The following is a 56,453-nucleotide window of genomic DNA, read 5'->3' as shown; positions in this document are numbered from 1 at the left end:
TCATTAAGCGTAAATGGTAGCGCTTTAAACGTTCAATTAACTCATTTGATATGGGGGCCATCCAGTCTAAACGTTCAATTTCTTTGCCATCGTTTAGACTTTTTGATTGCTTTACACACCACTTTTCAAGAGCAATATAACTGCCGTTTTCAAGCAGCTTATGCGCTTTCATCATGGTCCATACTTGGCCTAGCTTTTTAAGCCTGGGTTCTTTATCAAGTAAGGCTTGATCAATCTTACGTTTTACCGGCTTTTTCTTTTTAAAACCGAGCTTTTCCATGCCTTTAATTACTTTATCGAGCTGCTTTTTATCCATCTTAGTGGTGCTGTCGATACCCGCCCAGGCTTTAAGGTTTGCACGGTAAACATCATCGTCCATATTGAGATCACGTTTAGCGATTTGGATAAGCTGAATTAACTTTTTCATTGGTTACTCCAAAGCCGCCAGTAGGCGGCATATCGTTAAGCGGTGATGGCTACACTAGGTTGATGAACGGCCAAGGTTTCTTCTTTAACAAAAGCAACCTTGGCATTGGCGTTATTAACTTTGGCTTTGTTAAAGCTCTTGAACGCTTTTTTGTATGATGGCGTTGTAAGCATGCAACAACCATCTACACGTACGTTGTAGGTTGTGGCTCTCATGCTGACTTCTCCACATCACTTAAGTGATCAACAGGCACATGCACCGGTTTAATAAAAAATTGCTCTTTTTGATTAAAGGTAATGCCAGCAATATCTTTAACTTGTTCACGGTGTTTAATGAGGCCTGTTTTATTCACAGATGTTTTAACGCTAAGCAAATCAGTCAGTTTTAATTGCTCTTGTAGCTTTGCTAACGCGTCGATCACATCTTGGCCGTTCTTCACTGTGACAGATAGCGGTGGTGTGCGGGTGCCAATTTCACCTACTGTATAAATGCGCGACTTTTTACCCGCAGGCACAATGTCTTGCTGGTTGGCGCTAAAGAATATTTGAGCCGATTTACTCAATACCTTAATTTCGTTATTGATTGCCGTGGCTTGTTCTTTTAACGATGTCTTGGCATCTTCAATCGCCTGATTGGTTTGTGCAGTCGCTATGTCTAGCATTGTTTGCAGTTGGCCAATGCGGAATATGGTTTGTTCTAATTCATCTGAGCTGCTTACAGACAGCATATCGTCTGATTTTACGCGGCGGTTTGTTGGTTTAGCCATGGCGTTTATCCTTCATATTGTGGATTTGAGTTTCAAGTTTGTGGGTTGCGTCTTGCAGTTGCGCTAAAGTACTTAGTGCATCGTCTTTACGTCCCGCTAAAATTTCGCCATTAACCAGCTCAGTTAATTGTGCAATGGTATAAATTGATGGCGCGGTATTTTGGGTTAATCGGGTAGTGCTAATTTGGGCTGTTGCACTGTTCATGGTTTATTCCTTACGCTGCTTTTTCTTGTAACCAAGCACGGGCAGCGGTGATCACATCGGCTTCGTTATTACCACTAAATGGCAAACCAATATCAGCTATTACCGCTTGTGCTTTAGGTGTTAGGTTCTCGATGGTAATGCGCGTCGTTATCTCAAATTGCAGTAGGTACTTAGCGCGTTCTTTTTTTGTTTTTAACTGGCTCAAAAGTGCCTTGTCAAAATCAGTAATTGATAAAAAGGCCATGTTAGGCTCCTGGTTTATGTTGAAGTTTGGTTTGCTCTTGGCCATGCACAGGGCGATGCAAGCACTCTTTTTTACCTGCCTTAATACCGTCAAGAATTGCGCGGCTGGTGTTCGCTTTTTTGCCTCGCTTTAACGGTGAGCTGCTACTCAGGTCGGGGAACTCTTGCGCCATGTAGCGTTCAATAATGCTGGTTTCTTTTTCGCTAAGGGCGAACTCTTCAACCGTGCGAGCAATACCAAACACCCAGCCCTCAGCAAAGCGATCGCCACGGGCTACTTTAGTTGCACGCTTGCACTGCTTAGGTTGCTGCTTTACATACTCTTGGCGAGTTTGTTTTAGCTTGCTCCAGAGCACTTCGTAGCAATATTTAGCAAGTTCTGGTTGTGGGTTAATACCAATAAAGGCGACTTCTGAATTACTAAACAAACTGGACGACATCACAAAGCGCACACCAAATACCCGTTTGATCAAATGCAATAAAGCTGCGTGATAACTCACTACTTTTTGCAATCCGTTTCAACACGTTCATGCTGTACATAGCTAAAATCAATGTCGCTTTCGCTTACCTTATGTTTGCGCATTAGGTTTTGCGCTTGGCGCATCGCAGCAGCTGCTTCGTGTTCGTTGGTTGCCTGCTTGGCAAGCGCTAAACACTGACGAATTTTTTTAAGAATGCGGGCATCCATAGCTAAACCCTCACGTATTCTTCGGCAAGTTCTGCCGTAATGCGGTCTTCGCCTAGGTCGGCTGCTTCGTTCATCAGGTTTTTCATCAGCGTGTTTACGTTGAGTGGGTAACTCATATCAACGGTTTCATCAGGGCGGCCAGTGGTGCGGCCAAACTTGCGAATACCACGCAGCGCTTGCTGCATTTTTTCAATAGCGGCGGGTTCAATCACTTTCTCAGGTACCAAGTTGGCGGCTTTGAGTTTGTGATCAATGTAATCTTTAAGCTCAGTACCAAGGGGCGGCACATTTAGCTTATTTACGCGGTATGCAAATTCGCGCACGTTCATTGAGCTTAAAACTTTGTCCAGCTCGGTTTGGCCGATAATGCAAATACCAATTAACTTAGTGAACCCTTCGCTTAGCTCCCACAGCACCTTTAATTGCTTAATGGTTTCTTCGTCTAGGCGGTGGCCTTCGTCAATAAGTAAAATATGGCGGTTGCCAGCGTTACAGCTGCGGGTAAGTTCATCACGTATAATCGAATCACGGTCTTCGCTACTACGTGGCAGCTTAGAAATGTTCAGCTCACGACAAATAGCCTCACTAATCGAGCTTGAACCAATTTTCTTTTTATCAATTCGGGCAGGGCGAATAACCCGAATATTAGGGTGCTTAGCGCGTATTTCTTCAATGGTAAAGTTCATCATTACCGTTTTGCCGCTGCCGCATTCACCCACCAGTGCCATTAAGGTACCTACCTTTGCACAGTTGATAATTGACTCAATCATGTAACGTTGCTGAGTGCCTAAATACACATGGTCAATGCTATAAATCTCGTTATCCCATGGGTCGTTATAAATTTTAAAGTGTTGTCTTGCTCTTGGTGTAAGCATTTGTGCCTCCGGTAATTCAATGACTATGTGCCCGTTAATTGAGTCTTCGTGACCAATGATCAGGCGCTTGGTTTTATGTGCATGTTTCCACTGGCTACCCGTGGTTACAGCGTTGTTATGTGGATCATCCAAAAATATTTGGTAAACATTGCTTTCAACAATTAACCCGTTTTCAATGGCAAATTGTTCTAAGGCTCTTTTGATTGCATCACGCGAAAACGCACGTTTAGGCCAGTCAGATTTAGTGACTATTTTGTTAAGCGTGGCCTCGCTGGTTTTAACGTTTGCATTGTGATCTAACCACTGGGCTAACTGCTTATAAGTAATGCCACGGTTAGCCATCATGCGGCCTAGCTTTATCTTCCAGGTCTTTCGGCTTAACTTCTTTTTATGCTCGTTGGGTTCGCTCATGCCACCTTCCTGTATTGCGTTGGATAGGCGGCTAGCACGCGGTTAAAAAACTCATCGCGTTCTTGCTCGTCATTAAAAATGTACCGGCCTTTTTCGTCGGCTAGTTCCGTCCAGCGTTTTGAATCAACCAACTTCACATGCACCATATACACGGTGCGAGTACGGCCAGACACAACGTTAAACGGTGCATGTTCGGCTTTGCGTAGTTGGTGCTTTTTACTGTTTCCCATGGTGGTATCTCCTAACGGGTAAAATTAACCACGTTTAAGTGGTTTGGTTTGTCAAAGGTTGCTAGCTCGTCAAGTAAGCTAGGTAATTGGCTTGCATCGATACTGCGATCAGCAAGGTAGATTTTTTCTTCAGGGGTAATAGGTGTGCCGCGCTTTGCCACAATGGCTTTACGCAGTGCAACGCCGGCTAAAGTGTTTGTTGGTTGCTGTAAGCCGGTATCAACTTGCTCACCACGAACACGCATAAAGTCAGGTGTTTGCAGCTCGTTTAAGTGGCTGTGTGCATCTAGCGCACCACCAAACGGCACTGCTTTTTTACCGCGCTTAGCTTTTACAATTTCTTCATCGCTCATGCCTGGATAAGCACCACGCTCGGCTTGCTTACGGGCAATATCTAACGAGGTATCTTTAGGGGCTTTCATTTGTTGGCCAATCACTGCGCCGTTTACATCAAAGCCTGCTTCGTCGGTTTCAATGGGGGCCACGGTATGTATTTGCTGCTCGCCTTGGTGCTTGCAGTACACCAGTACTTCGCCACGTTCTGATAACGCCATAGGCAGCACTAACACTTTTAAGCCTTTGTAAATGCCAACAAGGCCATCAAGCGCATACTTTTGGCTGCGTTTAACGCCCGGGTGAACAAACGTGATCGACAGGTCAGGCCTAACCATGCGGGTTTCTTCTTTATGGGTAAGTAACCAGCGGCAAATATCTTCGCTTGGTAGGTCGCGTACTTTGCCGTGCGCCATGCGTTTCATCCAAAACTCATAACGGCCTTTACCGTGGCGGCTATGTTTGGCTGAGTAATGCGGTATTTGATCTGCGTTGTAGGCGTTCTGCCATGCAATAGCATGCTCGTTTAGCTCTGCAACGCTGTTTACTGGCTCAAACATCAACCGCGACTCAAACAGTTTTTCAACTAAGTTGTTGGCGTTTTCTACTTGGCCTTTAGCGCGTGCGCGGCCCACTTCGTGATCAATCACATCAACGCTTAATGCATCCAGGGCGCGAAGAACTGCCCCCGCTGTATTGGCTGAACCTTTATCCATTACTAAAATGTCAGGCAGGCCACGTACTGGGCACTTTTCATCGTTGTGCAAACCCCAGCACCACAGTAAAAAGTCATACAGGTTTGCCATGGTTTCACCGGCGCTTTCGTAATAGCGCACACGTACCGCACCTGAATAATGATCAGTTAATACATAGCGCCATACGCGCAGGTTTTTTATCTTTTCAAGGTTTTCAGGCTTGTTTTTGTAAAACTCGTCATCGCTCATAAAGCGTTGCACACGGCCTTTTTTACCGCCTGGCGGGTAGTAAATTAAGCACAAGCTTGGGTCAACCTGATGCACATGGTTGGGGTAAAGGCTACGCAGCTGCACATGTGCAGTACTTTGGGTAAGCATTTTTGCGGTAGCGTTTTGCTCACGTAGTAAACGCCTAACCGTGCTGTTACTTTTAAACTCACAGCCATTAGCCGCTAATATGCTTACGGCATTGGGCGTTTCAACAATTTGCTTACCGTTTTTACGATTACCCACAGCCAGCATGGCTTTAAGCTTATCTAGGCTTTCAGGGTCTTGGCTGCTGTTACCTTTGTCAGCTCGCGGTTTACGGCCACTGCTGTAACCTAGTTTGGCTAACTCGCGGTAAAACGCATCTTTACTTAGCCCAAGTAGCTGTTTAGCTTCAGCTAAAATAGTGCCTTTTTCGCCATGTTTGGCGTTTTCGATACGCTGCTTAAAACCAAGTAAAATTTCGTCAGCCATGATGCTTACTCCTCGTTGCTCATGGCGCTGTCGTTAAGCTCTTGCAGTACGTCAAGGCTGGGGCGCATTTTTGGTAAGTAACCCTCAAGAATGTTTGATGTTTCAAGCCATGCTTGGGCAAAGTCTTCAGCGAGGGTTTTAAAGCTATGTAGTAAGCCTGCTGCTAAGTACTCGGTTACTTGGGGTGATAAGTTACCGTCATCTAAAAAATGCTCACGCAGTGCTATTAAGCGGCTTAGCGATTCAACGGCGTTGCTTTCGTACTTGGTAGCTTCAAACAGTAGGTGCTTGGTTTGGTCTACCCAGGCATCGGCTTTAAACTTGGTGCTTTCAAGCTCCGATTGGTAGTCCATGGCTTTCATTTGGTATTCGTCCCGCATACGAACGGCTACTTGGCGTTGGTCGTCAATCTCTTTAGCTTTTTTCTTTTCGGTATCAAGCTCTTTTTTGTGCTGAGCTTTTAGGTCTTCAATTAGCTCTTTAACAGCTTCTTTATCGCCTGTTTCTACTGCCTCAGACTCAATGATCAATGCTTGCGCATCAGTAGGTAATTGGCGCAAAGCTTTTAAATCTCGGTAGCCTAAGCGCATTGAATGGGCTTGCTCAAAGAACTCTTCACCAAACTGACAAAGGTTTAACAGCCGTTCGTCTACACTTTTTCGGCTAAACCCTAAAACCTTTTCGCAACATTGCTCCCAAGTGGAAACAGTTTCCAGTTTTCCAGTTTCGTCAGTATAGGTTAACCCTTTGTAATTCTTGGATTCTTTAACCTGTTGTAAAATCTTTAATTCGGAAACCGTTACCAGTTTTCCGATAAAGTTGAATGCTTGAATTTGCCCAAGTTGCATTAAAGCATCTTGTTTTGATGCAAGTATTTTGGTGGTTTCAACAGTGATCTGTTGTTCTTGTGCTGTTAGTTCGTTGCTCATACGATTGCTCCATAATTTCTACGGTCTTGTTCTAGTTGCTGGCTGCGCTGGGTAATCGCCAACTGGGCGCTGTTGGCTAAGGTGATTAGGGCTGGCCCTAAGCGCACTTTGTTTTGATCCCATGGGCAGTGCTCGGCAAAGCCTGCTTGGATCAGGTTTTTAATAACTGCCGTTGCCTGTGATTGGGTGATGTTTAAACGCTTGGCTAATTCGCCAGGGCGTAGGCCATCGGCTTCATAACCGCTGAGCGCTTTAATGGCGCTTAGGCCGCGCTGCATGGTGCTTGAGATATATTGATCGCTCATGCTGAAACCTGCTTGCTTTGGTAGAACTCGCGCAGTTCTTTAACGCAGCTAGGGCATGCGGCCTCTATTTCAATGTGGCTGGTAGTAACTTGTCGCCAGCCCATATAACTGGCTGCATCAATAAATGCTTCGACTGGTATGGTGCCGTGCTCTACACGTTTGCAGCAGTTGCACTGTAGAGTGATTTTTGGTGATTCAACCTTGAGCTGCGCTATAGTGATTTTTTGAGTTAGTAATTTCATGCTTTGTATTCCTTGTTAGCCATTGCTTTAAGCTGCGCCATAGTCATCAAAAACACCGTTTTAGTGCTACTTGGGCGAAATTTAGACGGTTCTTGGTCTTTGATAGGGGCAGTGTTCATGGCTTTTGCTCTTGGTTAGTTAACCGCTGAAGGGTGATCAGCTTTGGCTTGGGTAAGGAGTGATTGGGCTTTGTTTTGTAGCTCTTGGGCTTCAAGTTGAAAACGCGCTGCTTGCTCTAACATTTGGCCGCGTTCGTCAAAGCAGCGGTGTAAAATTGGCTTTAATAATTCGTTTACTATATTGATACTGCCCACCGCCCAACAAAAAGCGGCTAAGTACTCCATTGGCATTGATTGGTCTGAGCTTGGCGCTAACCATTTATTAAGCTTGCCTGCGTTAATAACTGCATCGCCTGCGAGTGCATCGTTCATGCGATCAGCTATACGGGGGCGTGAATAGCCAGAGTCGTGAATGGCTTTGTTAAGTGCTGCTAGGTATAAATAACGTACATCACAATTTGGGGCTTCTTCGGCGTTTAATATGCTGTTGTTGTTCATCTTTGTATTTCCTCTGTGTTTTAAAAATAAAGTAATTTTGGTGGTAGAAATTACCTAAACCTTTCCCTGTTCTTTTTTAGCTGGCGACCGATAATGAGTTATGTGCAGGAGGGATGGGCTGTCCTTTCCGTAACGCGGTAACGATCTGATTGGTCCTTTGGGTACGATCCTTAGGACCTCTTTTATTAGGAGAGAAATACGGTTCTACATCACCAAATACTTCTTCCAGTGGAAGACCAAGGCACTGACAAATTGCCACTGCAACGGGTTTTGAATAGGTTTCTCGTCTTGAAACTCTAGATATGTGACTAGAGGTAACTTTCAGCGCAGCAGCAATATCCGAAAAGTTGATGTCCTTTTGCTTCAATGCATCTCTGATTTGTTCATGACTGATAGCTTTTTTAACCATAATTATGTAACCTTTTATAGTTGGTGAAAAAAATATTGTTCGTAATTAGTGTGCAATCTAATTTAACCGAACAATAAAATGATTGTCAATAAAACATTTTAAAAATTGTTATTACTAAAAAATGGTTGACTAAACATTATGGTGTTCGATAAGGTAGATTTAATTGATACCGAAGCCGTTATTGAAAGGCTAAAAAGAAAGATAGGAACAACTAGCAATCGACAATTGTCGGTTGAGTTAGGTATGTCTATAAACGCAATTGCGCAGAGTAAAGCAAAAAACACTCTGCCTTATGGCAATATCGTTGAGTATTACGTAGCTAAAGGTTATGACTTGAATGAAATTTTTACTGGTAAAGGCTCGGGATCAATTACCCAAAAAGCCGCAGCCCCATCAAGTGATGCAGCGCTAAGAGCATTAGAAATGGTCGAGCGTATACTTGAAAAGGAGCTGTATAGTAAAGACTTGCCAGCGGATAGATTATTAATAGTGGCTAACAAATTAAGGCCCGTATTAGTAAATGCCTGCTTTGAAAATGATTTTTGCGAACCGATTGTTGAAATGATGGCAAAGGGGGCGCTAACGTTGGCATAAATGGAGTTATACCGAATGTTTAAAAGTATTGTACTTTCAGCCCTAGCATGTGCAGCATTTGCTGTGTCGTTTTCGTCTGATGCGCTTGAGCCATTAACTGATCGAGCGCGTGTATCATCTATGCAAGCCCAGCTACTGTTACCTGACAGCAGTAGCTTAAGTGTCGATATGAACTTTGATTGTGGCTCGGCTTTTGAGTCAACGGGAATGATTATTACCAGTGAACGCGGCGCGCAGTTATTAGCGGCCGCTTATACGCATTTATACGGGCAGGAAGCTGGCGAGTTTGTAATGACGCAGTGGAACACTAAAAAACACGTAGACGACCCACGCAAACCGACCTTTCTTATTGTAAAACCCCCACAAAATATTAATTGGCAAGCGCCAAAATTAGCGAGTAACAGCCTTGTTAAGGCACGCTCGCTGCAAGTACAAAGCGCTGAAACGAGTGACGCAACACCCGAATACCAAGCAATGCTTGAGTCGTTTTGTGGTACGCGTAACCACGTACAGTACTGATAGTAAGCTCTTATAATAATAAATGGCGCAGCCAATAGCTGCGCCGACCAAGGAAAGAGGGCATTTATCATGTCTGTTAAAACACGTTTATATAGTGGGCTGTTTTTTATTGTGTATTGCTTATTTTCAACAGGGGTAAGCGCACACGATACACCCAAAAATATGACCCAAGTGGTGCAAGGTAAAAATGGTTTTATGTACTTTGCCAGCCACGAAGGGCTTTATAAATACGATGGCTATCACTTTGCATTGGTGGAGTCTTTGCCTGGTGAATGGGTTTACTCATTAACCAGCAATGCCGATAAAAGTACTTTGTATGCAGCGAGTAATGGCCGTATTTATGCTTATGATGTTTTAACAGGCCTTGCTGAATCGTTTGCTGATGTAAATAGCAAAGATATGGCAGTGAATGGCTCGCATGTATATGCTGCCACTGCGCAGGGCGTAGAGGTTATTAGTAAAAAGGGAACTGGCCATTTACAGGCTTTAGTGGGGCAAACCGTTTTTAAAGTGATCTCCCATGATGGGCAAGTTTATGCACTTACCAATACAGGGCTTTGGCATTTAAATTTAAACCACCAACGCCAGCTAATAAAGATGACCGTGCACAGCGGTTTAATTGCCGCCGTGAGTGATAGGCTCTACGTAGCACACGAAAATACGCTTTACAGCTTTGATTTAATTACCGAGCAAGTACAGCAAACCTCTCTTGAAACCACACCAAGCGCCATGACTATTTACAAAAACAGCTACCTTGCAATGGCTATGGCGGGTGAAGTGCGCTTGTATTCAACGCTCGATAAACAGTTTGTAGCGGGTGTTTTAAACAAAAGTAAGCTGTTTTTTAACAGTGTGTATGCTGACTCGCAATCAAACTTGTGGGCAGTTGCAGATAACGAATATGAGATCATCACTCAAGATTTAAACCAATTTAATTTGCCACTGGTGAGCCGTTACAACGTGCTTAGCAGAGATAACGATAGTTTATTGATGGGCACTGATGCAGGTGTTTACCGTTTTATACAGCGCCAGTTTGTGGCAATGGATGCTCTAAACAACTCATTAAAATACGCACAGAGTAGTGAAGTAACTACCATTGCCAGCGATAAAGTTATGTTAGTTGGCACCACGAATGGTTTGTATGTTTGGCAAAATGCGCAATTAACCAAATTGTTGGATGGCTATATTTTAGGCATAGAGAGAATTGCCGGCTGTTGGTTGATTGCTACTAGCGACCAAGGTGTGGTGGTGATTGACGATAACCTGATGGTTGAAAAAGTACTTAACGTAGAGAGCGGCCTTGCTGCAAATGAAATATTAGCGACCAATAAGTTTGAGCACTTATTGTATATAAGCACCAGTAATGGGCTTAGTGTGTATAACGTAAAAACGGGCAATATAAGCCATAGTCTTACAGCACAAATAGGCAAAGTAAGTAAGGTTACAATGCTGGGTAACAATGTGTACGTGGCTGTGTATGGCGGCGGGCTTTATAAGCAAACTAGTAACGGTTTTACGCTATTAACCAGCCCGCGCTTTATTACTGACTTAAGTGTATTTAACGCCAACCTTTATATTGCTACAACCAATGGCCTGTTTACGCTGGTGGATGATAGCGTTGTTGCAATACCGCATACCGAAAAGCAGTATTTTGGCGCTAATAGTTTAATGGCCTATAACGGCGCTATGTATGGCGTATCGAATAATGGTTTGCTGGGGCTAAGTGACACTAATTTGCAAAATGACAAACGCATTGCTGTGTCTTCTATTGATGTAAATAGTGATCGTGTAAGTATGCTTGAAAGCGTTCAACAGGCTAGTCAACTCACCCTATACTTTAGTAATTTTGATTATGCGCTTGCTCAATATTATGACTACCAGTACAGCCATAATAATGGTGACTGGATAAGCGTAAATGAACCGGTTGTACACTTTACCCAGCTAAACGAAGGTGAGCATTCAATTGTTATGCGTGGCTCATTAGATGGTAAACACTTTACACAAAGCGACCCTATTACTTGGCGGGTGACAGGGCCGTTTTATCAAAGTAGTGTGTTTATTAGTTTTTGTGGAGCTTTAATTATTACCTTGTTTGGGGTGTTGTCGTTGGTGTTTATTAAGCGACATAGACAAATGCGCGAAGTGTTTAGGCGTATGCGCGACACTAAACAGCAAACTGCATTAAGCTTGGGCTTTAGAAAATTAGTGGCAGGTTCGCACTTATGCCAAGGCGATGACTTGCAATTAAGTGATGGCCTGTTGCAGTTGGATGAAGCCAAAGATATTTTATTGCCCGTGGTATTTAGCCATGGGGCGCTGGGTAATACCTCGCTGGATGATGGGTTAAGAATGCTGTCGGCTAATACGTCGTTGCAATACAGCAAAACAGAGGTTGAATTTAATTTGGCGCTGGGCACTAAGGCGCTGCCTGAAAAGTTAAGCCAGGATATTTACGCATTTATTAACCATGCTTTTATTAATGCATTGCAGCATGCACAAGCACGATACATTGAAGTGAGCGGTAAGCGCAGCAAGAATGATTTTGTGATCACCGTGCAAGACGACGGCAAAGGCATTGCCTTTTTAGATCAGTTTATGCGCTTTGGTACAGGCCTTGAGTCGATGCACGATATAGCGCGTTCGTTAGATGGGCGCTTAACTGTTCGCAAAGGTAAAATGAATGGCACCGTGGTGCAGCTGAAGTTCTCTATTTCTGAGAAAGCTGCCACCAGAAAAGCAAAGGAGGTAGCAAAGACATTATGATAAATATAAAAAGTTATATTAATTATCCTATCGAAAAATTGTTACTTATGTTTAGGAACAACCCTGACTTAATTTTTGTAAAAAATGAATCTGTATTTAACGACTGGCCTGAGTACGTAAGTAACTATGAAAAAGTCCTTACATCGGCAAACGTCGATTTCTCAGAAATGCATGATGATGATAAATTTATGGAAACTAATAAAATAATACGTCGTCTCATTAATGATGGTTTTATAAATGAGTGGTGCCCAAAAGTATATAAAACTATAGATAACAAGAGTGGACCTAAATCTAGAAATTTATATAGTCACTTAGCTTATAATTTAACAAATAAAGGGCTTGACCTAGTTTTAAAGTTAGAAGCGCACAACGATGCTGAGCGACGACATAATGATACCCATAAACACAACACCTTAATGCGCTGGATTGCGGGGTCATCTTTTTTATTGTCATTGGTGGCTGTTAGTGTTTCTGCATATTTGGCTTACATTGCTAATCAAAATATGCAACTTAATCAGCAGCGCTTAGAAATCCAGCAACAGCAAATAAAAGCACTGAGCGATAAAGTTATAGAAGAACTCCCAGCAAAACAACTAGCAAAACCTAAACCTACAAAACCTGCTAATTAACCCCCATTTTTACTAAAACCCTTTAATTTAGCCCCCCAACAAATAGCGCCACACTGGCGCTATGAAAAAACTTATTCCAGCCGACCTTACCCCGCATTACAGCCGTGCCTTTTTATTTTGCATGGACTGGATTTATGAGGCAGAAGGAGGCGACTCTGATCATAGTGCCGACAAAGGTGGCCGTACTCGCTTTGGTATTAGCAAAGGTGCTTACCCTGGTGTGGATATACCTACTTTAACGTGGCCGCAGGCTATGCGTATTTACCACCGTGACTTTTGGCGGGGTAGCCGCGCTAAAGAACTAGCTGAGCATGGCTTACTTGAACTTGCCTTTTTACATTGTGATGCCGCCATAAACCACGGCGTGCCACTGGCCAACATGCTGTTACAGCAAGTGCTGGGTGTGAAGGTAGATGGTATTTTAGGTTCGCGCACCCTTGCTGCAGCTATAAACCACAACCAAGAAAATTTACTGGTTGATTACTTTGCCCGCCGCGCCAGCAAATACAGCCGCATTGCAGTGAATGACCCTAGCCAAATAACGTTTTTATATGGCTGGCACCGCCGCCTATTTAAGCTTGAAAACCGCATTGAAAAAGCGGTAATGAACGAGTCATTTTATTGCTCTTGGGATTTTGTATGAAGAGCATTCCACTTTATGAAAAGCGCGGTTATGAGATGCGCATTAGTACCTTTGCTAATGGCGAAAACCCCGATCCTCAAACCGTTTGCCCCACAGGCAATCCCACATTAAAGAACGCGTTTTTAAAAGGCTGGCACTCAATAACGGGTGTGCGCCTTGAAGTAGAGGCGCGTGTTTTGAATTCAAAAAATACAGTAAGGAGTTTGCCCCGTGGACGAATATGTTAAGTGGTACCCATGGGTGCAAGGTTTTGTGCTGGTGGTGTTTTTTGTGGTGGTTTACGCACTTAAAAAATCGTTTGCTAGCAAAGACGATGTGAACAGCCAAGACAAGCGTTTGCAAACCGTTGAGCAAACCTATGTGACCAGTAAAGATTTTACCAAAGTGAACGAAACCGTGCAGCGCATTGAAGTTGAGATAAAAGATTTACCGCAAGACGTAAGTAAATTGACCCAAGAAGTCACTAAGTTGCAAAGCGAAACCAAGCATCTACACGATATTTTAAAGCGTATAGAGCACCCACTTAATTTAATTGTTGCATCAAAAATTACAGGTGATCGAAATGGCAAGTGAGTTTCAGGTAGAGGTATGGCTATTAATATGTTTGCTCATTGCGGGTGCATTGTTCTTTTTGTATGTGTGTGGGCGGCTTGGTTATGCGCTGGGTGGTTTTATAGTGGCGTTTATTTTTAAACGATTTTTTAAGGATGGGGACAATGAAAGAGCTATTTGAAGCTGATCAGCGTTTAGTTATTTTGCGTGCCTTAGCTGAGGCCGCAGGCTATAGCGCTAACTGTAGCATGTTGAGCTGTGTGCTTAGCTCGTATGGGCATCAATTGAGCCGCGACAAAGTACGCGCGCACATGCGTTTTTTAGAAGACGTTAACACCATTACTATTGATGTGGTGGGTGATAAAACCTTAGTGGCTAAAATTACAGAGCAAGGGGCTGATGTAGCTGCAGGGCGTAAGTTTGTAGATGGCATTAAGCGCCCAGCACCTGGGGGCATTTAATTATGGCACGCGGCAATAAGATAGAGCGCTTGCCAGATCACTTACGTGAAAACCTACGTGAAATGCTGGCAACCAAACAACACACCTGCCAACAAATAGCCGATGCAATTAACGAAGAACTAGCGGCGCTATCTGGCGTGCAAACCGATGTTGAAAGCATTGATGACAACACCGTGTGGCGTGAAAAAAAACGTATTGAGAGCATTGCTGACGAAATACGCCGCAGCCAAGCCTATGTTGAGTCGTTATCTAAACAATGTGATTTAACCAGTATTGGTGACACTGGCCGCGTGCTTATGAGCCTGCTGCAAAGTGCGGCGTTTAAAACAACCAGTAGCCTAATGGGCGGCGAAGACCCCATTGATGCCGACACACTTAACGACCTTGTAATGGCCGTTGCACGCTTACAACGCAGTGCAAACCACAACGCCGACTTAGAAAAGCAAATAGCAGAAAAAGCCCGTAAACAGGCGCTAGCTGAAGCACAAGCTCAGGCTGAAAGCGCAGGTAAAGCGGCTGGTTTAAGTTCTGGCAATATTGATTTAATACGCCGTGCAATTGCAGGAGAGCGTTTGTAATGGCTATGAATGAAGAAGAATTAACCGCGATTTTATTACCGTATCAGGCGGAATATGTGTGGGATCAATCGCCGGTTATTCTTTATGAAAAGTCGCGTCGTATTGGTTTAAGTTGGGGCGAGGCGGCGGCCAGTGTGCTTGATGCCGCTGCAAGTAAAGCTGCTGGCGGCATGGATTGCTGGTACATAGGTTATAACAAGGATATGGCCGAAGAGTTTATTCGTGACTGTGCCAACTGGGCTAAAAGCTTTAACGAAGTGTGCGGTGATGTAAGCGAAGAGATTTACGCTGATGAAGGTAAAGACATTCTTACCTATGTTATTCGCTTTGCCAGTGGCTTTAGGATTACCGCGCTTAGCTCGCGCCCGTCTAACTTACGGGGTAAGCAAGGGCGAGTAATTATTGATGAGGCAGCGTTCCACGATAACCTAGATGAACTAATAAAAGCGGCATTCGCCTTATTAATTTGGGGCGGTAAGGTACGCATTATTAGCACCCATGACGGTGAAGAAAACCCCTTTAATCTATTAATTAAAGAGTGCCGCGCAGGCACTAAACCTTATAAGGTTTACCGCACAACATTTAGAGAAGCATTAAGCCAGGGCTTGTATAAACGCATTTGTGCAATGAAAGGCACAGAGTATAGCCAAGAACTCGAAGACGAATGGGCCAATGGCATTTATGACTTTTATGGTGATGGCGCTGCAGAAGAACTTGATGTGATCCCAAGTGCAGGCGGCGGTGTTTACATTAACCGCTTGTTGGTTGAGCGCTGCCAGCACCCAGACAGTAAAGTGATCCGCCTAGAAAAACCGGATGACTTTGTAACGAACCCTGAGCGCACGCGCATTATTGATAAATGGCTAGCAGACACTTTAAAACCATTAATTGATGCTATGCCTGGGCAACGCACTGTGTTTGGCCAAGATTTTGGCCGCAGTGGCGATTTAACCGTACTTTGGCCCATGCAGCAGCAAAGCCCCATCAAGTACCACACGCCTTTTTTAGTTGAGCTGCGTAATATTCCGTTTGATTGCCAAGAGCAAATAGTGTTTTACCTGCTGGATAACCTGCCGCTGTTTTTTCATGGCAAATTTGATAGCCGTGGTAATGGCCAGTCGATTGCTGAAAAAGCCATGCAACGTTATGGCCCAAGCCGTATAGATTGTGTGATGCTGTCGCGCCCTTGGTACAACCAATTCTTTCCTAAATACAAAGCCGCGCTTGAGGGGCAGTTTATTACTGTGCCTGAAAGTGAAGATGTAGTGGCCGACCACCGCCGTGTGATTTTAGAAAAAGGCCAACCCAAAATGGATGATGGCCGCGACAAAGGCAGTGATGGTAAATGGCGACACGGTGATACAGCCGTTGCTGGGGTGTTGGCTAATGCCGCCACATTAGAAGAAGGCGAACCCGCCGCAGGTGCCACGGTTGCAAAAAATAAGCAGTCAATTAAAAACCAGCCATCGCGGTTACAAGGTCGAGCAAGACCAGGTGGACTGTTTAAGCGAATTACCGGTTATTTTAAAAATTAACGCTGACGCGCTCAGCGCGATTTTAAGGCTGTGTTAGCTGCATTGAATGGCATTGCACGCAAAAACGAATTTAAAGCCGCTTAGGCAAATGTAAAAGATTTACAAAAGGGTTGAAAAGCTATGTTTGGTTCTAAAAAACGCAAGGCAAAGCAAGAGGCAGAATTTGCGGCAAAAATTGCAGCAATTGTGACTGAAATAATTGCCACAAAAAATTCAGCAAATGAAAATACCACCACGTTTAAAGAAGCCGCAGGGGCGATGGCGGGCAGTATTGACGCAGACGATCACTTGTATTCTAAGTTGTCGGACGATTCTAACCGTAACTTAAGTGGCCCTACACGGGTGCGTATGAACAAAATAGCCCCATACCTTTGGCAAAGTAACATGATTGCCAACCGCATTATTGAATTACCGTTGGCCTACCTACTGGCCGAGGGCGTTAAAATTACCAATGACGATGAAGACTACCAAGCGGTAATTGATGCGTTTTGGAATCACCCGATTAATAACATGGCCATTAAGCTTGAAAAGAAAGTGAGAGAGCTGGCGATATTTGGTGAGCAGTTTTACCCAGCATTTGTAAACCCCTTGAGTGGTGAGGTGCAATTAAGTTATTTAGACCCCGCCCACGTGGAAGAGGTAATTTACGACCCGCGCAACCCAGAGCAGCCAGTAGGCGTTAAAACTAAACGCATGAGCAATGGCCGTCATTATTTTTATAAAGTGATCATCAATGGCAGTGAATCGGTATTTACCAAACAAACCCAGCGGCTACGTGAAGGCTTTGCCGATGGTGATATTTTTACTTTGCAATAAACAGCTTTTGCGCCCACGGACGGGGCAACTCCGACTTAACCGCGCAGTGCGACTTTTTAGATTTGTACGACGACTTTATTTTTGGCGAAGGCGACAGAGCCGAAAACTCCCGGGCGTTTGTGTGGGACGTAACCCTGACAGGCGCTGATAAAAACAAAGTGACTGAGCGCGCCTCAGAAATTGAAAGTAACCCACCGCGCCCAGGCTCTGTAAATGTGCATAATGATTCTGAAGTGTGGAAGGCTGAAAGCCCATCGCTTGGTACTGGCGATACCGAAGCCCTGGCTAAGTTATTTAGAAACCACATGCTAGGTGGTGCAACCATGCCGCCGAGTTGGTTTGCTGATGGTGGCGACGTTAACCGTGCAAACGGTGAAGCCATGGCGGAGCCCACCTTTAAAATACTTGCCATGCGCCAGCGCTACATTATTTACATGCTGCATGAAATAGCGACCTTTGTAATTCGCCAGTATTACACAGCAACACTAGGCCAAGAGCCAGACCGCACGATTGAAGCCGATGTGTTTAAGTCAAAAGTGGTGATGCCAGAAATGACCGCTAAAGACATTAGCCGTTATGCCGCTGCGCTACAGCAAGTAGTGGTGGCTGTAAATCTTGCGATTACACAGGGCATTATTACTGAAGAAACGGGCTTAAGTGTGATTGCCTCAATTGCTGATCGCTTGGGTGTTGAGATAGACCCAGCCACTGAGCTTGAGAACGTAAAAACTGAAATAGCGCAAAAAGCCAAAGACCAGGCAAAGGCCGATACCTTTAATGCCTTTGATGGCGCTGACGATGATAATGCTGATGAAGCGGCTAATGAAAAAACAGCCGATAAAGAGTTAACTGATGACGCCGAGTGAGCGCACAGCGGCGTTTAATAAAGCCCGTACCGCACAGCTCAAGGAGTTGCTTAAAAACAAGCAAGGGCTGTGGGATTCGTTATTGCGCTTATTAGAGCTGGCTGAAGAAAACACCCAAACCATATTGCAAGGGCAACCAACCGATTGGCAGCAGTGGCATTACGGTAAATTGCAGGGGCAAATTAATCAGGTAATGCAAGAACTGGGTGAGCGTAGCGCGGCGCAAATTACGGCGTTTTCAAAAACAACGTGGGTGGCTGGGATTAACTTAATTGATGTGCCACTTAAAGCCGGTGGTGTAACGGTTAACGCCATGACGCAACTTTTACAGCACCGCCAGCTTGTGGCCATTGATAGCTTTATGGTTGACCGAATTAAAAACGTGCTCAGCGGTAAAGCCGACTTTATACGCTCGCAGCTGGGGCTGGTGATGATGGGTGCGCAAGATGCCAACACCGCTAAAAAAGCCATTGCCGAAAGCTTAGGTGATAAAAAAATGTGGCGGGCTAAAACCATTGTCAACACCGAGCTTAGCCGTTTATACAATACCGCTGGGCAAATGCGTATGACCGAAATTGGTGATGCAGTACCAGGCATGGAAAAAGAATGGCGTATGGGTAGGCGCAAAGAACACCGCGCTAATCACTTGGCTGTGCGTAATACCCGCGTTGCTGCAAGCAAACCATTTATTGTAGGCGGTATTAAAATGATGCACCCACACGACCCCAAAGCACCCGCTAAAGAAACCGTGAATTGCAGCTGCTTTACAGTGCCGGCAATGGCGCATTGGAAAGTTGATAAGACGCGTGCAGTAATAGAATAAGTTATGGTATTTTAAAGGGAGTTTAAATAGTTTAAAGGAATAACCTTGAGTAACTTTACTGAAAATCAAATAATTAAGTGGCGGGATAGGTTCTCGCTTTGCCTAAATCTAACTCTGTTCTTACCTATACTTTTGTTTTTTTGCAGTTGGCGCTGGTTGGGCCTCAGCTTAGTTTTGACGTTAGGCAGCTTAATAATTGGGTTAATTTTGAAAAAGTTTTTTCATTGCCGATTGGGTTATTTGCTTTACTAGGCGCAACAACTACTTTGGTCGGTGTTTACCACCGTAGCCTTTTATTAAACCGACAGTTAGATAGAGTGCAAGAACAAATAGCCATATCGAATAAGCAGTTTAAGCGTTCTGATGAACAGTTTAAGTTATCTCAAGAACAGTTTATGCTTGCTCAAAAGCAATATAGTTTGGTTTATACAAAAGAAAATTATGTACTTTACTGTGAGCATAAAAAGCAAATTGAAGAGCATTGCGAGAAAATCATGAATGGTTTGCGTAAAAGAAGTGATAGATACTTTGAAATTGATTATGAAAAAATGTATAGATATTCTTTTCCTGAAAATTCATACAATCAAATGGACAATTTTAGTCTTAATAGTGTTGGAGCCGCATTTGAAATTTCAGGAATAATAAAAGAGAACCTTGAAAAAATGTGTGAAAGCCTGACTCCATTTATGCACCCTGATTCACCAAGTTATAAAATTGATGCATGCTTTGCTGGTGTAGGTGTATATCTTTTTAAACCTAAGTTGCAAGACCTAGAAGATCCACTATTAAAAATTGAAATATTCCTTGAAACAACATATGAAATATGTGGAATACTACGTCGTATTTCTATAATCAAAAAAGAAAGTTTTACAGAAATTCACCAGAACATAAAGCTTATTGAGAAGAAGTATAAAATAACTTAAGCAATTAAATTTTCCTAAAACCCTTTAATTTAGCCCCTCCCCACATTCCCTTACATTAAAAACTCATTAGCCAAACTAACAACCATTGAGGGCGACATAATGAGTTTTTTTGCATTACTGACCAAGGGCCATGCGTTACTAGAAATAGCAACCAAAGTGCTCGACATTGTTGAAGACGTTAAAGAGATTGGCGACGACAAAAAGCCTAAAACGGATGAACGTGGTCAACCGATTATTAAAAAGCAAATCCGCAAAGTTCAACCTGAAGAAGTGTTTGATTTTAAAGTTGAGCGCGAAACAGGTGTTGTAAAAGCACTTACCAAAGCTGGCCAACGTGTGGAAGGTGTACTTGCTGCTGCCGACCTTGCCGAAGCTTTACTGGTTAGTGATGGTGCGAGCGATGTTGGTAAAAACTTGCTGGAGCAAGAAGCCGCTGTCGCTGATAAAGCCAAAGAATTACTTGCTAATGCAGAATTGGACGCTGCAAACAAAGCGAAAGACGCAGAGAAGCAAGCGGCGGATATTATTGCTAAAGCCCACGCTGACGCTAAAGCGATGCTTGATAAAGCGCCCGCTAAACCTGCTGCAGATAAAGCGGCTAAGTAAGGGGCTAAATTATGTTGACCTTATTACCCGCAGGTACTGGCTTTTTAGGCAACCGTGCGTTTGTTGAGGCTGAAGCATCTGATTACCGTGATGTGATGGACTTAGTGCGCCGTGAGCTTGTAAAAGTGATCTTACCTAATAACTCTACTGGCGAGTGTTGGGTAGATATTACCGCTTTTTACCCTGAGCAAGTGGTGGTTAAGAAAGGTGGCCGTTACTGGGCATACGCTTACACAGTGAACGAAGCAAACCAAGTTACGTTTGATGCACCGGTTGAAGTAGTTAAAGAGTTTAAACCAGCAGGTGTTGTAAAGCTGACCGAAGCCTGGTTTGACGAAAGCCGTTTTATTGAAGCCAGTAACATTAAGCCAAGTAAGTTTTTAGTAACGCTTATTGAAGTTGGCAAAAGCTTAAATGGTGTGAACTACCCAGCCCACGTTCTACGTGAAGCAGCCCATTTGTTTAACGGTGCCAAGTGTATGGTTAAGTCTGATGACGACCATATAAAAGGCGGCGCTCAACACTTTAACAACCTGATTGGTCAGTTTGCTAATGCCCAGTTTGTTGAAGGGATTGGCGCAGGTAAGCAAGGTGCTCTGCAAGCTGATTTAACCGTGCTAGAAAGCTCAGGTTATGCAACTAAGCTACGTGAAGCCGTTGATAACAACATGCAAGAGCTGTTTGGCTTAAGCATTGATGTAGACGGTAAAGCCACTGGCAAAGGCGCTAACCGCACGGCTAAGCAATTCCTCAAAGTTAATTCCGTCGATTTGATCATGGTACCTGGTGCAGGTGGTCGGATCGTGTCATTTAAAGAAGCTCATAATCAAGGCAATGTCATGAATGAACAATTGTTGCGCCTAATCGAAGCGCTTAAAAAATCGAACCCCGCGTTAGCTGCATCTGTGACAGCTGACGATGATGAAACCGCCATTGTGCAATTAACCGAAGCACTGGCAAAACACGGTGCGCCAGAGCCTAGTAACGGTGAAGGCTTAACCCTTGCCGATGTGAATAAAGTAATTGTTGCAAGCCAACGTTTAGTTGAAGCAAAGCAAAGCGCGGTGGCGTTAATTAACCAATCGACTTTGCCAGACGCCGCCAAAACACGCTTAACCGAAAGCGTGCAAAGCAAAGATGACGTAACCACTGAAATGGTGAAAGGCTTAATTGATGCTGAAACCAGTTATTTAAAACAGTTTACTGAGTCGGGTAAGGTGAACATGCCGCATGGCGTGCAGTACTCCGATAACCCAAGCGGCATTGAAATGCTCACGGCATTATTTGACCCTGCTAACAAAGACGTTGTGAGCCTTAAAGAAGCTTACATTGACCTAACCGGTGATAAGCATTGTACAGGTAAGTTACGTGATTGTAGCCGCACCCGTATGGTCGAAGCACTTGATAGCGATAGCCTGCCAAATGTGCTGGCTGATGTAATTAACCGCCGCGTAGTTGATGTATATGGCAGCCTTGAGAAGTACCAGCTATGGCGCAAAGTGTTCCGCATTGGCACTGCAACTGATTTTAAAGATCAGAATGTCACTGAGTGGGGTGGCTATGGCGACTTACAAGAAGTACTTGAAAGCGGTGCTTACCCAGAGCTTGCAAAACCTTCCGATAGCAACGCGAAATACCGTGTGAGCAAAAAAGGTGGTATTGCAACCATCACCATGGAAATGATTAAAAATGATGACCGCAACATCATTACGCAAATTCCTAACAAGCTGGCCCGTGCTGCTGCGCGAACGCTCAGTAAGTTTGCATGGGACTTTTACATTAACAACCGCAATGCACCGGATGCTAAAGCGCTGTTTCATGCTGACCACAACAACCTGTTTAGTGGTGCACTTGACCAAACTGAGCTGATGGCCCACTGGCGCGCAATTATGAACCAGCAAGAGCTTGATACCGGTGAGATGCTAGAAATTGAGCCAGCATTTTTACTGTGCTCGCTGGGTAATGTGGATGCTGCATTTGACTTGTTCCAACGCCTGCAAAACAACGACAAAGGTTTTGCTCAGCAACTAAACCTCGAAATTCTGCGGGTTCCTGGTGCGACTGATCCGAATGATTGGGGCTTAATGACCGACCCAGGCGAGCTTGCTAACTTTGAGATGGGCTTTTTAGATGGCATGGAAAACCCTGAAATCTTTACGCAAGACATGCAGAACGTGGGCTCGGTGTTTACGAACGACCAAACCACAATGAAGATCCGCCATATCTATGGTGGCCAATGTACTGACTACCGTGGTGCGACTAAAGCGATAGTTATTTAATTTCCTTGGTGAACTGGTGATGGATGACACGTTGCGCACGGATGCGCTTTATAAGGGTTTTTATTATGTATGCAACACGATTGCCAAGTTATGTACAAGACGAGCAAGGCATTTTAAGCGCTGAAGAAATCAATAACGCGTATGCCGATATGCTTGCTAAGTACCAAAAAGACACGGGCAATTTAGATATTGCAATTGAACATGTTGATGCCTGTTTAAAACTGGCCGCAGCAAGTTGTATTGATATGTTAGCGACCTATTTTGCTAACAATGATAACAGCACAATTTCAAGCGATAGCGTTGACCACGGCAGCAAAGCCGATAGTTACCGACGCATTGCGAACGGCTACCGCAGCCAGTACAACGCGGTAGTGATCAATGACAATAAAAGCTCTGCGTATGGTAAGCCAGTTGCGTTACCTAAGCGCCAACGGTTGCGCTAATGACAGTACGAATTACCGCCCAGGGCTTTGATGCGTTAACTGAGCTTTGGCAACACTCCCCCGCGATTGTACAAAATGAGTTGTCGAGCGCGATGAATGAAGCCGTGGCGTATGCGCAGCACCAAATTGTAAGCCGTACACCTACGGGAGCCGGTGAAGGTGGCCACTTAGCGGCCAGTATTAACAGTGAGGTGATGATTAACCCGAGTGTGCAAATTGGCTATGTGGGTACCAGTAAACTTTACGCTGAAGCGGTAGAGCTTGGCACTAAGCCACACATGCCACCCATTGAGCCTTTAGTGAACTGGGTAGAAGCCGTATTAAACCTTGAAGGCTTAGAGGCTGAAAAAGTAGCCACGTTAATAGCACTCAAAATTAAGTCTCGCGGTACTGAGGGGCAATTTATGTTTAAAGAAGGCTTAGAGGCCAGTGAACCTTATATTCAAGAGCGTTTTAACCAAGCAATGAAAACGCTGCTGAATACATTGGGAGGCGGTAATGCTTGAACAGCTTAGAGCGGCCATTGTAGCGGTGTTAAACGGTGCCAACATTGGCACGTTTTACCCTAAAGAACGTTTTAGTAAAAACATGAACACGCTAAAAGATATGTATGGCCAAGGTGAGGGTATTGCCGGCGGTTATATACGGTTAAAGCGCCGCAAGCGCCAAAACCCGTACGCTACCCGAACCACTAAAACCTATACGTTTGATGTGGTGTTTTTACAAAGCTTTGTTGACGACGACAGCAGCCAAGTGGCCTTTGAAGATGCCATTGACGCATTAGATGACGCCTTTGCAGTTGATCCGCTGTTGAGTGATTTGGTTGACGATTTAGACGATGGCGATGACACCGGCCTTATTTTAGATGACCAAACACCGGTGATGTTTTGTGGCGTGTTATGCCACCAGGCACGAATGCATTTAACCGTGAACGTGAGTAGTTAGGAGAGCATGATGAGTAAAACACCCAGCCACGGCGGCAGCTATACCAAAGACGCAAAAGGTGAGTTAACCCTAGTTGCGCGTACACAGCCGGTTGCCACGGTTAAAAAACCAGTTACTAAACCCGTAAAAGCAAAGGGGAAAGACAATGATTAAGTGGAGCCAAACCAGCCTTTTAGCCGCAATAGAAGCGACCTATGGCACGTTGCCAGCGGTGCTAAATGCGATGCTAACCAAAGATATTGAAATACGCCCGCTGGAAGGCGAAGAGGTTGAACGTGGTTTAAATACGCCGTATTTGGGCGCTGAAGAAACCATGTTTACCAACGAGTATGCGGGGATCAGTTTTAAGGTTGAGCTGGTTGGTTCGGGCACGTTGGGCTTAGCGCCTGCATGGGGGCCACTGATGCGCGCCTGTGGTATGGCTGAGGTAATTGTGGCTGATACCAGTGTTGAGTACACGCCTGTGTCTGACTCGGTTGAATCGGTAGCGATGCATTTTCAGCTTGGCCGAAATAAGCACACGCTGTTAGGTGCTCAGGGCAGCTATACCATTGAGCTTGAAAAAGGTATTCCTTATTTGTCGTTCGATTTTAAAGGGCTTTATGTACCACCCAGTGATAACGCATTGCCTGCTGCTGACTTTAGTGCATGGCCTAAACCAATTCCGCTCGGTCCTGGGCGTACTACTGACTTTTTATTGCATGGCTTTGAGGTTGTGCCGTCAAAACTGAGTATTGATAGCGGTAACGAAGTGGAGTTTGACCCAACGCTTACTACGGCAAAAATTGAATTTTTAGACCGTGCAATGTCTGGCTCTGTGAATATTGCTGCGCCTAACATTGCTGATATCGACTTTTTAGCCGTGCTCTTAACTCGCAAACGGGCAACTTACAAATTAAGCACGGCCCTGCAGGTGGCCACCGCGTAACAATTAGCTGCCCTAAAGTGCAAGTAAAACAGCCTAAGTATGTTGAGCGCACTAAAAAAGCAGAGATTGAGATGGCACTGGCTATTTTACCAAGCGCCGGCAATGACGAATTTAGCTTGCTACTTGATTAACTTTTTAAACCAATTTAAACACCAGGAGAAAACAATGGCTTTTTCAATCGTAACCATGCAGAACCTTGAAGTTAAGCAGCCGGTTAAATTTACTTTTGACGGTGATACTCATGAGTTTACAGGCAAGTTTAAGCTGCTTGATGACAACAGTAATGAGCAGCTTGCTAATGGCGGCGACCATGATTTTATTAAAAAGATTTTGGTGGGCTGGGGTGATGACTTTGTAGGCGAAGACGACAAGCCATTGCCATTTAATACGGAGAACTTGGCTGCGTGTTTAAAAATTAGTTGGTGGCGCACCGCTGTGATTGACGCTTATTTTGTTGCGGTTGCCACGGCCGGAAGAAAAAACTACTAGAGGCTGCACGCTATTGGGTAGCCGATGAACACCCAGATACAACCCATTTAATAGATGTATTAACTCAGCAAAACGCACCAAAGCATGTAATTGACCAAGTTAAAGCGCTCGACCTAGACAAAGAATTTAATGTGTTTAGGTGCAATGCGCTGGCCCTTACTGCGTTTTTAACGGTGTCAACACAATGGCAAGGAGACGGAAACGGCATTAGTTACAGTAATGCCGCCGTGGCATGGAAGCTGGCTGGGTTAGAGATTACGCCTGATACGTTTGCAAAGTTTCAGGTATTAGAAGTTGAAGCAATCAACGCAGCACGAGAGCAACATGAGCCGATATAATTTGAGTTTAAAAGTACTGTACGATGGCCGAGCAATCAGCCAGGGTACGCGTACTAATGCAAACGATATACGCTCGTTACAAGAGCAGGCTCAGAAGCAAGTTGAACAAAAGTATGATGGAAAAGCTGTTAACCAAGGTACGCGTGCTAACACAAAAGATGTACGAGCGTTGCAGCAAGAAGCTCAGAAACAAGTTGAACAAAAATATGATGGAAAAGCTGTTAACCAAGGTACGCGTGCTAACGCAAAAGATGTAAGAGCGTTACAGCAACAATCTCAGCAAAATATTGTGCCAAAGTACGATGGCCGAGCAATTAGCCAGGGTACGCGTACTAATGTAAACGATATACGCTCGTTACAGCAACAAACACAGCAACAAGTTGCGCAAAATCGTGCGTTAGCCACCAGTAATAACAGCGTAGCGCAAAGCTATAGCGGTTTAGCTACGGCCGTTGGTGGCTTTATGGCGCTTAATTTTGCCAAGCAACAAGTGCAAAATATTGGCCAAATTCAATTACTCAATGCCCGTTTACAAGGGCTTACCTCATCAAGCCAAGAATACGCCCAAGTGCAACGTTACTTGATAGAAACAAGTAATAAGCACAATAAAGTGTACTCGAGCATGGCAGATAGCTACAGCCAAGTTTTAGCCTTAAGAAATAGCGGCATTGTTACAGACAAGGAAAGCAAACAAATACTCGAAGGTATGAGTAATGTAGCCAGTAAATTAGGGGCTGATACAACTAAACTTGAGCTTGCTATGTACGGTATGGCACAAGGTTTTAGTGCTGGCATATTGCAAACTACTGAGCTAATGCAAGTTACTGAACCCTTAACTGGCTTAATGCAAAGTTTAGACAAAGCAGCGGGACTTACTGCAGGCGGCTTTAGAAGGCTGGTTGGTACAGGGAAAGTAACTAGTCAGTTTTTTAAAGAAACACTTATTAAAGCGTTTGATGATTATGAAGGTGCAGCGCTGCGTACGGCACAGACCATTCCTGGCTCACTTAATCGTACCGAGACTGCTTACGAGCAATTAGTTAACCGCATTGAACAACCTGTGAGTTTTGCACTTGTGCCGGCGATTGATGCGGTAACGGGTGTATTAAATGAACTGACTACTAATCAAGAATTGGTTGAGGATATTACCACTGCCGCCACAGCCCTTGCCATAGTATTGGGTGGGCGTTTAGCAACGAGCCTTACTGTTAGCGCTGCTGGCTTTGCCAAAAGTACTATTGCCAAAGCACGGCTAGCCCAAGAAACCGTTAAGTTGACTGCAGCAGAGCTTGCAGCGGCACAGGCTAATTTACGTAGTGTGCAAACAACCGTTAATTTAACGGGTGCGAGTAACATTTTAGCACCCGCTAAAGCGCGGTTAACTGCGGCTACGGTTGCTCATACTGCGGCTGTTCGTGGTTCTAATGTTGCGATGCGTGCGCTCGGTGGCACTATGGGTTTACTTGGTGGGCCAGCTGGTTTGATCATGTTGGCGGCATGGGGCATTTATGAATTTGCGAGCAGCTCTGATGATGCTACTGATTCAGTTAACAAGCTAAAAGAAGCCAGTAAGGATTTAAACCCGTATGCAAACCTAACGGGCAAACAAGCACAGGGCTTGTTGTTATTAGCGCAAGGGCGTTTACAAGGGGCCATTCAATTAGCTGATGAAGCTCGCCAGCGTTTTAATAATCCGTTTTTAAAAGGCAAGTTTGACGATGTGCAAGCAGCAGAACAGCGCGTTACTGATTTAAAAAATGAAATTGTTGCGCTGCAATCGGTAGTCGGTAAGCCAGCAGGCAAAGCGCCTGAGAAAGGCCAAGACCCAAAAGAATTAGCTAACTTTCAAAAAGCCAATGCGAATTATCAGCAACGCCTGGCTTTATTGGGTAAAAACACTGAGCTTGAAAAAGTTAACTATGAAATCGCCAGCGGTAAATATGCAAGCTTGCTCCCCGCTCAGCAAAAAGAGTTGCAAAATTTAGCAAAGTTAATCGACCAAAAAAACAAGCAAGCAGACTCTGAAAAAGACTTTAGCCAGCTTGAGGCTGATTTACTTACTGAAGAAGACCGTATTCGTCAGTCATACACGCGCCGTATTGATATAGCACGCACAGCGCTTGATGAGCAAGGCAAAGACAGCACCCGTTATGCTGAAATTGAGCTACAACTACGCCAACAACGTGATGCTGCCCTTGATAAGTTAGCAACTGATAAAGCAGCACGCGATGCACAGCGCAAAAATGAATTACGCCAACTTAAAGACCAAACCCGCCGTGACCGCTACGAAACAGAAATAGCCGAATTACAGGGCTTTCATGGTCGCTTAGAAGCTGAAGAAGCCGCACACGAAGACCGTAAACGCCAAGTGCAACTTAGATACGCTGGCAACTATGGCCAAGTAGTACAGCAATTTGTTGATTTAGACCGTGCCAGCGGTAATGACCGCGTGGCGATTGGTTTAGATATTGGTGAGAACTTAGCGGGTCAGTACGCCACTCACAGTAAAAAAGCCTTTAAAGTGCAGCAAACACTGAGCATTGCTAAAGCATTAATGAGTACCTATACCGCAGCAGCTGCAGCACTTGAATTGGGCCCTATTGCTGGGCCAATTGCTGCAGGTGTAATAACTGGTTTGGGTATCGCTCAAGTGAAGTCTATTAAAGACCAAAAGCCACCAGGCTTCCAATATGGAGGTTACACCAATAGCAATAAACTCATTGAAATTGGTGAACGCAATACCCCTGAGCTGCTTGAGCTGGGCGGTAAAAACTATATTGCGGGCGGTAATGGTGGTCGTGTGTTTAACCCAAGCCAATTACCCACTGCTAAACAAGCACCAGGCACAGGCGGCAATACGGTTGTGAATGTAACTGTACAACTAATAGAAGATGCCAGCCGCAGTGGCCAAGTAGAGCAAGAACGCACCAACGACAGCGAATTTGTTATTAAAGCCTTTGTGGCCGATATACGCCAAGGCGGCGATGCGGCAGGTGTGCTTAGCACAACATTTGGCTTACAGCGTACAGGAACTTAATGATGGTTAATTACCCGTTGTCGCTGCCTTTACCGCGCTTAAAAGAAGTGTCTTACAAGCGACAGTCAAACATATTACGAACAGAAATGAGCAGCGGCCGTGCCCGTCAGCGCCGCCGATTTTTAAGCGTACCGACATTTATGGAAGCCACATGGCGCTTTAGAAAAGACGAAGCCGTAGCATTTGAAGGCTTTGTTGACCACGGCGTACAGCTAACAGGCTGGTTTTTGATGGATATTTTAACGCCCAAAGGTGTTGTTAAACACCAGGTGCGATTTGTTAAAGACCCACTAGAGAATTTTAAGCCAATCAGCGCACTGGTATGGCAATACCAAGCACAGGTTGAGGTTAAAGAATATAAAGCAGCGAGTGAGGAAGAGGCAGTTAACAGCACCTTAGCACCACAAACGCTAGAACAATTTGTTAATGGTGTTGAAAACGCCTTAAGTACTTATCAGGAGATTTAGACATGGCATCCTTTTTTAGTTTAGTAACCGAGCTTGAAACGCTGTTAGAGCAGTTGAATACAATTTTAGCGGGTGCTGATGATGAGACTGTAGAAGTTAATGGTTTAACTAAAGATAGTATTTCAAAAGCCGTTAAAGATAACTTTGCATCTTTACAGTCGATGGTTCAGGGACGGTTGTCTTTTGAAAATAAAGCCGCGCTTGATGCATTTGGTGCTCCAGCAAATGCTGAGTTAGCTGAAGTTTGGGACGACAGTTTAGAGCTTAATAATGGCTTGTACGGTTATAAAGGCGGTGCATGGGTTAAAAGTCCTTATGACCGCTTGACCAATGTAAGTAAAGAGCTGACACAGTCTAGCTCAGCATTGGATCATATTTTTGGTTTGACTCGAAATAAAGCAGAAAACGCAATACAAGGCCAAGCTGTTAAATATGCTGATGGTACTCAATTTAGTGCATCAGGCTGGGAGTGTACAGACTACATTCCTGTAAGCAATAGCAGTTACATCGTTCGTGATGCATTAATCCTGATAGGTCAAAATACCTCAGTAGCTAGCATTGCATTTTATGATGCTAGTTATAATTATTTGGGTTATTACAACAACCAAACTAAGAGTGAAGTTGTTTTGGTATCAGAGCATTTCCCAAGTGCAGCATATATTCGTGCTTGTAACGTAATTGGCAATGATTTTTCCGTGACTGTAGAGCAAGATATTGAGTCAAAAAATGTGAAAGGTTTGGACGATTTATTAGATACTGTGAGCAGAACAATATCTAAAAATGAAGCTGAAGCATTTGATGACATTAACAACCAAAGAAAGTATCTAAACCTTGAAGGTGAGTTAGTAACAGCGCAAAACTGGATTGTGTCTGATTTTATCGCTGTTAAAGTCGATGATGCTTTTACATACTCTGGTCAGTCTTCATCAACTGTTGCATCAGTTGCAGGCTTTGATGATGCTTTAAATTTTGTTGAAGTATTACGAGCAAACACAACGGCTGGTCAAGAATACAGCTTAACAATCACGAATCCGGCAATAAAGTTTGTTAGAGCAAGCGCATCATTTATACAGCCACATTCATTTAAGCGAGTCACTACGTTTGTAGATAAAACCCAAGTTTTTGGGATATCAAATGAGTTTGAAAAAATAAACAAATACTTGTTGAGCAAACCTAATCATGATTTTTCAGGTGAGTTATTAACTGGCTATATTGCAATAAATGGTGAATTTGTTGAAGTTGCAGAAAACTGGGGGGCGACAGATTTTATACCTTGTTCAAATGGTGACATATTCACTTACACCGGTGGTAGTTCATCAATTACCTTGAACATGGCTTTGTATGATGAAAATAAAGTGTTCATTAAAGGAATGCCAATTGCACCAAGCAATTATGAAAACCTAACAGTTATCGTTGATGAAACCACTGCGGCCTATATTCGTGCGTCATTCAAAGAGCCTGAGACTACAGCAAAAGCTTTTCTTGGCACAAAAGTGTATACAAGGGAGCAAGGGGAACCCGAAGGCAAGCTTACTTTAAAATACATAGCTCCTAGTGAAGTGTTTGCACTAAAAGGTGAGCCTATTTATTTAAATGCCCGTGGTATTCTGGCTGATAGAACGGTACCACTTGCATGGAATTTTTCACAATCAAGCGAAGAAGTAGCAAAAATAAGCCCAGCTACAACGGATGATATCAACGTTAAGTTAAAAGCAAGAAATCATAATGGCAATCAAGCGTTTGTTGCTGATATCACTGTTAAAGTTTCGGATGTTCCTGTTTCGCCTAGTAACCCTGAAAATTTTATTTGTTTAGGTGATAGTTTAACAGAGGGAGTCTCTAACTCTGGTATTCAAGGAGCTTATTCAAATGAACTTTCTCGAAGACTAACAGGTATAGGTACAGAGCTACTTTCTGGCGCACAATCACCAGCTCCATTGGCTTTAAGCAATATTTATTTTAGAGGGACCAGAGGTGATCAGGCGGTTAAGCATGAGGGCCGAGGAGGCTGGAGACCTTCTAATTATTTGAATAATGCAAGTGTAGGCGGAGTTACAAACGCCTTTTGGAATCCATCAACATCTGAGTTCGATATTGACTATTATTTGCAAAGTAACAATTTCGATTGGCCTTCAGTTGATGATGGCGTAATTAGTGATGGTTCAAATCTGACTATGATCATTTTGTTAGGTTGGAATGATGTATATAAAGCGACAGCAGAGTCTTCATGGGTGAATACTCAACAACTCATAAACAAAGTTAAAGAGAAAAAGCCTCAAACTCGGTTTATAATTGTTGGCTTGAATCCCGCACCAAAATTAAATCACAAGTCTTTTTCTGGAGAACGATGGGTATCGGAATTAGACGTTTTTGAGAGTGCAGTTTACGAGTTTGGGAAAGCTTACAAAGCTGGCTGCGAAGAGCTTACTAATTGTGAATTTTTACAGCTGTCTGCTGTATTTAATCCTGAATTTGCTTATAACCGCTCAAATGTGTCTCTTGGGCTTAGAACTGATGAAGTTGCTTCAGCAGTAACCGATCATGTGCACCCTAACGAGCAAGGCTATGCCCAGTTAGCCGATGCACTATTTTATAATATCGTTTATAGGTATTGTCAGTAATGAGTCAAGTACTCCAACGCATCTACGCCAGCGCCCCGACGAACGACTTGCCGATCCATACATTGGAACTGCAAGCCGATTCATTTGGGGTTATTAGGCTCTGTAATGGGTTTGATAATGTAACTGCTGATATTGAAAGTGGCGAAACTGTACTTTTTGAGGCGAGCGGGATGGGGGTTTCACTCCCATCTCGCGCTGTAAAAGGTCGCCAAGATTTACAGTTTCAGCTTGATAATGTATCGGGTGAAGCACTGGAAAAAGTCGATGTTGCTAAAGATGCTGGTGATAAGATTAAAGTGATTTATCGCGTTTATACGGCGAGTGACTTAACTGAACCTGCCGAGCCACCCGTAGAAATGACAGCTGTTAGTGTGCAAGCTACAGCAATGCGGGTGAATGTAGTTGCATCATTTAATGACTTGGTGAATAGAGCATGGCCAAGAGACCGCTATACGCCAGATATTGCTCCTGGTTTAAAGTACTTTAGTTAATCCTATGATACATATTAATGACTACTTAAATGTCCCTTACGTTGAAGGCGGTAGAGACATGAATGGCCTTGACTGCTGGGGCGCAACACGGTTTGTACTCCACCACATATTTAACCTTCCTTTATTTACTTCATTTGGTCATATTCGTTCTAAATATAAATCTGAATTTAATGGTGCTTACTCGGTACTTGCTGAGCAGTTTAATGAGTGCAGTCCAAAAGATGGTGCAGTAGCTTGCGGATTCACTGCAGGCAACATGGTGCATATGGGTGTGTGTATAGAATTAGATGGTCAGTTAATGATATTCCACACGTGTAGAAAGCATGGTGGGTCGTTTGTAAGGCTTGCAGCATTTAATCGATTATTTTTTGAGGTCAAATTCTATGAATACGCAGGTTGAAATAAAGGTTTACCCTAATAAATTAGACGCTGAGTTGTTTGAAACGTGTTTTGCAGAACCAGGTATTACTTTGCACGATTGGCTAGTTAAAGCAGTGCCTGCTTATTATGAATCTGACCAGCCACCATTTAGTGCCATTATCAATGATAATTATATTCAGCCAAACTTATGGCCTAGCTGTGTTTTAAAGCAACATGATGACGTTAAATTAATAGTTGAAGCGAAAGGTGCTGAAGCAATCGCGTATGCGATCATTGCAGTTATTGCGATTGGTGTCGCTATCTATGCGACTAACCAAATACCTGATAATTATAATCCTACTGTGCCTGACGGCAGCAGTATTTATGATGTTAATACTCAAGGTAATAAGCCTAGACTGATGGGCATTATTCCTGAGAGTGCTGGCCGTCACTTAATCTTTCCTGACTACCTGACGATGCCACGGCGTGAGTACATCAATAATGAGCAATGGCTCTACCTTATGTTGTGCGTTGGTAAAGGTGAGTATGAAATTTTAGATGATGAGGTGTTAATTGCTAATACTCCTGTTGCCAGTAAACCCAGTGATGTTGAATACCAAATTTTTGGCCCAGGTGAAGATGTTACTGTGCATGAGGCTCATCGCAATGTTTATACGTCTAGCGAAGTTGGCTCCACGTCAGGAAGCACGGGGATAGAATTAAAAGGCCGTGTAACAAATACTGGTGGTTTGAATGGTCGATATATATGGTCATTTGAAGGTGATAAATTAGTGGTTCACCGAGAAGATTTTGAGCCAGAAGTCGGCACTATAAGATATAAAACAACACCCCCTTTGCAGTTGGTGAAACCCTAAAAATAGAAGGATCCTTAAGTGGTCAAAATGATGGGTATTTTGAATTGCTTAATGCTAGTACATCAGGCAGTGAAGTTAATAAAGTCGATGGTCAAAATCAAGATGATCCTACGTGGATTTCGTTTGTCACTGAGCTTAATTCAAACGCGAATGTACTAGTTGAAGGTGGTGGCGGGGATGGCCAATTTAACGGCCCTTTTTTGCGTGCCCAGCGGGTGAGAAAACTCAGAAAATATGGGTTGATTTTACATTGCCTCAGGGGTTGGGGGAGCTAGATGATGATGGGGATTTTCTAAGTCGTTCAGTAACTGTAAGAATCGAATATCGTGACGAAGGCGCTCAAGAGTGGTCTTTTGTTGAGGAAACATATAGTAATTCAACTAACGATCAACTAGGCAGGACATTGCCTATTGATCTACCGACTAAAATCAGGCCTGAAGTGCGTATTAAACGTATGACTGCTGCAAATGACGATACTCGTATTAAAGATGAAATTTATTGGACATCGTTAAAGGCTGAACTTGATAGTGCGACAAACTATGAAGGTATGACAACAATTGCAGTTAAAATTCGTGGTACCAATGCATTGGCTGGCTCCGCTGAGAACAAGTTTAATGTCATCGCTACCCGAATTTTACCAGTCTATGAAAATGGGGCTTGGAGCGCACCACGGCCTACTACCGACATTGCTCCATTCTTTACTCACGTTATTAAAAGCTCAGGCCACAGTGATAGCAAAATTGGTTTAGATGAAATCAATACATTACACCCTGTTTGGCATAATCGCGGTGATGAATTTAACGCTGTATTTGATAGTGGTAGCACTATGTTTGAAGTATTAAAGCGTGTACTGGCGGTTGGTTTTGCAGAGCCAACAATCGACTATGGCCGAATTATTCCGGTGCGTGATCAACAGCGCACTATATTCCAGCATATGTACCAGCCAGATAACTATATCGGATTTTTAGAGCGCACAATTACGCTGATAGATGACGATGAACATGACGGTGTTGAAGTTGAGTACTTCTCACCAATTACATGGAAGTCAGAAACAATCTTGTGTTTACTCCTGGTGACTTAGGTGTTAACCCTGAGAAGGTAAGAGCGTTTGGTATTACTAGCAGGGATAAAGCATATCAATTTGGCATGCGTAAGCGCCGTGCGCGTCGTTATCGCCGTACAAGCTTTGGTTTTAAAACAGAGATGGACGCATTAAACTCGCGTTACTTAGATTACTGCGCATTAGCAGATGATATTCCAGGATACGAACAAACGGGACGGGTTGAATATATAGTTGGGCGTTCGGTTTATGTTGATGCTGTATTAAAGTGGCAAAGCGGACAATCACACATCTTAGCGCTAAGAAAGCCTGACGGTACTTTATCTGGCCCTTACACTGCGACTATCGGCTCATCAAGCAATGAAGTTATAATTGATAGTGACATAGACTTTGCACCAGTGTTTGATGGTTCAATGGAACTACCTTTATATATGTTCGGGATTACAAACAAGTGGTGTAATGCTGTGCTGATAAGGGATATCAAACCATCGTCGGTTGATAAAGTTAATGTTACTGCAGAACTGTACGACGATAGAGTTTATCTTGACGATAATAGTTTAGCGCCTACTTAACATAATAAATGTTCAGCCAATCAGCAGACAAAATTAAAGCAGCTTAAAGGCTGCTTTTTACTTTCATATACTCAAATATCCTTTAAAATACTGCAAGGTTTAGTTTTCGCAGTTTTCGCGATTTTCTATAGCGAATTTTCGCGGCTTGCATCATTATTGGCCGACTGAAATACTGAGAAGTTTTGTTGTGATTTTAACGTAGGGAGTCGCTACGCTCGCCCGACCTACGTGATGGGTGTTGCTGTGAGTGTGTATTAATTGCGCATATTTTACTTTTCTGCAGACGTAAAAAAGCCCGACTATTTCTAGTCGGGCTCTCTACAATTTGAAGCCTGGTAATGTCCTACTTTCACATAGCAAATGCTACACTATCATCGGCGCTGTTTCGTTTCACTACTGAGTTCGGCATGGAGTCAGGTGGGTCCAAAACGCTATTGTCACCAAGCAAATTTGGGCGTTAATACGTATTTCTGCGCACTAACTGAATTTGGAAAATATCTGATAATATTTTTTAAGTCTTTCTAAGTAATATCTACTTTAGTCATATTAACTTCTTCGCGTGTTTCACTATCACATAAAACGCGTTTGGCGTTGTATGGTTAAGCCTCACGGGTAATTAGTACAAGTTAGCTTAATGGCTCACACCACTTCCACATCTTGCCTATCAACGTTGTAGTCTTCAACGGCCCTTCAGAGACTTTAAAAGTCTAGTGAGAACTCATCTCGAGGCCTGCTTCGCGCTTAGATGCTTTCAGCGCTTATCAGTTCCGAACGTAGCTACCGGGCAATGCCATTGGCATGACAACCCGAACACCAGCGGTTCGTTCACTCCGGTCCTCTCGTACTAGGAGCAACCCCTCTCAATTCTCAAACGCCCACGGCAGATAGGGACCGAACTGTCTCACGACGTTCTAAACCCAGCTCGCGTACCACTTTAAATGGCGAACAGCCATACCCTTGGGACCGACTTCAGCCCCAGGATGTGATGAGCCGACATCGAGGTGCCAAACACCGCCGTCGATATGAACTCTTGGGCGGTATCAGCCTGTTATCCCCGGAGTACCTTTTATCCGTTGAGCGATGGCCCTTCCATTCAGAACCACCGGATCACTATGACCTACTTTCGTACCTGCTCGACGTGTCTGTCTCGCAGTTAAGCTGGCTTCTACCATTACACTAACCGTACGATGTCCGACCGTACTTAGCCAACCTTCGTGCTCCTCCGTTACTCTTTAGGAGGAGACCGCCCCAGTCAAACTACCCACCAGGCACTGTCCGTAACCCCGATTCAGGGGCCAACGTTAGAACATCAAAACTACAAGGGTGGTATTTCAAGGTTGACTCCAACAACAACTAGCGTCTCATGCTTCAAAGTCTCCCACCTATCCTACACATGTAGGTTCAATGTTCAGTGCCAAGCTGTAGTAAAGGTTCACGGGGTCTTTCCGTCTAGCCGCGGGTACACAGCATCTTCACTGCGATTTCAATTTCACTGAGTCTCGGGTGGAGACAGCGTGGCCATGGTTACACCATTCGTGCAGGTCGGAACTTACCCGACAAGGAATTTCGCTACCTTAGGACCGTTATAGTTACGGCCGCCGTTTACCGGGGCTTCGATCAAGAGCTTCTCCCTAAGGATAACCCCATCAATTAACCTTCCGGCACCGGGCAGGTGTCACACCGTATACGTCATCTTGCGATTTTGCACAGTGCTGTGTTTTTAATAAACAGTCCCAGCCACCTGGTCACTGCGGCTCCCGTCCGCTTAGAGAGCAAGTCTCATCACAGATAGGAGCGTACCTTCTCCCGAAGTTACGGTACGATTTTGCCTAGTTCCTTCACCCGAGTTCTCTCAAGCGCCTTAGTATTCTCTACCTGACCACCTGTGTCGGTTTGGGGTACGATTCCATATAATCTGAAGCTTAGAGGCTTTTCCTGGAAGTATGGCATCAGCAACTTCATCACCGTAGTGACTCGTCTCGTGTCTCAGGTTTAGTGTTCGTCCGGATTTACCTAAACAAACGCCCTACTCACTTTCACATAGACTACCAACGCTATGCTTGCTTAGCCTGCTCCGTCCCCCCATCGCAATTATATCGAGTACAGAAATATTAATCTGTTTCCCATCGACTACGCCTTTCGGCCTCGCCTTAGGGGTCGACTTACCCTACCCTGATTAACATGGGATAGGAACCCTTGGTCTTCCGGCGTGGGAGTTTTTCACTCCCATTATCGTTACTCATGTCAGCATTCGCACTTCTGATACGTCCAGCATACCTCCCGGTACACCTTCAACCGCTTACAGAACGCTCCCCTACCACTCAGAATAAATTCTGAATCCGCAGCTTCGGTGCATAGTTTAGCCCCGTTACATCTTCCGCGCAGACCGACTCGACCAGTGAGCTATTACGCTTTCTTTAAAGGATGGCTGCTTCTAAGCCAACCTCCTGGCTGTCTGGGCCTTTCCACATCGTTTCCCACTTAACTATGACTTTGGGACCTTAGCTGGCGGTCTGGGTTGTTTCCCTCTTCACGACGGACGTTAGCACCCGCCGTGTGTCTCCCGGATATTACTTTACGGTATTCGGAGTTTGCAAAGGGTTGGTAAGTCGGGATGACCCCCTAGCCTTAACAGTGCTCTACCCCCGTAAGTATTCGTCCGAGGCTCTACCTAAATAGATTTCGGGGAGAACCAGCTATCTCCCGGTTTGATTAGCCTTTCACTCCTAGCCACAGGTCATCCCCTAACTTTTCAACGTTAGTGGGTTCGGTCCTCCAGTTGATGTTACTCAACCTTCAACCTGCCCATGGCTAGATCACCGGGTTTCGGGTCTATACCTTGCAACTATTCGCCCAGTTAAGACTCGGTTTCCCTACGGCTACCCTATTCGGTTAACCTCGCTACAAAATATAAGTCGCTGACCCATTATACAAAAGGTACGCAGTCACCCAACAAGTGGGCTCCTACTGCTTGTACGTACACGGTTTCAGGTTCTATTTCACTCCCCTCACAGGGGTTCTTTTCGCCTTTCCCTCACGGTACTGGTTCACTATCGGTCAGTTGGGAGTATTTAGCCTTAGATGATGGTCCACCTATATTCAGTCAAAGTTTCACGTGCTCCGACCTACTCGATTTCACTTAAAATGTCTTTTCATGTACGGGACTATCACCCTGTATCGTGGCGCTTTCCAGCAGCCTTCCATTAACACATAATAAGCTTAAGGGCTGTTCCGATTTCGCTCGCCGCTACTTTCGGAATCTCGGTTGATTTCTTTTCCTACGGGTACTTAGATGTTTCAGTTCTCCGCGTTCGCCTCGTTAACCTATGTATTCAGTTAACGATACCTGCAAGCAGGTGGGTTTCCCCATTCGGAAATCCTAGTCTCAAGCGCTTTTTACTAGCTTGACTAGGCTTATCGCAAGTTAATACGTCCTTCATCGCCTCCAACTGCCAAGGCATCCACCGTGTACGCTTAGTCACTTAACCATACAACCCAAACGGGTCTTTGTTTTGTGACAGTTTAACTTCGCCAGAAGTCAATATTGAATACTAAAGTAGATACCAATCAATCAACTCATAAGAGTTAACTAAATGGCACTCAATGGTACTGCTACCATTGTTTTTTTACTTTTGAAAACTCTTGATAAATACAATGTATTCATCAGAATTTTATTATCAGCTTTTCCAAATTTTTAAAGAGCATATTAATTAGTTATCCCGAAGGACAAGCACTAATTAACAATCATCTGTGTGGACACTACGAACAAATAAGTTCTAAATCGTATAAGGAGGTGATCCAGCCCCAGGTTCCCCTAGGGCTACCTTGTTACGACTTCACCCCAGTCATGAATCACTCCGTGGTAAACGTCCTCCCGAGGGTTAGACTATCTACTTCTGGAGCAACCCACTCCCATGGTGTGACGGGCGGTGTGTACAAGGCCCGGGAACGTATTCACCGCGTCATTCTGATACGCGATTACTAGCGATTCCGACTTCATGGAGTCGAGTTGCAGACTCCAATCCGGACTACGACGCACTTTAAGTGATTCGCTTACCTTCGCAGGTTCGCAGCACTCTGTATGCGCCATTGTAGCACGTGTGTAGCCCTACACGTAAGGGCCATGATGACTTGACGTCGTCCCCACCTTCCTCCGGTTTATCACCGGCAGTCTCCTTAGAGTTCTCAGCATTACCTGCTAGCAACTAAGGATAGGGGTTGCGCTCGTTGCGGGACTTAACCCAACATCTCACAACACGAGCTGACGACAGCCATGCAGCACCTGTATCAGAGTTCCCGAAGGCACCAAACCATCTCTGGTAAGTTCTCTGTATGTCAAGTGTAGGTAAGGTTCTTCGCGTTGCATCGAATTAAACCACATGCTCCACCGCTTGTGCGGGCCCCCGTCAATTCATTTGAGTTTTAACCTTGCGGCCGTACTCCCCAGGCGGTCTACTTAATGCGTTAGCTTTGAAAAACAGAACCGAGGCTCCGAGCTTCTAGTAGACATCGTTTACGGCGTGGACTACCGGGGTATCTAATCCCGTTTGCTCCCCACGCTTTCGTACATGAGCGTCAGTGTTGACCCAGGTGGCTGCCTTCGCCATCGGTATTCCTTCAGATCTCTACGCATTTCACCGCTACACCTGAAATTCTACCACCCTCTATCACACTCTAGTTTGCCAGTTCGAAATGCAGTTCCCAGGTTGAGCCCGGGGCTTTCACATCTCGCTTAACAAACCGCCTGCGTACGCTTTACGCCCAGTAATTCCGATTAACGCTCGCACCCTCCGTATTACCGCGGCTGCTGGCACGGAGTTAGCCGGTGCTTCTTCTGTCAGTAACGTCACAGCTAGCAGGTATTAACTACTAACCTTTCCTCCTGACTGAAAGTGCTTTACAACCCGAAGGCCTTCTTCACACACGCGGCATGGCTGCATCAGGCTTGCGCCCATTGTGCAATATTCCCCACTGCTGCCTCCCGTAGGAGTCTGGGCCGTGTCTCAGTCCCAGTGTGGCTGATCATCCTCTCAAACCAGCTAGGGATCGTCGCCTTGGTGAGCCATTACCTCACCAACTAGCTAATCCCACTTGGGCCAATCTAAAGGCGAGAGCCGAAGCCCCCTTTGGTCCGTAGACGTTATGCGGTATTAGCAGTCGTTTCCAACTGTTGTCCCCCACCTCAAGGCATGTTCCCAAGCATTACTCACCCGTCCGCCGCTCGTCAGCAAAGTAGCAAGCTACTTTCTGTTACCGCTCGACTTGCATGTGTTAGGCCTGCCGCCAGCGTTCAATCTGAGCCATGATCAAACTCTTCAATTAAAAAGTTTTATGTCTTTCGACAGCTCAATGAATTCTGAATTTTTAATATCTTTCGATATTGAATTGACTGTGCCGAATAATTACCTAAATAACTATCCTGTTGGTCACTCAGTTTTCAATTGAGACTCTAATTTTTTTGCCTCGTTACTTGCTCAATAAAGAACGAAGTAGCTTGGCTGTTAGAACTCAATCTGTACGAGTGCCCACACAGATGATTGCTTTATATTGTTAAAGAACGTTTTGAGTCGCTTTAGCGTCTCAAGGGATGCGAATAATACACCCTTTATTTTTCGAGTCAATACTTAGTTTTAAACTTTCTTTTTAGAAGATTCAAAACCGAAGTTTTATTTAACTCTCTGAGTAATTCGTGCCTCGCTATGCGTTGGCCTTTCCCGTCTCAGTGGGGTCGCATTATAGGGAGATTCGAGCGGGGGTCAATGTTTTATTTCAGCTTTTTGACAATTAAATGAATTTAGTATGAAAGCTATACAAATAAAGGGCTACAGGATACTTTTAGTTTAAAAAACACGCACAACATATGTATCTATTGATGAGGTATTAGTAAGGTTTAAACTAAGCTGTATGTTAAACAAACAACACACAGCTTTATTTTAAATTAAAGGTTTATTTAGATGCTATTTCCCATACGGCAATGGAGCCTGATATTTCATTTCCAACGATTAAGAGTGGGTTTCCTGTAGCACTCTGCTCTGCTGGAACGAATTCCATTCCTTCAGGCGCTAAATCGCCTGTAATATTAGCGTCTTTAATTAAGCCTCTATTATAGAAGTAGTCTTCAAACTGCACATTGTATGGATTAGTAATGTCGTACACCATAATGCCGCCCATACGCTCAAGCCCTATAAAAGCAAATGTACGATCGTCAATTTTACCAATAGTCAGCGCTTCAGGCTCTGCGCCTTTATCATCTGAACGTGAGTCACCTTTGTTTTCATCTTCATTATTGTTAAATGATTCACCATGCACAGATGCTGTTATACGTGCTATATCGTCGCCTGAATCAAAAACCACCAGCCCATTGCTATCCCAAATAGTAAAAGAACGTGCGCCATAGCCGTAAAGCGATTCGTATTGTCCGTCGTTATTGGTATCGCCTTTTATTGTTGTTACTTTTAAGCGACCAATATCATCATCGTCATTATTTAAGTAATCAAAATTAGCAGCAAGCGTTAAGTCTTCAACGCGGCTTTCATCTATATAAGCTAAGCAGCCATCGTCTTTATCGTAATCAAGTCCGCCCTTTGCTATACAGTCTGCTTCATCCGTTGTATCAAAAAAGTATTCTCTTGCGTCACCTTCGTTGGCAGTAACTATAAAGTTAGCGCCTTTCCAACTAAAGCTTGAGATAGTATCGGGCTGGTACATACCATAGAGCCCTGGGTATGATTTAAAATTAACGCCGCCGTCTTTATCTGAGGCATCAAGTTGTAAGCTTGACCAATCTTTAAAGCCTAAGCCCTTTAGCTTAAGACTGTTGTCTTGTAGGTTAACTATTGCAAGTGCATTGTTTTCTTGAATAGATACATAAGCATATTTGTTATCTTTAGAAATGCTAACGTACTCGGGCTCTAAATCCATAGCTACTGTAGTATTTATTAGATTACCGTTAATAGTACGACCATTTGGGTTTGCAAAAACTCCCCTTGCGCTTCTAGTTCGGTTTGTTTGTTGTTATAGGCTTTAAAATCAATATTTATTGCTGTATCGGCTATTACATTATTTGTTATATCGATAATACTAATAGAACCTTCAGGATCTACGCTGTAGTCGCCACTTGGTTCACCTTCGTTAGCAACCACTGCCTTTGCGCCATCATGGGTGAACGTCACCATGTCTGGTAAAAATCCGACTGTAACATTTTTAATAAATACAGGTGAGTCGCCGCTTATATCGTAAAAAGCAATTTGACCTGCATCACCCGTGCTTTTAGCAGCCATTGCGACCGCTAGTAAATTATTATTTTCATCAATAGCAATGCTGTTTGCATCGCCTTGGGTATGCTCGTTTAAAGACAACATAATAACGGACGTTAAATTTGTGGCGCTGATAACCCCTTCGTTATCTTTAACGAGTGCGGCAGTATCAAAGGTGTCGGCGGGTAAAATATCAACAACAGCGTCATCGCCTGAACTGTTAATAGCGTAAATCCATTTTTTAGATGCTTGGTATGCAACTATTTCAGCCGCACCTTCTGGGCTTTGTGCATTTAGTACACCTCTACCCACAAGGTTAATATTTAATGCTGAATTAGCATTTACACCATTTATCCCATTAATGCCATTTGCGCCTTGTTCTCCCTGTAATCCTTGAGAGCCGTTTTGACCATCGTCACCATCAAGTGCGCAACCAGTAAGAATAGATATAAGTGACAGCGCAATAATTGATTTTTTAAACATATGATTTTCCTTAGTATTGTATTTGCTAAATATCAACACACAGGCATGACAAGATTATGGCAGTTTTAATACAGCCTCTTAGCCTAAGTAATTAGCTTATACGCTAGCGGAGTAATTAAAATTAAAGCGGCCGTATAACCAAGCATTTTTGCACTCGGGGAATACTCTCGTTTAATTGCAACCCCTAGCAAAGGTCTAAGTACATCAATACGTGTAATACTCCATGTTATAACCCCGCAGAGAGACCAAGTTCCTGTAATAATGATAAATGGCTCAACAACAGTCCCTAAACTTAAAGGTTGCAGTAAAAAACACAAAATAATCAAAATGCTTTGATGCAATAAATAAAAGGGAAACACCCATGCATTGAGCTGCTTTAAATAGTAGGTATTAAAATTTAAAAATCGGTGAGCGAGCGCAAGTACAAAAAATACACCTACAACACGTTGAATATTGTAGCTACCGCTTAGAATAAAATGAGGAAGAGTAAACGCCTTCTGATAACTTAATATTATAAGTACAAACAAAACCGAAAAACACAAAGCCAGTAATACCAAGTTTTTATTTAAACTGTTCCAAAAGTAAGTGTTTTTAGCAAATATGTATCCTGCGAGTAGCAGTATTAAGCCGTTAGTTTCTCTGATTGAATCGCCAGTTAAGTAATGGCTTGTAAATAGTGTGGCAATAGTGAGCAAGGTAATTAAAAACCCAAATGACATACCCGCTTTAACAAATGTTTTTAAAGGCGCAATAAAGGGCAAGCGTGCAAAAAGAGCTAGAACAATAATGATCAGCATAAATTGCCACAACGAGCGCAAATACCACAAGTGATTTACATCCACATGCGGCCACACTCCAGACTGATAATTAATAAAAAGCGTATTGTTAGTCTCTATAAAAGCTAAATAAAATTGCCAATAACTAATATCAATAACACCGTGCTGCGACATTTCTGCAAACAGCTGTAAAGGCACTATTAACCATAAACCCACCAGCAAGGGTAATAGTAAAAAAATAGAGCGATATAAAGTGAAATGTAACCAAGACTTAAAGCCACTTATTTTATCAATCATAAAACGCAGTGCTACGCCCGATATAAACCAAATGAGCAACATACGCCAAGGTGAAAACATCAACATTAAATATTCAACATACTGTGATGTGTAATTACTTTTAAAATGAAATCCCCAGTTTTCGCTATACAACATGCCAATGTGATAAAAAATTAGCGACGCAAATGCGATTACCCTAAGCCAATCAAGATAATATTTACGCAAATTAACTAATGAAGGTTGTTGTGTTTGAGTGTTCATGCTTTTACTACTTTATGTATGTTATGCGTTATTCATACCTAAAGCTCTCGCTAAAACTATCTACAAGTGCTTATATTACAGGCAATAGTGATAAAAGGTGGTATACAGGGATAAGCGTGCCACATTAGCAATAAGCATACATTTATGAACCTACAGCACTTTCAACGTTTTCAAAGCATTTACGCATCAGTATTACTGTGTGCTTACGTATTAATTAATAATACAGTAAACGCTACAACCCAAATAATGGAAGCCCAAAGAGAAGGCGCTTTAACTTTTTTAATGTGGGAGCCATTTGTTTGGGAGTATTCAAGTGCCTTGAGTACTTTGCTTATATTCCCTATTTTAATTTGGTTTTTAAGACACTTATCTTTTAATTGGCAAAATATTACGGCCTCATTAGGTATGTACTTTGGTGCCTCTATTATATTTAGCGTGTTACACGTTGGTATTATGGTAGGGATTCGTAAATTCATATATTTGTTGAATGATGGGTCTTACAACTTTGGACTTAGCTGGTTTGAGCTTATTTATGAATACCAGAAAGACGCTATAAGCTTTGTGTTTTTCATCGTACTTATCAAAGTATATCAATATGTGGTGCAGCAGTTACTAGGTGAAGCCTCTTCAATTGAAGAAAGTGAGCAGCAAACAACATCGACCATAAACCGCCTATTAGTTAAAAAGCTCGGAAAAGAATTCATTATAAAAATAGAGGATGTTGATTGGCTTGAATCGTCGGGTAATTATGTAAACCTACATATAGGCTCACGTATATATCCGTTAAGGGCAACGCTTACAGCATTAAGTAAACAACTTGAAGTGCAGGGGTTTTGTAGAATTCACCGCAGCCATGGCGTAAAACTCGATAAAGTGGAGTCCATTACACCACTACCCAGTGGCGACAGTGAAATAAAACTAACAACAGGTAAAGTACTAAACCTATCTAGACGCTATAAAGAGCAATTTAAACTAACGTTGCAATAATACAAATCAAACAAGCGATAATGGCTTACACTAAAATCAGTGGCCAAGTTTAGTTGGCCACCAGCTTATCTGACACACTTAACTGTACATCAAGATCTGAAAGCGCATTATTTTGTTCAAACAAACTTGAAGAGGTTTGCCAAGTATCGATTTGATGCTCATTTAATTGTAGTTCCAAGTTTTTAGCCTTTCACTCAGTTAAAAGGCTATTTAAATCACTGCGAATTAATATTTGCGGATTAAATAACTTTTGCGGTACATCAATTGGCTTAATTTCATCATAAGCAATCACTGTTTTTTTACCTGGCTGCATTTGATCGATTAACGACATAGAAATCACTTTAACTTTGTTGTTTCTCTCACCTCTTTCAAAGGTAGCCGTTTTGGCATGTTTGCCAGAACGAAGATACAACTCTGCTTGCAATGGAAATAAATCGGCTTTATCAACGGTAAGTTGAATTTTTTGATAGCTCGCCTTTTCTGAATAAGCCGTTAAATTAAACACTATGACAGCTTCATTCGTTTCATAAGACTCTATATCGTAATCTTGACTCCAACTAAGTGTCGCAATATCGCCCAGTGATGCCTCCCCCAATAATTTTTGTAAAGGGGTTATGCGTATTGGTCGTCGGCTTTTCGGCATGAACATCCAATAATCATTTTCCTTCATCAAGACCTTTTGTCCTTGCTCTGAAGCCGTTTTAAAAACAACAAGTGATTGTTTATTGATAGATGAATAAACATCATATTGCTTTTCACTTTTTAGCTTCTCTTTATTATATGCACTGACTGTTGCCGAAATTTTTACTGACTCTGCTTCACTTCGATAAGCATCAACGTTGACAAGAGCTGCTTGCAGATCAAATCCACCTTCGTATTGTTCATTTACAGTTTGCGCAACAGCTGATACAGAAATAAGCAACAGCGCACAGATAGATATAATATTTTTAAATTTAAACATGACTTAGCGCCTCTGTAATTGATTTTGAACTGCCTTTATATGCAGCCTTTAGTGCCGCTAATACACATACCAATACCATAGTAAGTAATACAATACCTGCTACTTCCCATGAGAAAGTAATGGTTAAAGGGTAACCCTGATTGCTACCTGGCGGTGGTGGCATTTCTAAACCTAAATAAACCAATCCCCAAGCAATGAAGGCAGATGCAACAATACCTAACGCCGCGCCAATGAACCCTATCATGCTTGACTCTAATACAAAGTTACGAATAATTTCCCATTGATAAGAGCCCATTGCCGATACAGTCCCTATTTCACGGGTTCTTTCACTAACAGTCATCGCCATCGTGTTTGAAATTGAGAAGAATACAAGTAACACCATAATTCCACCTAACAGGCCAAAAATACGGTTATAAAGATCTTTTACTGACTGATAATAGAATGCGCGCTTCCACCAAGGTGTAAACTCCAATGACTGGTCACGCTTCTGATAATCTAAAACTGTTTGTTGTGTTTTACTTATGTCAAATAAGTAAACCGACAATGAGCTGACTTTCTCGGTATACAACAATGATTGCGCATCTGATAGTTTCACATAGAGCTGTCGCTTATCTAAATCTGGCACACCTGTCGTATAAATACCCCTTATTGTAAAATCCATCGCATTCAACGCACCATCTGTCGTTGTCGACATGAGCGTAATATAATCCCCCACAGTCACCTTTAAGTTGCGTGCTAGCTCCTTACCTAATACAACTTCTGCTTCATCTTCATTACCAAAGTTTGATAATGCTTTACCTTCTAACATTGTTAAAAAAGGCCCTTTAACCATAAACTCTTCGGGGTCTACACCCAGACCAATAAAAATTGAGCTTTTTTCACCGTTAGATACAAGACCATTGAAGTTTATGCGTGGCAATACACTTTTAATGTCTTCGTCGGTTTCAAGTTGAGCTATTAACTTTTCAATATCAGATAAACCATATTGCAGCGGTGTATCTTCTTCTTCTTTTAGAAATTTTTGATGTGTAATAATAAAATTACCTTCATCTCTAGCCGCTTTTTCTGCCAGTGATTGATAAGTAAATAAGGCAAAACCACTCGTCGTTAAAATAGCGACAACGGCAACTGCAGCAACTAATATTGTGAATAATGAACGCCTACCATTTCGGCAAACGTTAAAAAATGCAAATGAGATCCAACGCATTATCCTGCTCTCCTATGAGTTTCATATGGATTAAATGCCGATAAATTACCATCAGCTAGATTTAAAACACGATGGCAGCGATCTGTCATACGGTGGTCATGTGTTGCTACAATAAAGGTACAACCTAGGTCATTGCCTAAATCACGCATCAGATCAATGACCATATTCGCGGTCGATGTATCTAAATTTGCGGTGGGTTCATCCGCAATCACAATCTCAGGTCGCTTAACCAATGCTCGAAATAGCAACACGCTGCTGTTGACCACCTGATAATTGATCTGGGCGTTTAGATATATGATCTTTTAAACCAACTTTATTAATAATATCAACAACTTTATCCATTCTTTCTCGCTTATTCATATTAAGCATTAAAAGTGGATACTCCACGTTTTCATAAACAGACATCACTGGGATCAAATTATATCTCTGGAAGATAAATCCTAGTTTTTCACGACGAATTTGTGTCATTACTTTTTTATCTTTTGAGACTGCTTTACCTGCAAGCCAAATTTCACCTTTATAGTCATCGTCAAGCAAGCCACAAATGTTTAAAAGTGTTGATTTCCCGCTACCTGAAGGGCCACATAATGCAACAGTTTCCCCTTTTTTTATCTCAGTAGATACGCCTTTTAATGCGTCGACGACTACTTCTCCAGTCTTGTAAGACTTAACAATGTTCGAAAATTTAAGCATTACAATTATCCTTTTTCAGCCTTTGAAAGGCGCGCTAGAGCGTCAGACTTGTCGATGAATAATTTAGCTCTAGTTTGATCTTCTAATTTATTTGCAGCCAATGCGGCACATCTATAAGTTGATTGTTTTAGCTGTTTATCTAACTTTGAAAATCCATCACTATCGGCCAATACTTGATTTAATAAATAAGCACCATGTTCAGCACGATTCATCATTTTTGGTACCTGCGCAAAGGTACAGCCAGCAGTCACATAAACGCTTGCTTTAAGTGGATATGGCATTCCTTTAACTTGCTTAATTGCTTTATTTAATTTCGCAATGCCGGCTTCTGCGAATTTCATTTTTTGCCAAGGTTGACTGGTGTATCGTGCCTGCGTTGTTTCAGCACTTCCTAACATAGCTAAAACAACGGGATTTGATGCTTTATTGTTGAGTTCAGAAAGCGCGTTCACAGCAAGTTGATTTTGCTCTTGGGAGCCAGTAAGTCCCTGTTGATATGCTGTAATGACATGCGCTGGGATTTCACTTGCAGTAACTGAAGAGCTTGCTAGTACAACGCCTAAAAGCATTTTTTTAATCGTAGAAAATTGGTTCATTATCGTTATCCTGTATTGTTTCTGTTGATGAACATATCTTAAGAAACAATCACCATAGAATGTGAGGCAGGCGATAATCGGTTGAATAGGGAGATAAACGGGAAATAGTAATGATGAATATACTTTGTAGTTCTTTTTTAGTGGAGCGATCAAATTAGTAAGTTGAATTATGATAGTGATTAGAGCGCACTCAATACAATCAAAAAAGAGGTAAATCATGATTTACCTCTTTTACAGTATTAAATCCGCTTCAATAATGGTTGGTTATTTTTTCTGTTACATCTGCTTAAATAAATGGTGATATTTTCTACTCACAGAAAGTTTTTCATCACTCCCTTTCAAGTATATATAGACATGACCTAAATCATCTTTAGATACATGATCAATAGTGTCAACTCGAACAATACAATTACGATGAATGCGCCAAAAAGTATCAGGCTCTAACTCACTTTCTAAATGAGTAATAGATGTTTTTATTAAATGCTTCTGTTGCCCAGCAGTAACTTCGGTGTACTTATTGTCGGCGATAAAATAATCTACGTCATCAACATCAATCATATATATATGATTGTTTTTACTTGCTTTAATCCACTTTAAATACGCATTAGATGATGCTAGGTTATTACTCTGCATTAACTGGGAGAACATAGCCTGTAACTGTGTTTGTTGACTAGTATCAGTGCTTTCGGATGACAAAAGCTTTTTTATTCGCTGTACGGTTTTTTCAAGCCTTATTTTTTCTAAAGGTTTTAAAAGATAGTCAATTGCTTGGTTCTCAAATGCAGTAACTGCATATTCATTATAAGCAGTTACAAAAACCATAATGGGGGTGAGTCATCATCACATAGTTTTTTAGAAACTTCTAAACCATCCATTCCTGGCATATTAATATCTAAAAATACAACCTTAGGTGTAAATGCCTCGGTCAGTGCTAAAGCTTCTTCACCATTAGCTGCTTGACCAACAATATCGATTTCAGGCCAAACCTCTTCTAACATCATTTTCAAATGTGTACGCAAAATGGGCTCATCGTCAGCAATAACAACTTTAACTCGGTGAGACATTTAAGGGTACCTCCATAGTGACGGTCACAATACCCGCCTGACTGTGATCAAATAAAAGGCTGGCTTGTTCACCATACAATTGTTGTAATCTGGTTTTTACGTTGTTCATCCCAACTTGTGTGCCTTTGTGATTACTGCCTTCATTAGGTGTATTATTCGTAATGCGTATTAATAAGTTATTTTCTTCCTTTTTGACTAATAGAGTCAATTCTCCACCCGATGTTAACTGTTCTATACCATGTGTGACGGCATTTTCTATGAGAGGTTGAAGTAACATTGGAGGAAACAAAATATCATCGGTTATTTTATCCGTTACGTCATAGTGAACATTAAGTCTATCCCCTAAACGTATTTTCTGTATGGCCAAATAAGCTTTATTAAAACGTAATTCATGGCCGAGGGTTAACCACTCAGACCTCGTCCTATCTAAACTTTGTCTCAATAAAGCCGAGAGCGCGGCTAACATCTTATTCGCCTGTTTAGTATCAACAGCTATCAATGCTTGAATATTAGCGAGTGTATTAAATAAAAAGTGCGGCTCAATTTGAGATTGTAGTAACCTTAATTGAGTTTCTAACAGTACTTTATCTTTCTTTATTTGATCTAATTCAACTTGTGCTAACGATTGTTTTAAATTCTGTGCTTGTGCACTTCGATAGTATGTAAAACTCACCACCACCATAATAAAACTGCCAATCAGAAAAATACCTACATATTGTTGTAAATCACCAATATAGCCACCAGTGCTTTTCACAACACCTAATAAGAGTGGCGTCAGTCCCCACACAATAAAAGAAAAAAGAGTAGCTAAGAAAAACTGCAAGGCAAGATTCATTTGTGGATAATGCCGCTTTAACCATTTACGGCATAAGCGAATACTGAATCCGACTCCAAGAGAGATCATAATTGAAATAACAGGATACTTAGCCCACCCAATAAAGTGAATCAGTAACCCAAGAGAAATACAGACTACAGCTAGCTTTAAATTACTCACCCAGCTTTCTGACCCTGAGAATGGTTTAATAAAAGGCATTAAATTACAACTTAATTTCGACGCTAAAATATCCAGTTTTTTGATGGCTTAGCTGCTCATATATTGTTTCGCTTCCGCCAGCATAGCTCCTATAACCGAGACAGAGACGACCATTTTTAAAACCAGAGTAACACAGCTCACTATTTATTAACATGCTGTTATCCTGAGGGTTTGTTAACCATGTCATCGAAGGTTGCCAGGTAGAATTAGATGTTCTCAAATGCACCATCACACTATCTCTGAATAGATTTTGTGTCGAAAAGTGAGCTCGATATAATCTCAATTGATGATCTTGGACACCTTCATTAGCGCGTGCAATTAATGTTCGCCATTGCTTGTCACTTGGTGCTCGACCATCATGCCAGTATTCTACAATGGCTGTTACCCCCATCGAAAAACTGTAGTTAAAACCCACTAAAGCTTGCAAACTGCCTTTGCGCCAAATTGTTTCAACATTATCATATGCAGATAAAGTATTCTTATACAGTTGAGTAACTTTAGGCGAACGATAGTTTTGCTGCCAGAGTAATGAACTATGTAATTCTAAGCTATCACCTATTACTGCAAGGGTACTTCCACCAATTCTAAAGCCCAGTTTATCGTCATAGTGCGCTATTGCTTGCGCTTCATAACCATCAAAGAATTGATAATAGCGCCCACCACAACCGTAACTTTGTGCTACTTTAATGCCTCGTTCAAGATAATCAGGTTTCGTTTCATTGCAAATCACAGTGATATTTCCTGATTCAGTAAAGTAGTCCCCCGTTATCATTAGCACACCAGGGGTACTGCTGTATATATCGCTAATGAGTCAGTCGCAGAAAACATGTCTAATGGTCTAAATCCATAGGCAACATCCCAATCAAGCTTCTTTTCCCTACAGATAAAAACCAATTTTCCGTACTAAAATCATAGAACGCTTCTGAAATAGTAAAATCGGTTTCACTCGTCCCACCTTCTTTATATACGTTAGCAGTTGCCGCAAAACGCAACCCTTCACCTTCTAAACTTACATCCAGAGCCGAGAAAAGAGATGAAGTATTTTTAGTTGCAAAAATTGCTTGATTCGTCCCTTTTATATTTTGCCCATTAATACGAATTTGACTATCAAACTGTAATTTTTCTGTAAACTGTTTTGCTTCACTCACTGAAGATATAACCATCACGAACAGCACATATATTTTGCAAATAACACCCAATATTATTTTCATCTTATCCTCCTGATTTGCAAAAATTGTAAAGCGATAATGTGAGCTTGGTAAATGAGGTGACGGATGGCTTTATAGGAGGATAAAAGGGAATAATGGCAGATAAGGCTATCTGGTTAAAACAGCTTATGATCGGCTATAAAGATATTTGGTGCCTTTTAAAAGCCATGAGGGGAAAAGAGGGAGTTATAAATAAAGAAAAATAGTATGCCTAGAGCGTGTTGATCTTTCGAGTACACTTTCTAGCCAACCCACTACGATTCAGGTTTATCGTTGGAAAACAAAAAATCTCTTGTGTAATTGACTAGATTATCTGGTTTTTAAATAAAAACGGCTAAAGCAATCTTGTTTTAATTTTAACGATTATACTCTGCTCTAATTTTCTGTATAAAAACTTCAAGCTCATTAAGCGTTGGCTCAATGCCTTTTTCATTATGCATTTCAAACCAATCGGCTATGTCGCTAATTATTATAGAACCGTCTTGTAGGCATAACTCATCGTTTTTTAGCCAAACATCAGGCGCTCGAAGTGAGGGTCCAGTATACCAACTACAATAAGTGTAACCTTGGCTTTTTAAATTAGACTCTATGACAAGATTCGTCGGGATTGATAGAATTAATAAAACAATTAAACCTACAACTGCACTTTTAAATGCATTAATTAAAGTTAACTTTATATCAAACCCCAAAAAGCGCTGTAAAGTCGATAAAAACGTTAGAAATAAGCAAGGTAATAATAAAAAAGATAGCAGTATGGTGGCTTGCTCTTTGATAAAAAATTGAGGCCGACTAACTAAAAATATTGTTTCCACTTCGGAAAAAAATTTAAGGCTATTTTATAGCACAGTCCCCCACTAACAATTAACAAGAAAAAAACAGATGCTAATTCTTTCATATTTGCAAGAGATAACTTTTTATCTGCTTTTTTCCATTCTAAAATAGGCATTAGTTATAGCTCATTTCTGTTTCAACTTATATTCATCAACTAGACCGCAATAAACACAGCTCCTCGGTTGCATAAAAGTGAGCCATGAAATAGTTCTACATAGATGTTAGCTTATTACTCTTTAATGGTGACTTTTCACTACTTATAATTAGTATAATCATCACGACTTTTTCTAGTTTCTTTTATAAACTCTTTTAGCTCATCAACAGAGGGTTCAATACCTTGTTGGTTTTTTTGCTCGAACCAATCGGCTATATCACTGATTATGACAGAGCCATCTTGTAAGCATAACTCATCGTTTTTTAGCCAAACATCAGGACCTCTAAAAGATGGACTAGTATACCAATGACAAAAACTATAACCCTTCCCTGTTAATTTAGACTCGATATAAAAACTATTAGTAATAGATAAAGTTATATATAGAGGAATTGCCCAAAGCATAAGTTTTACCATTAGCTTTATTGTTTTCTCGTTGTGAAAATTGAATACCTTTTGAAAACCGGCAATTGTCATAAGCACAGGAAACGGTGTCATTGCTATTATTGGAGCCAACAGGCCACTTTCTCTAATATAATAAAGCGAGTCATCAAAATAAACATTCTCAACAAACCCGTAATAAGAGAAATAAAATAAAGTCATTGAGAATAATACAAAAACAACCAAGCCTATAACAACTGTTAGCTTATGCTCGAGAGTTTGTTCTAAAAAGCGTTCTTCAGATTTTTGCCATTCTAAAATAGACATCAATTGTACTCATTTTTACTACGATTAAGATTTATTGTTGGAACTCCAAACAGAAAGTTAAAAAAAGCATAAGGATCTTCACTAAAACCCTTTTCTAATTTTTTATTAACCTCAATAATCTCAGAGCGAAGATTGCTTTCAAGTTCTCGCAACTTATAAGCAATGGCATCCGCTATAGGATCTGTTGAAAAACCCATAGTTAAGGCAGTAAAAGCTATACCTACACTGACAACAATAAGGAGAGGTATTGCAGCAGTAGTAACAATAATGGCCCCAGCAAAAGCGGTTGCAAAATAAGTAACTGCAAATGTTGTAGCTATAGCAGCTCCAACAACTGCCATATCGACAGCTATACCTGCGACTAAGTCATGCCATGTTTTTTGATCATTTAAAAACAAATCTACACTGTGGAATGTAACTGAAATTAATAAACTAACTACAAAGCCTCCTTTCATTGCTTTAGAGGCTTCTAGCTTGCCTACGCCGATAGTAAAAAGCCTAGGATTACTTGCTAAATAATGAGTTCCAGTTAAATGAGCTCTGATACCAGGGTAAGAAGTGATTATAATAGCGGGGGAGCCATTATATATTTTGATTTTAAACTTACCAAACGTATTACCTTGGCGCTTCATTACTTCTGCAATAATGACTAAAGCTTTAATATCATCAAATAGAGGATATAGACCAGCCCCTGCTTTCAAAGGATCTTTAATTCGTTTCCATTTACTTGATAGTGAATTATGCTCTTCCAGTAACTTATCAAGCCAATCAACCACTTCTGAACGAAATTTACCTGCTTCATCTTTACAGAAATAATGTAGTCTACAAACTCTGCAGAGTTCATTTGTATCAGCGTGTGATTGTTACCTGATAGAATGCTTTTTATTTGGCTTTGACGTTGCCTTTCGGCAATAGCACGGCGAGCATGAGCTGACATATAACACTTCCTTGAGTATATTTTTTAATCCGTTAACCATAAGTTTAAATAATAGTCAAAATATAAGCAATAAAAAAGCGAGTATATAACTCGCCTTAAAAAGGTGTTGGCTTATTATTTTTTAACTGGGCGTTTCCAACCTGTTAAATTACGCTGTTTAGAGCGTGCTATTGCTAATTGGTCATCTTCAACGGTACTGGTGATCACAGAGCCTGCACCAATTGTTGCAGTTGCACCTATATTTACTGGGGCAACAAGTGATGAATTAGAACCAATAAAGGCATTATCGCCAATAATAGTTTTTGATTTATTAACACCATCGTAGTTACAGGTAATAGTACCCGCGCCAATATTCACTTTTTCGCCAATTTCAGCATCACCTAAGTAACTTAAGTGGTTGGCTTTTGAGCCTTTGCCTAAACGGGTTTTTTTCATCTCAACAAAGTTACCAATGTGTGAGTCTTCTTCCATTACAGCGCCTGGGCGAAGCCGAGCATAAGGACCCAACGTACACTTATCTGCAACTGTGGCATCTTCAATCAGCGTATTAGCTTTAATAATAACGTTATCGCCTATGGTACAGTTTTTAAGGACACAGTTAGGGCCAATTTGTACATTGCTACCAAGGGTTACATTACCTTCAAAAATAACGTTTATATCAATAAGTACATCTTCACCGGTGGTAACTGTTCCACGCACATCAATACGCGCAGGATCAGCAAGTGTTGCACCATTTAACATTAGCTCTTGCGCTTGCCATGCTTGGTAAGCACGCTCAAGACCAGCAAGTTGTACGCGGTTATTTGCGCCCTCAACTTCCATTGCATGGTCTGGCTGAGCTGAAGTAATTTTTACACCTTCACTGTGCGCCATTGCAACGATATCTGTTAAGTAGTACTCGCCTTGTGCATTATTGTTAGATAAGTTACCTAACCATGTTTTTAATAGCTTACCGTTAACAGCCATAATGCCTGTATTTACTTCGTTAATAAGTAACTGCTCTGAGCTTGCATCTTTTTGCTCAACAATACCGACTAACTTACCACCAACACGAAGCATGCGACCATAGCCATTTGGGTTTACCAAATTTACCGTTAATACCGCTAAACCATTTTTAGGTGTTGCAGCTAATAAGCGCTCTAGAGTTGATTGTTTTGTTAGCGGTACATCGCCGTATAAAATCAATACTGTGTCTTCATCGTTAATATGAGAGTTGGCTTGCGCTACTGCGTGGCCAGTACCGAGTTGTTCTGCTTGGAGTACCCAATTTACATCGTTATCGGCAAGTTGTTGTTGTAATAGTTCGCCGCCATGTCCATAAACTAAGTTTGTAGTCGTTGCACCTAATGCCATCACATTATCAATAACGTGCTGTACCATTGGTTTACCTGCAACTTTGTGCAAAACTTTAGGTAGAGCAGAGCGCATGCGAGTACCTTTACCCGCAGCAAGAATAACAGTTGTTAGAGCCATTAAAACAATTTCCTTTTTTCGTTGTTTTAGCTAAATAAGTCTTATGTTTGTGCAGAAGATTACGTAAATCACTTCTTGTGCAAATACTCAGTAGGTTAGTTTATTAGTACTGAATCTTGACTGAAAAACACACTTAATTGAATAGCGTTATTGTAGCGAGGATTCGGAAAGGATATAAGTGAAAATTGCAATTACAGTACCCCTGTAGAACACTCATAAAAAACAATGCAAGCAATTGATTTTAAATGAATTATCAACATATTCAATAAGCAGACCAATGAAT

General features: G+C 42.3%; 63 protein-coding genes, 3 rRNA genes and 2 pseudogenes (1 of these 68 cut by a window edge). 33 read left to right on the top strand and 35 right to left on the bottom strand.

The features are described 5' to 3' along the window. From P4S71_RS09220 to P4S71_RS09145, 16 genes are all read right to left on the bottom strand, one after another. Positions 1-427 carry the 5' portion of a phage protein GemA/Gp16 family protein gene (locus P4S71_RS09220; RefSeq protein ID WP_337150540.1) on the bottom strand. The gene continues 257 nt to the left of window position 1, outside the view, so only the first 427 of its 684 coding nucleotides appear in the window; it begins with the start codon at positions 425-427; its stop codon lies beyond the left edge, outside the window. A gap of 35 nt (positions 428-462) precedes the next feature. Further along, a complete protein-coding gene (locus P4S71_RS09215; RefSeq protein WP_337150539.1) occupies positions 463-642 on the bottom strand; it encodes a hypothetical protein in 180 nt (59 codons plus the stop codon). Further along, the gene (locus tag P4S71_RS09210) at positions 639-1,193 is read right to left on the bottom strand and encodes a host-nuclease inhibitor Gam family protein (RefSeq protein WP_337150538.1); all 555 of its coding nucleotides are present in this window, start codon (positions 1,191-1,193) and stop codon (positions 639-641) included. The genes P4S71_RS09215 and P4S71_RS09210 overlap by 4 nt, the downstream gene beginning before the upstream one ends. Further along, positions 1,186-1,398 (bottom strand): hypothetical protein, encoded by a 213-nt coding sequence (locus tag P4S71_RS09205; RefSeq protein WP_145236346.1) that lies wholly within the window; start codon positions 1,396-1,398, stop codon positions 1,186-1,188. The genes P4S71_RS09210 and P4S71_RS09205 overlap by 8 nt, the downstream gene beginning before the upstream one ends. Positions 1,399-1,408: 10 nt before the next feature. After that, positions 1,409-1,642, bottom strand: a complete 234-nt coding sequence (locus tag P4S71_RS09200) for a hypothetical protein (RefSeq protein WP_337150537.1) — start codon at positions 1,640-1,642, stop codon at positions 1,409-1,411. Position 1,643: 1 nt separating this feature from the next. Continuing rightward, the gene (locus tag P4S71_RS09195; protein ID WP_337150536.1) at positions 1,644-2,141 is read right to left on the bottom strand and encodes a DUF7168 domain-containing protein; all 498 of its coding nucleotides are present in this window, start codon (positions 2,139-2,141) and stop codon (positions 1,644-1,646) included. Next, positions 2,141-2,329 carry a DUF2786 domain-containing protein gene (locus tag P4S71_RS09190; RefSeq protein WP_337150535.1) on the bottom strand — a complete coding sequence of 63 codons (189 nt, stop codon included), beginning with the start codon at positions 2,327-2,329 and terminating at the stop codon, positions 2,141-2,143. The genes P4S71_RS09195 and P4S71_RS09190 overlap by 1 nt, the downstream gene beginning before the upstream one ends. Before the next feature lie 2 nt (positions 2,330-2,331). Then, positions 2,332-3,615 carry an ExeA family protein gene (locus tag P4S71_RS09185; protein ID WP_337150534.1) on the bottom strand — a complete coding sequence of 428 codons (1,284 nt, stop codon included), beginning with the start codon at positions 3,613-3,615 and terminating at the stop codon, positions 2,332-2,334. Continuing rightward, on the bottom strand, positions 3,612-3,845 hold the full coding sequence (locus P4S71_RS09180; protein WP_337150533.1) for a hypothetical protein: 234 nt from the start codon (positions 3,843-3,845) through the stop codon (positions 3,612-3,614). The genes P4S71_RS09185 and P4S71_RS09180 overlap by 4 nt, the downstream gene beginning before the upstream one ends. A gap of 11 nt (positions 3,846-3,856) precedes the next feature. Further along, entirely contained in the window at positions 3,857-5,614 is a 1,758-nt protein-coding gene (locus tag P4S71_RS09175; RefSeq protein ID WP_337150532.1) for a hypothetical protein, read from the bottom strand. A gap of 5 nt (positions 5,615-5,619) precedes the next feature. Further along, a complete protein-coding gene (locus P4S71_RS09170; RefSeq protein ID WP_337150531.1) occupies positions 5,620-6,543 on the bottom strand; it encodes a hypothetical protein in 924 nt (307 codons plus the stop codon). Then, positions 6,540-6,848, bottom strand: coding sequence for a MarR family transcriptional regulator (locus tag P4S71_RS09165; RefSeq protein ID WP_337150530.1), 309 nt, complete (start codon positions 6,846-6,848; stop codon positions 6,540-6,542). Before P4S71_RS09165 ends, P4S71_RS09170 begins: the two co-directional genes overlap by 4 nt. Then, complete coding sequence (locus tag P4S71_RS09160) at positions 6,845-7,090, bottom strand: hypothetical protein (protein ID WP_337150529.1); 246 nt, start codon at positions 7,088-7,090, stop codon at positions 6,845-6,847. The genes P4S71_RS09165 and P4S71_RS09160 overlap by 4 nt, the downstream gene beginning before the upstream one ends. Further along, positions 7,087-7,209, bottom strand: a complete 123-nt coding sequence (locus P4S71_RS09155; RefSeq protein WP_259399205.1) for a hypothetical protein — start codon at positions 7,207-7,209, stop codon at positions 7,087-7,089. The genes P4S71_RS09160 and P4S71_RS09155 overlap by 4 nt, the downstream gene beginning before the upstream one ends. A gap of 15 nt (positions 7,210-7,224) precedes the next feature. Beyond that, positions 7,225-7,647, bottom strand: a complete 423-nt coding sequence (locus P4S71_RS09150; protein WP_182757769.1) for a hypothetical protein — start codon at positions 7,645-7,647, stop codon at positions 7,225-7,227. 76 nt (positions 7,648-7,723) lie between these two features. Next, complete coding sequence (locus P4S71_RS09145) at positions 7,724-8,056, bottom strand: helix-turn-helix domain-containing protein (RefSeq protein ID WP_182757770.1); 333 nt, start codon at positions 8,054-8,056, stop codon at positions 7,724-7,726. 138 nt (positions 8,057-8,194) lie between these two features. On the opposite strand from P4S71_RS09145, the gene P4S71_RS09140 reads away from it, so the two are divergent. From P4S71_RS09140 to P4S71_RS08985, 32 genes and pseudogenes are all read left to right on the top strand, one after another. After that, entirely contained in the window at positions 8,195-8,650 is a 456-nt protein-coding gene (locus P4S71_RS09140) for a helix-turn-helix domain-containing protein (RefSeq protein WP_182757771.1), read from the top strand. 15 nt (positions 8,651-8,665) lie between these two features. After that, the gene (locus tag P4S71_RS09135; RefSeq protein WP_182757772.1) at positions 8,666-9,169 is read left to right on the top strand and encodes a hypothetical protein; all 504 of its coding nucleotides are present in this window, start codon (positions 8,666-8,668) and stop codon (positions 9,167-9,169) included. A gap of 69 nt (positions 9,170-9,238) precedes the next feature. Then, positions 9,239-11,932, top strand: coding sequence for a sensor histidine kinase (locus P4S71_RS09130; protein WP_337150528.1), 2,694 nt, complete (start codon positions 9,239-9,241; stop codon positions 11,930-11,932). Continuing rightward, on the top strand, positions 11,929-12,561 hold the full coding sequence (locus tag P4S71_RS09125) for a hypothetical protein (RefSeq protein WP_182757774.1): 633 nt from the start codon (positions 11,929-11,931) through the stop codon (positions 12,559-12,561). The genes P4S71_RS09130 and P4S71_RS09125 overlap by 4 nt, the downstream gene beginning before the upstream one ends. Positions 12,562-12,622: 61 nt before the next feature. Then, on the top strand, positions 12,623-13,204 hold the full coding sequence (locus P4S71_RS09120; protein WP_337150527.1) for a glycoside hydrolase family 108 protein: 582 nt from the start codon (positions 12,623-12,625) through the stop codon (positions 13,202-13,204). After that, complete coding sequence (locus P4S71_RS09115) at positions 13,201-13,431, top strand: hypothetical protein (protein ID WP_283709806.1); 231 nt, start codon at positions 13,201-13,203, stop codon at positions 13,429-13,431. The genes P4S71_RS09120 and P4S71_RS09115 overlap by 4 nt, the downstream gene beginning before the upstream one ends. Then, positions 13,415-13,777, top strand: coding sequence for a DUF2730 family protein (locus P4S71_RS09110; RefSeq protein ID WP_283709807.1), 363 nt, complete (start codon positions 13,415-13,417; stop codon positions 13,775-13,777). The genes P4S71_RS09115 and P4S71_RS09110 overlap by 17 nt, the downstream gene beginning before the upstream one ends. Next, positions 13,767-13,937 carry a hypothetical protein gene (locus tag P4S71_RS09105; protein ID WP_337150526.1) on the top strand — a complete coding sequence of 57 codons (171 nt, stop codon included), beginning with the start codon at positions 13,767-13,769 and terminating at the stop codon, positions 13,935-13,937. The genes P4S71_RS09110 and P4S71_RS09105 overlap by 11 nt, the downstream gene beginning before the upstream one ends. Continuing rightward, positions 13,921-14,217, top strand: a complete 297-nt coding sequence (locus P4S71_RS09100; RefSeq protein WP_182757778.1) for a VpaChn25_0724 family phage protein — start codon at positions 13,921-13,923, stop codon at positions 14,215-14,217. The genes P4S71_RS09105 and P4S71_RS09100 overlap by 17 nt, the downstream gene beginning before the upstream one ends. A 2-nt stretch (positions 14,218-14,219) precedes the next feature. Continuing rightward, positions 14,220-14,795, top strand: a complete 576-nt coding sequence (locus tag P4S71_RS09095) for a phage protein Gp27 family protein (RefSeq protein WP_182761572.1) — start codon at positions 14,220-14,222, stop codon at positions 14,793-14,795. Beyond that, positions 14,795-16,330 carry a hypothetical protein gene (locus tag P4S71_RS09090; protein WP_337150525.1) on the top strand — a complete coding sequence of 512 codons (1,536 nt, stop codon included), beginning with the start codon at positions 14,795-14,797 and terminating at the stop codon, positions 16,328-16,330. Before P4S71_RS09095 ends, P4S71_RS09090 begins: the two co-directional genes overlap by 1 nt. A 120-nt stretch (positions 16,331-16,450) precedes the next feature. Then, complete coding sequence (locus tag P4S71_RS09085) at positions 16,451-17,146, top strand: hypothetical protein (protein ID WP_337150524.1); 696 nt, start codon at positions 16,451-16,453, stop codon at positions 17,144-17,146. Positions 17,147-17,208: 62 nt separating this feature from the next. Then, positions 17,209-18,012 carry a hypothetical protein gene (locus P4S71_RS09080; protein ID WP_337150523.1) on the top strand — a complete coding sequence of 268 codons (804 nt, stop codon included), beginning with the start codon at positions 17,209-17,211 and terminating at the stop codon, positions 18,010-18,012. After that, positions 17,999-18,835: a hypothetical protein gene (locus P4S71_RS09075; protein WP_337150522.1), complete on the top strand. Its 837-nt coding sequence runs from the start codon at positions 17,999-18,001 to the stop codon at positions 18,833-18,835. Before P4S71_RS09080 ends, P4S71_RS09075 begins: the two co-directional genes overlap by 14 nt. 98 nt (positions 18,836-18,933) lie before the next feature. After that, positions 18,934-19,758 (top strand): hypothetical protein, encoded by an 825-nt coding sequence (locus P4S71_RS09070; RefSeq protein ID WP_337150521.1) that lies wholly within the window; start codon positions 18,934-18,936, stop codon positions 19,756-19,758. A gap of 99 nt (positions 19,759-19,857) precedes the next feature. Then, on the top strand, positions 19,858-20,364 hold the full coding sequence (locus tag P4S71_RS09065) for a hypothetical protein (protein ID WP_337150520.1): 507 nt from the start codon (positions 19,858-19,860) through the stop codon (positions 20,362-20,364). Between the two features lie 11 nt (positions 20,365-20,375). After that, entirely contained in the window at positions 20,376-22,643 is a 2,268-nt protein-coding gene (locus P4S71_RS09060) for a phage major capsid protein (protein ID WP_337150519.1), read from the top strand. A 65-nt stretch (positions 22,644-22,708) separates the two neighbouring features. Next, positions 22,709-23,086, top strand: coding sequence for a hypothetical protein (locus tag P4S71_RS09055; RefSeq protein WP_145236453.1), 378 nt, complete (start codon positions 22,709-22,711; stop codon positions 23,084-23,086). Next, the gene (locus P4S71_RS09050; RefSeq protein ID WP_337150518.1) at positions 23,086-23,592 is read left to right on the top strand and encodes a hypothetical protein; all 507 of its coding nucleotides are present in this window, start codon (positions 23,086-23,088) and stop codon (positions 23,590-23,592) included. Before P4S71_RS09055 ends, P4S71_RS09050 begins: the two co-directional genes overlap by 1 nt. Further along, the gene (locus tag P4S71_RS09045) at positions 23,585-24,031 is read left to right on the top strand and encodes a hypothetical protein (RefSeq protein WP_337150517.1); all 447 of its coding nucleotides are present in this window, start codon (positions 23,585-23,587) and stop codon (positions 24,029-24,031) included. The genes P4S71_RS09050 and P4S71_RS09045 overlap by 8 nt, the downstream gene beginning before the upstream one ends. 9 nt (positions 24,032-24,040) lie before the next feature. Then, complete coding sequence (locus P4S71_RS09040; protein ID WP_337150516.1) at positions 24,041-24,184, top strand: hypothetical protein; 144 nt, start codon at positions 24,041-24,043, stop codon at positions 24,182-24,184. After that, a complete protein-coding gene (locus P4S71_RS09035) occupies positions 24,177-24,959 on the top strand; it encodes a phage tail tube protein (RefSeq protein WP_337150515.1) in 783 nt (260 codons plus the stop codon). The genes P4S71_RS09040 and P4S71_RS09035 overlap by 8 nt, the downstream gene beginning before the upstream one ends. A 165-nt stretch (positions 24,960-25,124) precedes the next feature. Continuing rightward, positions 25,125-25,448, top strand: a complete 324-nt coding sequence (locus P4S71_RS09030) for a hypothetical protein (protein ID WP_337150514.1) — start codon at positions 25,125-25,127, stop codon at positions 25,446-25,448. 131 nt (positions 25,449-25,579) lie between these two features. Continuing rightward, the gene (locus tag P4S71_RS09025; RefSeq protein WP_145236472.1) at positions 25,580-25,786 is read left to right on the top strand and encodes a hypothetical protein; all 207 of its coding nucleotides are present in this window, start codon (positions 25,580-25,582) and stop codon (positions 25,784-25,786) included. Continuing rightward, complete coding sequence (locus tag P4S71_RS09020; RefSeq protein WP_337150513.1) at positions 25,773-28,823, top strand: tape measure protein; 3,051 nt, start codon at positions 25,773-25,775, stop codon at positions 28,821-28,823. Before P4S71_RS09025 ends, P4S71_RS09020 begins: the two co-directional genes overlap by 14 nt. After that, positions 28,823-29,290: a hypothetical protein gene (locus tag P4S71_RS09015; protein WP_337150512.1), complete on the top strand. Its 468-nt coding sequence runs from the start codon at positions 28,823-28,825 to the stop codon at positions 29,288-29,290. Before P4S71_RS09020 ends, P4S71_RS09015 begins: the two co-directional genes overlap by 1 nt. Before the next feature lie 2 nt (positions 29,291-29,292). After that, positions 29,293-31,911, top strand: coding sequence for an SGNH/GDSL hydrolase family protein (locus P4S71_RS09010; protein WP_337150511.1), 2,619 nt, complete (start codon positions 29,293-29,295; stop codon positions 31,909-31,911). Then, positions 31,911-32,402: a DUF1833 family protein gene (locus tag P4S71_RS09005; RefSeq protein ID WP_337150510.1), complete on the top strand. Its 492-nt coding sequence runs from the start codon at positions 31,911-31,913 to the stop codon at positions 32,400-32,402. Before P4S71_RS09010 ends, P4S71_RS09005 begins: the two co-directional genes overlap by 1 nt. 4 nt (positions 32,403-32,406) lie before the next feature. Next, positions 32,407-32,802: a hypothetical protein gene (locus P4S71_RS09000; RefSeq protein ID WP_337150509.1), complete on the top strand. Its 396-nt coding sequence runs from the start codon at positions 32,407-32,409 to the stop codon at positions 32,800-32,802. Further along, positions 32,786-33,637, top strand: a complete 852-nt coding sequence (locus tag P4S71_RS08995) for a hypothetical protein (RefSeq protein WP_337150508.1) — start codon at positions 32,786-32,788, stop codon at positions 33,635-33,637. The genes P4S71_RS09000 and P4S71_RS08995 overlap by 17 nt, the downstream gene beginning before the upstream one ends. Positions 33,638-33,681: 44 nt before the next feature. Continuing rightward, positions 33,682-33,912, top strand: coding sequence for a hypothetical protein (locus P4S71_RS08990; RefSeq protein ID WP_337150507.1), 231 nt, complete (start codon positions 33,682-33,684; stop codon positions 33,910-33,912). After that, a pseudogene (locus tag P4S71_RS08985) lies at positions 33,888-35,269 on the top strand (host specificity factor TipJ family phage tail protein). The gene P4S71_RS08990 and the pseudogene P4S71_RS08985 overlap by 25 nt, the downstream one beginning before the upstream one ends. A gap of 330 nt (positions 35,270-35,599) precedes the next feature. On the opposite strand, the gene rrf reads toward P4S71_RS08985, so the two are convergent. The 5 genes and pseudogenes from rrf to P4S71_RS08960 form a co-directional block, all read right to left on the bottom strand. After that, positions 35,600-35,714, bottom strand: a 5S ribosomal RNA gene (gene rrf / locus P4S71_RS08980). 150 nt (positions 35,715-35,864) lie between these two features. After that, positions 35,865-38,757 (bottom strand): 23S ribosomal RNA (locus tag P4S71_RS08975). A 298-nt stretch (positions 38,758-39,055) separates the two neighbouring features. Continuing rightward, positions 39,056-40,591, bottom strand: a 16S ribosomal RNA gene (locus P4S71_RS08970). The 16S, 23S and 5S rRNA genes sit together here, the layout of an rRNA operon. Positions 40,592-41,215: 624 nt before the next feature. Then, positions 41,216-43,008, bottom strand: a pseudogene (locus P4S71_RS08965) (choice-of-anchor I family protein). A gap of 83 nt (positions 43,009-43,091) precedes the next feature. Further along, positions 43,092-44,321, bottom strand: a complete 1,230-nt coding sequence (locus P4S71_RS08960) for an acyltransferase family protein (protein WP_337150506.1) — start codon at positions 44,319-44,321, stop codon at positions 43,092-43,094. Between the two features lie 144 nt (positions 44,322-44,465). Here P4S71_RS08960 and P4S71_RS08955 point away from each other — a divergent pair, with 144 nt between their 5' ends. Next, positions 44,466-45,308 (top strand): LytR/AlgR family response regulator transcription factor, encoded by an 843-nt coding sequence (locus tag P4S71_RS08955; RefSeq protein WP_337150505.1) that lies wholly within the window; start codon positions 44,466-44,468, stop codon positions 45,306-45,308. 49 nt (positions 45,309-45,357) lie between these two features. Here P4S71_RS08955 and P4S71_RS08950 read toward each other — a convergent pair whose 3' ends face one another. From P4S71_RS08950 to glmU, 14 genes are all read right to left on the bottom strand, one after another. Beyond that, positions 45,358-45,486: a hypothetical protein gene (locus P4S71_RS08950; RefSeq protein WP_008137620.1), complete on the bottom strand. Its 129-nt coding sequence runs from the start codon at positions 45,484-45,486 to the stop codon at positions 45,358-45,360. 12 nt (positions 45,487-45,498) lie between these two features. Continuing rightward, positions 45,499-46,269 (bottom strand): outer membrane lipoprotein-sorting protein, encoded by a 771-nt coding sequence (locus P4S71_RS08945; RefSeq protein ID WP_008137622.1) that lies wholly within the window; start codon positions 46,267-46,269, stop codon positions 45,499-45,501. Continuing rightward, positions 46,262-47,476, bottom strand: a complete 1,215-nt coding sequence (locus tag P4S71_RS08940) for an ABC transporter permease (protein WP_337150504.1) — start codon at positions 47,474-47,476, stop codon at positions 46,262-46,264. The genes P4S71_RS08945 and P4S71_RS08940 overlap by 8 nt, the downstream gene beginning before the upstream one ends. A gap of 225 nt (positions 47,477-47,701) precedes the next feature. Next, positions 47,702-48,169, bottom strand: a complete 468-nt coding sequence (locus tag P4S71_RS08935) for an ABC transporter ATP-binding protein (protein ID WP_337150503.1) — start codon at positions 48,167-48,169, stop codon at positions 47,702-47,704. Between the two features lie 5 nt (positions 48,170-48,174). Then, positions 48,175-48,765: a hypothetical protein gene (locus tag P4S71_RS08930; RefSeq protein WP_337150502.1), complete on the bottom strand. Its 591-nt coding sequence runs from the start codon at positions 48,763-48,765 to the stop codon at positions 48,175-48,177. A 276-nt stretch (positions 48,766-49,041) separates the two neighbouring features. Then, a complete protein-coding gene (locus P4S71_RS08925; protein ID WP_337150501.1) occupies positions 49,042-49,587 on the bottom strand; it encodes a LytR/AlgR family response regulator transcription factor in 546 nt (181 codons plus the stop codon). Further along, on the bottom strand, positions 49,575-49,829 hold the full coding sequence (locus P4S71_RS08920; RefSeq protein ID WP_337150500.1) for a response regulator: 255 nt from the start codon (positions 49,827-49,829) through the stop codon (positions 49,575-49,577). Before P4S71_RS08920 ends, P4S71_RS08925 begins: the two co-directional genes overlap by 13 nt. Continuing rightward, entirely contained in the window at positions 49,813-50,862 is a 1,050-nt protein-coding gene (locus P4S71_RS08915; protein ID WP_337150499.1) for a sensor histidine kinase, read from the bottom strand. The genes P4S71_RS08920 and P4S71_RS08915 overlap by 17 nt, the downstream gene beginning before the upstream one ends. Before the next feature lie 4 nt (positions 50,863-50,866). Beyond that, the gene (locus P4S71_RS08910) at positions 50,867-51,634 is read right to left on the bottom strand and encodes a hypothetical protein (RefSeq protein WP_337150498.1); all 768 of its coding nucleotides are present in this window, start codon (positions 51,632-51,634) and stop codon (positions 50,867-50,869) included. Between the two features lie 58 nt (positions 51,635-51,692). Further along, positions 51,693-52,073 carry a hypothetical protein gene (locus P4S71_RS08905; protein WP_337150497.1) on the bottom strand — a complete coding sequence of 127 codons (381 nt, stop codon included), beginning with the start codon at positions 52,071-52,073 and terminating at the stop codon, positions 51,693-51,695. 353 nt (positions 52,074-52,426) lie between these two features. Beyond that, the gene (locus P4S71_RS08900) at positions 52,427-52,759 is read right to left on the bottom strand and encodes a hypothetical protein (RefSeq protein WP_337150496.1); all 333 of its coding nucleotides are present in this window, start codon (positions 52,757-52,759) and stop codon (positions 52,427-52,429) included. A gap of 395 nt (positions 52,760-53,154) precedes the next feature. Next, complete coding sequence (locus tag P4S71_RS08895) at positions 53,155-53,760, bottom strand: DUF1240 domain-containing protein (RefSeq protein WP_008137632.1); 606 nt, start codon at positions 53,758-53,760, stop codon at positions 53,155-53,157. After that, a complete protein-coding gene (locus P4S71_RS08890; protein WP_337150495.1) occupies positions 53,760-54,536 on the bottom strand; it encodes a hypothetical protein in 777 nt (258 codons plus the stop codon). The genes P4S71_RS08895 and P4S71_RS08890 overlap by 1 nt, the downstream gene beginning before the upstream one ends. Before the next feature lie 275 nt (positions 54,537-54,811). After that, on the bottom strand, positions 54,812-56,170 hold the full coding sequence (gene glmU, locus P4S71_RS08885; RefSeq protein WP_337150494.1) for a bifunctional UDP-N-acetylglucosamine diphosphorylase/glucosamine-1-phosphate N-acetyltransferase GlmU: 1,359 nt from the start codon (positions 56,168-56,170) through the stop codon (positions 54,812-54,814). Positions 56,171-56,453 lie beyond the last annotated feature (283 nt).

Source organism: Pseudoalteromonas sp. B62, assembly GCF_037162565.1.
GTDB classification, from domain to species: domain Bacteria; phylum Pseudomonadota; class Gammaproteobacteria; order Enterobacterales; family Alteromonadaceae; genus Pseudoalteromonas; species Pseudoalteromonas fuliginea.
Note: the sequence above shows the minus strand (reverse complement) of the source record. Positions and strands in the feature narration are given on the sequence as shown.

What these genes read in the sequence shown, in the direction of transcription:
- P4S71_RS09015 (WP_337150512.1), top strand. Translation starts at nt 28,823, where the DNA reads ATGATGGTTAATTACCCGTTGTCGCTGCCTTTACCGCGCTTAAAAGAA.
- P4S71_RS08995 (WP_337150508.1), top strand. Translation starts at nt 32,786, where the DNA reads ATGAATACGCAGGTTGAAATAAAGGTTTACCCTAATAAATTAGACGCT.
- P4S71_RS09005 (WP_337150510.1), top strand. Translation starts at nt 31,911, where the DNA reads ATGAGTCAAGTACTCCAACGCATCTACGCCAGCGCCCCGACGAACGAC.
- P4S71_RS08925 (WP_337150501.1), bottom strand. Translation starts at nt 49,587, where the DNA reads ATGGTTTTTGTAACTGCTTATAATGAATATGCAGTTACTGCATTTGAG.
- P4S71_RS08940 (WP_337150504.1), bottom strand. Translation starts at nt 47,476, where the DNA reads ATGCGTTGGATCTCATTTGCATTTTTTAACGTTTGCCGAAATGGTAGG.
- P4S71_RS08920 (WP_337150500.1), bottom strand. Translation starts at nt 49,829, where the DNA reads ATGTCTCACCGAGTTAAAGTTGTTATTGCTGACGATGAGCCCATTTTG.
- P4S71_RS09115 (WP_283709806.1), top strand. Translation starts at nt 13,201, where the DNA reads ATGAAGAGCATTCCACTTTATGAAAAGCGCGGTTATGAGATGCGCATT.
- P4S71_RS09060 (WP_337150519.1), top strand. Translation starts at nt 20,376, where the DNA reads ATGTTGACCTTATTACCCGCAGGTACTGGCTTTTTAGGCAACCGTGCG.
- P4S71_RS09055 (WP_145236453.1), top strand. Translation starts at nt 22,709, where the DNA reads ATGTATGCAACACGATTGCCAAGTTATGTACAAGACGAGCAAGGCATT.
- P4S71_RS09065 (WP_337150520.1), top strand. Translation starts at nt 19,858, where the DNA reads ATGAGTTTTTTTGCATTACTGACCAAGGGCCATGCGTTACTAGAAATA.
- P4S71_RS09000 (WP_337150509.1), top strand. Translation starts at nt 32,407, where the DNA reads ATGATACATATTAATGACTACTTAAATGTCCCTTACGTTGAAGGCGGT.
- P4S71_RS09100 (WP_182757778.1), top strand. Translation starts at nt 13,921, where the DNA reads ATGAAAGAGCTATTTGAAGCTGATCAGCGTTTAGTTATTTTGCGTGCC.
- P4S71_RS09035 (WP_337150515.1), top strand. Translation starts at nt 24,177, where the DNA reads ATGATTAAGTGGAGCCAAACCAGCCTTTTAGCCGCAATAGAAGCGACC.
- P4S71_RS09140 (WP_182757771.1), top strand. Translation starts at nt 8,195, where the DNA reads ATGGTGTTCGATAAGGTAGATTTAATTGATACCGAAGCCGTTATTGAA.
- P4S71_RS08895 (WP_008137632.1), bottom strand. Translation starts at nt 53,760, where the DNA reads ATGTCTATTTTAGAATGGCAAAAATCTGAAGAACGCTTTTTAGAACAA.
- P4S71_RS09210 (WP_337150538.1), bottom strand. Translation starts at nt 1,193, where the DNA reads ATGGCTAAACCAACAAACCGCCGCGTAAAATCAGACGATATGCTGTCT.
- P4S71_RS09085 (WP_337150524.1), top strand. Translation starts at nt 16,451, where the DNA reads ATGTTTGGTTCTAAAAAACGCAAGGCAAAGCAAGAGGCAGAATTTGCG.
- P4S71_RS08930 (WP_337150502.1), bottom strand. Translation starts at nt 48,765, where the DNA reads ATGAACCAATTTTCTACGATTAAAAAAATGCTTTTAGGCGTTGTACTA.
- P4S71_RS09045 (WP_337150517.1), top strand. Translation starts at nt 23,585, where the DNA reads ATGCTTGAACAGCTTAGAGCGGCCATTGTAGCGGTGTTAAACGGTGCC.
- P4S71_RS08960 (WP_337150506.1), bottom strand. Translation starts at nt 44,321, where the DNA reads ATGAACACTCAAACACAACAACCTTCATTAGTTAATTTGCGTAAATAT.
- P4S71_RS09150 (WP_182757769.1), bottom strand. Translation starts at nt 7,647, where the DNA reads ATGAACAACAACAGCATATTAAACGCCGAAGAAGCCCCAAATTGTGAT.
- P4S71_RS09180 (WP_337150533.1), bottom strand. Translation starts at nt 3,845, where the DNA reads ATGGGAAACAGTAAAAAGCACCAACTACGCAAAGCCGAACATGCACCG.
- P4S71_RS09050 (WP_337150518.1), top strand. Translation starts at nt 23,086, where the DNA reads ATGACAGTACGAATTACCGCCCAGGGCTTTGATGCGTTAACTGAGCTT.
- P4S71_RS09125 (WP_182757774.1), top strand. Translation starts at nt 11,929, where the DNA reads ATGATAAATATAAAAAGTTATATTAATTATCCTATCGAAAAATTGTTA.
- P4S71_RS09170 (WP_337150531.1), bottom strand. Translation starts at nt 6,543, where the DNA reads ATGAGCAACGAACTAACAGCACAAGAACAACAGATCACTGTTGAAACC.
- P4S71_RS08915 (WP_337150499.1), bottom strand. Translation starts at nt 50,862, where the DNA reads ATGCCTTTTATTAAACCATTCTCAGGGTCAGAAAGCTGGGTGAGTAAT.
- P4S71_RS09090 (WP_337150525.1), top strand. Translation starts at nt 14,795, where the DNA reads ATGGCTATGAATGAAGAAGAATTAACCGCGATTTTATTACCGTATCAG.
- glmU (WP_337150494.1), bottom strand. Translation starts at nt 56,170, where the DNA reads ATGGCTCTAACAACTGTTATTCTTGCTGCGGGTAAAGGTACTCGCATG.
- P4S71_RS09010 (WP_337150511.1), top strand. Translation starts at nt 29,293, where the DNA reads ATGGCATCCTTTTTTAGTTTAGTAACCGAGCTTGAAACGCTGTTAGAG.
- P4S71_RS09185 (WP_337150534.1), bottom strand. Translation starts at nt 3,615, where the DNA reads ATGAGCGAACCCAACGAGCATAAAAAGAAGTTAAGCCGAAAGACCTGG.
- P4S71_RS09030 (WP_337150514.1), top strand. Translation starts at nt 25,125, where the DNA reads ATGGCTTTTTCAATCGTAACCATGCAGAACCTTGAAGTTAAGCAGCCG.
- P4S71_RS08955 (WP_337150505.1), top strand. Translation starts at nt 44,466, where the DNA reads ATGAACCTACAGCACTTTCAACGTTTTCAAAGCATTTACGCATCAGTA.
- P4S71_RS08905 (WP_337150497.1), bottom strand. Translation starts at nt 52,073, where the DNA reads ATGAAAATAATATTGGGTGTTATTTGCAAAATATATGTGCTGTTCGTG.
- P4S71_RS09175 (WP_337150532.1), bottom strand. Translation starts at nt 5,614, where the DNA reads ATGGCTGACGAAATTTTACTTGGTTTTAAGCAGCGTATCGAAAACGCC.
- P4S71_RS09075 (WP_337150522.1), top strand. Translation starts at nt 17,999, where the DNA reads ATGACGCCGAGTGAGCGCACAGCGGCGTTTAATAAAGCCCGTACCGCA.
- P4S71_RS09215 (WP_337150539.1), bottom strand. Translation starts at nt 642, where the DNA reads ATGAGAGCCACAACCTACAACGTACGTGTAGATGGTTGTTGCATGCTT.
- P4S71_RS09130 (WP_337150528.1), top strand. Translation starts at nt 9,239, where the DNA reads ATGTCTGTTAAAACACGTTTATATAGTGGGCTGTTTTTTATTGTGTAT.
- P4S71_RS09145 (WP_182757770.1), bottom strand. Translation starts at nt 8,056, where the DNA reads ATGGTTAAAAAAGCTATCAGTCATGAACAAATCAGAGATGCATTGAAG.
- P4S71_RS09160 (WP_337150529.1), bottom strand. Translation starts at nt 7,090, where the DNA reads ATGAAATTACTAACTCAAAAAATCACTATAGCGCAGCTCAAGGTTGAA.
- P4S71_RS08935 (WP_337150503.1), bottom strand. Translation starts at nt 48,169, where the DNA reads ATGCTTAAATTTTCGAACATTGTTAAGTCTTACAAGACTGGAGAAGTA.
- P4S71_RS08945 (WP_008137622.1), bottom strand. Translation starts at nt 46,269, where the DNA reads ATGTTTAAATTTAAAAATATTATATCTATCTGTGCGCTGTTGCTTATT.
- P4S71_RS09135 (WP_182757772.1), top strand. Translation starts at nt 8,666, where the DNA reads ATGTTTAAAAGTATTGTACTTTCAGCCCTAGCATGTGCAGCATTTGCT.
- P4S71_RS09200 (WP_337150537.1), bottom strand. Translation starts at nt 1,642, where the DNA reads ATGGCCTTTTTATCAATTACTGATTTTGACAAGGCACTTTTGAGCCAG.
- P4S71_RS09155 (WP_259399205.1), bottom strand. Translation starts at nt 7,209, where the DNA reads ATGAACACTGCCCCTATCAAAGACCAAGAACCGTCTAAATTTCGCCCA.
- P4S71_RS09040 (WP_337150516.1), top strand. Translation starts at nt 24,041, where the DNA reads ATGAGTAAAACACCCAGCCACGGCGGCAGCTATACCAAAGACGCAAAA.
- P4S71_RS09105 (WP_337150526.1), top strand. Translation starts at nt 13,767, where the DNA reads ATGGCAAGTGAGTTTCAGGTAGAGGTATGGCTATTAATATGTTTGCTC.
- P4S71_RS08910 (WP_337150498.1), bottom strand. Translation starts at nt 51,634, where the DNA reads ATGATAACGGGGGACTACTTTACTGAATCAGGAAATATCACTGTGATT.
- P4S71_RS09020 (WP_337150513.1), top strand. Translation starts at nt 25,773, where the DNA reads ATGAGCCGATATAATTTGAGTTTAAAAGTACTGTACGATGGCCGAGCA.
- P4S71_RS09095 (WP_182761572.1), top strand. Translation starts at nt 14,220, where the DNA reads ATGGCACGCGGCAATAAGATAGAGCGCTTGCCAGATCACTTACGTGAA.
- P4S71_RS09190 (WP_337150535.1), bottom strand. Translation starts at nt 2,329, where the DNA reads ATGGATGCCCGCATTCTTAAAAAAATTCGTCAGTGTTTAGCGCTTGCC.
- P4S71_RS09165 (WP_337150530.1), bottom strand. Translation starts at nt 6,848, where the DNA reads ATGAGCGATCAATATATCTCAAGCACCATGCAGCGCGGCCTAAGCGCC.
- P4S71_RS09205 (WP_145236346.1), bottom strand. Translation starts at nt 1,398, where the DNA reads ATGAACAGTGCAACAGCCCAAATTAGCACTACCCGATTAACCCAAAAT.
- P4S71_RS09120 (WP_337150527.1), top strand. Translation starts at nt 12,623, where the DNA reads ATGAAAAAACTTATTCCAGCCGACCTTACCCCGCATTACAGCCGTGCC.